53 protein-coding genes and 1 tRNA gene (1 of these 54 cut by a window edge) are annotated in these 57,070 nt (G+C 70.3%); 35 read left to right on the forward strand and 19 right to left on the reverse strand.

Annotated features, from left to right (window positions below):
* The first annotated feature begins 235 nt into the window (after positions 1–235).
* From FDA94_RS15420 to FDA94_RS15450, 7 genes are all read left to right on the forward strand, one after another.
* Positions 236–1,231 (forward strand): ketoacyl-ACP synthase III family protein, encoded by a 996-nt coding sequence (locus FDA94_RS15420; RefSeq protein WP_246059941.1) that lies wholly within the window; start codon positions 236–238, stop codon positions 1,229–1,231.
* The gene (locus tag FDA94_RS15425) at positions 1,228–1,479 is read left to right on the forward strand and encodes an acyl carrier protein (RefSeq protein WP_137247749.1); all 252 of its coding nucleotides are present in this window, start codon (positions 1,228–1,230) and stop codon (positions 1,477–1,479) included. Before FDA94_RS15420 ends, FDA94_RS15425 begins: the two co-directional genes overlap by 4 nt.
* The gene (locus FDA94_RS15430) at positions 1,479–2,522 is read left to right on the forward strand and encodes a ketoacyl-ACP synthase III family protein (protein WP_137247750.1); all 1,044 of its coding nucleotides are present in this window, start codon (positions 1,479–1,481) and stop codon (positions 2,520–2,522) included. The genes FDA94_RS15425 and FDA94_RS15430 overlap by 1 nt, the downstream gene beginning before the upstream one ends.
* Positions 2,523–2,542: 20 nt before the next feature.
* Positions 2,543–6,319 (forward strand): type I polyketide synthase, encoded by a 3,777-nt coding sequence (locus FDA94_RS15435; RefSeq protein WP_137247751.1) that lies wholly within the window; start codon positions 2,543–2,545, stop codon positions 6,317–6,319.
* Between the two features lie 84 nt (positions 6,320–6,403).
* Positions 6,404–7,174, forward strand: a complete 771-nt coding sequence (locus tag FDA94_RS15440; protein WP_170990952.1) for a hypothetical protein — start codon at positions 6,404–6,406, stop codon at positions 7,172–7,174.
* 101 nt (positions 7,175–7,275) lie between these two features.
* Positions 7,276–7,785, forward strand: a complete 510-nt coding sequence (locus FDA94_RS15445; protein WP_137247753.1) for a SigE family RNA polymerase sigma factor — start codon at positions 7,276–7,278, stop codon at positions 7,783–7,785.
* On the forward strand, positions 7,782–8,717 hold the full coding sequence (locus tag FDA94_RS15450) for a hypothetical protein (protein WP_137247754.1): 936 nt from the start codon (positions 7,782–7,784) through the stop codon (positions 8,715–8,717). The genes FDA94_RS15445 and FDA94_RS15450 overlap by 4 nt, the downstream gene beginning before the upstream one ends.
* Here FDA94_RS15450 and FDA94_RS15455 read toward each other — a convergent pair.
* Entirely contained in the window at positions 8,704–10,476 is a 1,773-nt protein-coding gene (locus FDA94_RS15455) for a hypothetical protein (protein WP_170990953.1), read from the reverse strand. The genes FDA94_RS15450 and FDA94_RS15455 overlap by 14 nt on opposite strands.
* A 112-nt stretch (positions 10,477–10,588) precedes the next feature.
* Here FDA94_RS15455 and FDA94_RS15460 point away from each other — a divergent pair, with 112 nt between their 5' ends.
* Complete coding sequence (locus FDA94_RS15460) at positions 10,589–11,800, forward strand: cytochrome P450 family protein (protein WP_170990954.1); 1,212 nt, start codon at positions 10,589–10,591, stop codon at positions 11,798–11,800.
* A complete protein-coding gene (locus tag FDA94_RS15465; RefSeq protein WP_137247757.1) occupies positions 11,800–12,003 on the forward strand; it encodes a ferredoxin in 204 nt (67 codons plus the stop codon). Before FDA94_RS15460 ends, FDA94_RS15465 begins: the two co-directional genes overlap by 1 nt.
* Here the strand turns inward: FDA94_RS15465 and FDA94_RS15470 are convergent.
* Positions 11,984–13,885 (reverse strand): HelD family protein, encoded by a 1,902-nt coding sequence (locus tag FDA94_RS15470; RefSeq protein WP_246059943.1) that lies wholly within the window; start codon positions 13,883–13,885, stop codon positions 11,984–11,986. The genes FDA94_RS15465 and FDA94_RS15470 overlap by 20 nt on opposite strands.
* Before the next feature lie 86 nt (positions 13,886–13,971).
* On the opposite strand from FDA94_RS15470, the gene FDA94_RS15475 reads away from it, so the two are divergent.
* From FDA94_RS15475 to FDA94_RS15485, 3 genes are all read left to right on the forward strand, one after another.
* A complete protein-coding gene (locus FDA94_RS15475; RefSeq protein WP_137247758.1) occupies positions 13,972–15,399 on the forward strand; it encodes a sensor histidine kinase in 1,428 nt (475 codons plus the stop codon).
* Positions 15,390–16,037, forward strand: coding sequence for a response regulator transcription factor (locus tag FDA94_RS15480; RefSeq protein WP_137247759.1), 648 nt, complete (start codon positions 15,390–15,392; stop codon positions 16,035–16,037). Before FDA94_RS15475 ends, FDA94_RS15480 begins: the two co-directional genes overlap by 10 nt.
* 69 nt (positions 16,038–16,106) lie before the next feature.
* Entirely contained in the window at positions 16,107–17,174 is a 1,068-nt protein-coding gene (locus FDA94_RS15485) for an SMP-30/gluconolactonase/LRE family protein (protein ID WP_170990955.1), read from the forward strand.
* Here FDA94_RS15485 and FDA94_RS15490 read toward each other — a convergent pair.
* From FDA94_RS15490 to FDA94_RS15510, 5 genes are all read right to left on the reverse strand, one after another.
* Positions 17,167–17,901 (reverse strand): kinetochore Spc7 family protein, encoded by a 735-nt coding sequence (locus FDA94_RS15490; RefSeq protein ID WP_137247761.1) that lies wholly within the window; start codon positions 17,899–17,901, stop codon positions 17,167–17,169. The two genes, FDA94_RS15485 and FDA94_RS15490, sit on opposite strands and share 8 nt — an antisense overlap.
* 71 nt (positions 17,902–17,972) lie before the next feature.
* Positions 17,973–18,587 carry a hypothetical protein gene (locus FDA94_RS15495; protein ID WP_170990956.1) on the reverse strand — a complete coding sequence of 205 codons (615 nt, stop codon included), beginning with the start codon at positions 18,585–18,587 and terminating at the stop codon, positions 17,973–17,975.
* An 81-nt stretch (positions 18,588–18,668) separates the two neighbouring features.
* Positions 18,669–19,376, reverse strand: coding sequence for a hypothetical protein (locus FDA94_RS15500; RefSeq protein WP_212735336.1), 708 nt, complete (start codon positions 19,374–19,376; stop codon positions 18,669–18,671).
* Positions 19,377–19,427: 51 nt separating this feature from the next.
* The gene (locus tag FDA94_RS15505; RefSeq protein ID WP_137247764.1) at positions 19,428–20,894 is read right to left on the reverse strand and encodes an ATP-binding SpoIIE family protein phosphatase; all 1,467 of its coding nucleotides are present in this window, start codon (positions 20,892–20,894) and stop codon (positions 19,428–19,430) included.
* A 21-nt stretch (positions 20,895–20,915) separates the two neighbouring features.
* A complete protein-coding gene (locus tag FDA94_RS15510) occupies positions 20,916–21,584 on the reverse strand; it encodes a class I SAM-dependent methyltransferase (protein WP_198168170.1) in 669 nt (222 codons plus the stop codon).
* A gap of 208 nt (positions 21,585–21,792) precedes the next feature.
* Between FDA94_RS15510 and FDA94_RS15515 the strand changes: the two genes are divergently transcribed.
* Positions 21,793–22,494 (forward strand): tyrosine-protein phosphatase, encoded by a 702-nt coding sequence (locus FDA94_RS15515; protein ID WP_246059944.1) that lies wholly within the window; start codon positions 21,793–21,795, stop codon positions 22,492–22,494.
* Here FDA94_RS15515 and FDA94_RS15520 read toward each other — a convergent pair.
* Both FDA94_RS15520 and FDA94_RS15525 read right to left on the reverse strand, forming a co-directional pair.
* Complete coding sequence (locus FDA94_RS15520) at positions 22,481–23,251, reverse strand: DUF817 domain-containing protein (RefSeq protein ID WP_170990957.1); 771 nt, start codon at positions 23,249–23,251, stop codon at positions 22,481–22,483. The genes FDA94_RS15515 and FDA94_RS15520 overlap by 14 nt on opposite strands.
* Positions 23,252–23,328: 77 nt before the next feature.
* Positions 23,329–23,850 carry a DUF2199 domain-containing protein gene (locus tag FDA94_RS15525; RefSeq protein WP_137247766.1) on the reverse strand — a complete coding sequence of 174 codons (522 nt, stop codon included), beginning with the start codon at positions 23,848–23,850 and terminating at the stop codon, positions 23,329–23,331.
* Between the two features lie 90 nt (positions 23,851–23,940).
* Between FDA94_RS15525 and FDA94_RS39175 the strand changes: the two genes are divergently transcribed.
* Positions 23,941–24,078 (forward strand): hypothetical protein, encoded by a 138-nt coding sequence (locus FDA94_RS39175; protein ID WP_170990958.1) that lies wholly within the window; start codon positions 23,941–23,943, stop codon positions 24,076–24,078.
* 258 nt (positions 24,079–24,336) lie between these two features.
* Complete coding sequence (locus tag FDA94_RS40525; RefSeq protein WP_246059946.1) at positions 24,337–27,027, forward strand: RICIN domain-containing protein; 2,691 nt, start codon at positions 24,337–24,339, stop codon at positions 27,025–27,027.
* Between the two features lie 125 nt (positions 27,028–27,152).
* Here FDA94_RS40525 and FDA94_RS15535 read toward each other — a convergent pair whose 3' ends face one another.
* On the reverse strand, positions 27,153–30,464 hold the full coding sequence (locus FDA94_RS15535; protein ID WP_212735337.1) for a 3-keto-alpha-glucoside-1,2-lyase-like domain-containing protein: 3,312 nt from the start codon (positions 30,462–30,464) through the stop codon (positions 27,153–27,155).
* Between the two features lie 354 nt (positions 30,465–30,818).
* The gene (locus FDA94_RS15540) at positions 30,819–31,922 is read right to left on the reverse strand and encodes an epoxide hydrolase family protein (protein WP_137247769.1); all 1,104 of its coding nucleotides are present in this window, start codon (positions 31,920–31,922) and stop codon (positions 30,819–30,821) included.
* Between the two features lie 63 nt (positions 31,923–31,985).
* On the opposite strand from FDA94_RS15540, the gene FDA94_RS15545 reads away from it, so the two are divergent.
* On the forward strand, positions 31,986–32,951 hold the full coding sequence (locus FDA94_RS15545; protein WP_137247770.1) for a helix-turn-helix transcriptional regulator: 966 nt from the start codon (positions 31,986–31,988) through the stop codon (positions 32,949–32,951).
* Positions 32,952–32,961: 10 nt separating this feature from the next.
* A complete protein-coding gene (locus tag FDA94_RS15550) occupies positions 32,962–33,606 on the forward strand; it encodes a DUF6000 family protein (protein ID WP_246059957.1) in 645 nt (214 codons plus the stop codon).
* Here the strand turns inward: FDA94_RS15550 and FDA94_RS15555 are convergent.
* Positions 33,567–33,845: a hypothetical protein gene (locus FDA94_RS15555; protein WP_137247772.1), complete on the reverse strand. Its 279-nt coding sequence runs from the start codon at positions 33,843–33,845 to the stop codon at positions 33,567–33,569. The genes FDA94_RS15550 and FDA94_RS15555 overlap by 40 nt on opposite strands.
* A 548-nt stretch (positions 33,846–34,393) precedes the next feature.
* Between FDA94_RS15555 and FDA94_RS15560 the strand changes: the two genes are divergently transcribed.
* From FDA94_RS15560 to FDA94_RS15580, 5 genes are all read left to right on the forward strand, one after another.
* Positions 34,394–34,951: a neutral zinc metallopeptidase gene (locus FDA94_RS15560; RefSeq protein ID WP_246059948.1), complete on the forward strand. Its 558-nt coding sequence runs from the start codon at positions 34,394–34,396 to the stop codon at positions 34,949–34,951.
* Positions 34,952–35,405: 454 nt separating this feature from the next.
* Positions 35,406–36,194 carry a hypothetical protein gene (locus FDA94_RS15565; protein WP_137247774.1) on the forward strand — a complete coding sequence of 263 codons (789 nt, stop codon included), beginning with the start codon at positions 35,406–35,408 and terminating at the stop codon, positions 36,192–36,194.
* Position 36,195: 1 nt separating this feature from the next.
* Positions 36,196–37,350, forward strand: coding sequence for a sensor histidine kinase (locus tag FDA94_RS15570; RefSeq protein WP_137247775.1), 1,155 nt, complete (start codon positions 36,196–36,198; stop codon positions 37,348–37,350).
* Positions 37,350–38,015 (forward strand): LuxR C-terminal-related transcriptional regulator, encoded by a 666-nt coding sequence (locus FDA94_RS15575; RefSeq protein WP_137247776.1) that lies wholly within the window; start codon positions 37,350–37,352, stop codon positions 38,013–38,015. The genes FDA94_RS15570 and FDA94_RS15575 overlap by 1 nt, the downstream gene beginning before the upstream one ends.
* Before the next feature lie 165 nt (positions 38,016–38,180).
* A complete protein-coding gene (locus FDA94_RS15580; RefSeq protein WP_137247777.1) occupies positions 38,181–39,146 on the forward strand; it encodes a DUF1996 domain-containing protein in 966 nt (321 codons plus the stop codon).
* A gap of 330 nt (positions 39,147–39,476) precedes the next feature.
* On the opposite strand, the gene FDA94_RS15585 is transcribed toward FDA94_RS15580, so the two are convergent.
* Positions 39,477–39,839, reverse strand: coding sequence for a hypothetical protein (locus FDA94_RS15585; protein ID WP_137247778.1), 363 nt, complete (start codon positions 39,837–39,839; stop codon positions 39,477–39,479).
* 571 nt (positions 39,840–40,410) lie between these two features.
* Between FDA94_RS15585 and FDA94_RS39180 the strand changes: the two genes are divergently transcribed.
* From FDA94_RS39180 to FDA94_RS15605, 5 genes are all read left to right on the forward strand, one after another.
* Positions 40,411–40,572 carry a hypothetical protein gene (locus tag FDA94_RS39180; protein ID WP_170990959.1) on the forward strand — a complete coding sequence of 54 codons (162 nt, stop codon included), beginning with the start codon at positions 40,411–40,413 and terminating at the stop codon, positions 40,570–40,572.
* Positions 40,573–40,633: 61 nt separating this feature from the next.
* A complete protein-coding gene (locus tag FDA94_RS15590; protein ID WP_137247779.1) occupies positions 40,634–41,638 on the forward strand; it encodes an MvdC/MvdD family ATP grasp protein in 1,005 nt (334 codons plus the stop codon).
* Positions 41,638–42,579 carry a TIGR04500 family putative peptide maturation system protein gene (locus FDA94_RS15595; protein WP_137247780.1) on the forward strand — a complete coding sequence of 314 codons (942 nt, stop codon included), beginning with the start codon at positions 41,638–41,640 and terminating at the stop codon, positions 42,577–42,579. Before FDA94_RS15590 ends, FDA94_RS15595 begins: the two co-directional genes overlap by 1 nt.
* Complete coding sequence (locus tag FDA94_RS15600; protein ID WP_137247781.1) at positions 42,576–42,758, forward strand: hypothetical protein; 183 nt, start codon at positions 42,576–42,578, stop codon at positions 42,756–42,758. The genes FDA94_RS15595 and FDA94_RS15600 overlap by 4 nt, the downstream gene beginning before the upstream one ends.
* Positions 42,755–44,896: a peptidase domain-containing ABC transporter gene (locus FDA94_RS15605; protein WP_137247782.1), complete on the forward strand. Its 2,142-nt coding sequence runs from the start codon at positions 42,755–42,757 to the stop codon at positions 44,894–44,896. The genes FDA94_RS15600 and FDA94_RS15605 overlap by 4 nt, the downstream gene beginning before the upstream one ends.
* A gap of 25 nt (positions 44,897–44,921) precedes the next feature.
* Here FDA94_RS15605 and FDA94_RS15610 read toward each other — a convergent pair whose 3' ends face one another.
* The 3 genes from FDA94_RS15610 to FDA94_RS39185 form a co-directional block, all read right to left on the reverse strand.
* Positions 44,922–48,215 (reverse strand): ATP-binding protein, encoded by a 3,294-nt coding sequence (locus FDA94_RS15610; protein ID WP_137247783.1) that lies wholly within the window; start codon positions 48,213–48,215, stop codon positions 44,922–44,924.
* A gap of 435 nt (positions 48,216–48,650) precedes the next feature.
* Positions 48,651–49,844 carry a serine hydrolase domain-containing protein gene (locus tag FDA94_RS15615; protein ID WP_246059950.1) on the reverse strand — a complete coding sequence of 398 codons (1,194 nt, stop codon included), beginning with the start codon at positions 49,842–49,844 and terminating at the stop codon, positions 48,651–48,653.
* A 206-nt stretch (positions 49,845–50,050) separates the two neighbouring features.
* Positions 50,051–50,215: a hypothetical protein gene (locus FDA94_RS39185; protein ID WP_170990961.1), complete on the reverse strand. Its 165-nt coding sequence runs from the start codon at positions 50,213–50,215 to the stop codon at positions 50,051–50,053.
* Between the two features lie 888 nt (positions 50,216–51,103).
* On the opposite strand from FDA94_RS39185, the gene FDA94_RS15620 reads away from it, so the two are divergent.
* Positions 51,104–51,601 (forward strand): ankyrin repeat domain-containing protein, encoded by a 498-nt coding sequence (locus FDA94_RS15620; protein ID WP_170990962.1) that lies wholly within the window; start codon positions 51,104–51,106, stop codon positions 51,599–51,601.
* Between the two features lie 259 nt (positions 51,602–51,860).
* Here FDA94_RS15620 and FDA94_RS15625 read toward each other — a convergent pair.
* Positions 51,861–51,933: transfer RNA gene (locus FDA94_RS15625), tRNA-Ala, on the reverse strand.
* Positions 51,934–52,215: 282 nt separating this feature from the next.
* Positions 52,216–52,788: a rhodanese-like domain-containing protein gene (locus FDA94_RS15630; protein ID WP_137247786.1), complete on the reverse strand. Its 573-nt coding sequence runs from the start codon at positions 52,786–52,788 to the stop codon at positions 52,216–52,218.
* Positions 52,789–52,859: 71 nt separating this feature from the next.
* On the opposite strand from FDA94_RS15630, the gene FDA94_RS15635 reads away from it, so the two are divergent.
* On the forward strand, positions 52,860–53,810 hold the full coding sequence (locus FDA94_RS15635; protein ID WP_137247787.1) for a helix-turn-helix domain-containing protein: 951 nt from the start codon (positions 52,860–52,862) through the stop codon (positions 53,808–53,810).
* Between the two features lie 43 nt (positions 53,811–53,853).
* Positions 53,854–54,033 carry a DUF6203 family protein gene (locus FDA94_RS41540; protein WP_425460148.1) on the forward strand — a complete coding sequence of 60 codons (180 nt, stop codon included), beginning with the start codon at positions 53,854–53,856 and terminating at the stop codon, positions 54,031–54,033.
* Here the strand turns inward: FDA94_RS41540 and FDA94_RS15640 are convergent.
* Complete coding sequence (locus tag FDA94_RS15640; protein ID WP_137247788.1) at positions 53,987–54,331, reverse strand: STAS domain-containing protein; 345 nt, start codon at positions 54,329–54,331, stop codon at positions 53,987–53,989. The genes FDA94_RS41540 and FDA94_RS15640 overlap by 47 nt on opposite strands.
* A gap of 132 nt (positions 54,332–54,463) precedes the next feature.
* Here FDA94_RS15640 and FDA94_RS15645 point away from each other — a divergent pair, with 132 nt between their 5' ends.
* The 5 genes in view from FDA94_RS15645 to FDA94_RS15665 are tightly spaced (each overlapping or abutting the next) and all read left to right on the forward strand, a layout consistent with a single transcriptional unit that may run on beyond the window.
* The gene (locus FDA94_RS15645) at positions 54,464–55,303 is read left to right on the forward strand and encodes an STAS domain-containing protein (RefSeq protein WP_137247789.1); all 840 of its coding nucleotides are present in this window, start codon (positions 54,464–54,466) and stop codon (positions 55,301–55,303) included.
* Complete coding sequence (locus tag FDA94_RS15650) at positions 55,303–55,668, forward strand: STAS domain-containing protein (RefSeq protein ID WP_137247790.1); 366 nt, start codon at positions 55,303–55,305, stop codon at positions 55,666–55,668. Before FDA94_RS15645 ends, FDA94_RS15650 begins: the two co-directional genes overlap by 1 nt.
* The gene (locus tag FDA94_RS15655) at positions 55,665–56,063 is read left to right on the forward strand and encodes an anti-sigma regulatory factor (RefSeq protein WP_137247791.1); all 399 of its coding nucleotides are present in this window, start codon (positions 55,665–55,667) and stop codon (positions 56,061–56,063) included. Before FDA94_RS15650 ends, FDA94_RS15655 begins: the two co-directional genes overlap by 4 nt.
* The gene (locus FDA94_RS15660; protein WP_170990963.1) at positions 56,060–57,013 is read left to right on the forward strand and encodes an ATP-binding protein; all 954 of its coding nucleotides are present in this window, start codon (positions 56,060–56,062) and stop codon (positions 57,011–57,013) included. The genes FDA94_RS15655 and FDA94_RS15660 overlap by 4 nt, the downstream gene beginning before the upstream one ends.
* A protein-coding gene (locus FDA94_RS15665; protein WP_137247793.1) for an ATP-binding protein crosses the window boundary here: on the forward strand, positions 57,010–57,070 show its start. The gene runs 1,580 nt beyond the window's last position; only the first 61 of its 1,641 coding nucleotides appear in the window; the start codon lies at positions 57,010–57,012; the stop codon falls past the right edge of the window. The genes FDA94_RS15660 and FDA94_RS15665 overlap by 4 nt, the downstream gene beginning before the upstream one ends.

Raw genomic sequence — 57,070 nt, forward strand, 5'->3', positions numbered from 1 at the left:
TCAACACGTACTGTTGGGTTTAGTTAACGGAATGTCGCGTACCAGAAACATTGATTTATCCGACGGTGCGCCCCTAGTGTTGCCCGTGGCGGCCCGCCGGCCCATTTTCCGCCGTTTTCGTGGAACGGCCGAGGTGCTTGATATCCCGGGCCCGCGATCATTCGGACGCTTCCTTTCATGAGTTAGGGGACGTGTGCGTACACCCAACATGTTCGTCAGGAGTCTCGGCGTATACGTGCCGGAAAGCGTGAGCGTCGAGCACGCGGTACGCGAAGGCTGGTATCCGGCCGAGGATGCCGAGAAGTTCCGGCAGATCGGCGCGGCGGTGGCCGGCGACATGCCCGCGCCCGAGATGGCGCGGCTCGCGGTCCTGGACGCCTACGAGCGCTACGGCCAGTCGTCCCCGAAGGATCTCGACCTGCTGCTCTACCCGTCGGTGTGGCACCAGGGCCCGAACGGCTGGCAGCCCCAGCACTACCTGCAGAAGCACCTCCTCGGCGGCCCCGTGCCGGCGTTCGAGATCCGCAGCGGCTGCGTCGGGATGATCAGCTCGCTCGAACTCGCGGCCAGCTACCTGATGGCCCTGCCGGAACGCGAGACGGCGATGGTCGTCTCCTCCGACAACCACGGCACCCCGCTGGTGGACCGCTGGCGGATGACCCCCGGCGCGCTGATCGGCGACGCCGCCGCCGCGCTGCTCCTCGGCAAGGAGCGAGGCATGGCCCAGCTCCTGTCGGTGAACGCGACGGTGATCCCCGAAGCCGACGCCGTCAACGACGGCGCCTACCCGCTCTTCCCCCCGGACGCCACCGTGGGCGTCGGGCTGAGCTTCGGCGACCGGCACGAGGAGTTCCGCCAGCGGCTGCTCAAGAAGCAGGGGACCGGCATCCACCTGACCATCCAGAAGACGATGATGCAGCAGGTCGAGCAGACCCTCGACGAGGCCGGCATCGGACTGTCCGACATCACGAAGGTGGCGCTGCCGCACGGCCGCCGCGAGGACCTCGACGGCCAGATGTCCTGGCTCGGCATCGACGAGGACCAGACGACCTGGGACTACGGCAGGCGCGTCGGCCACTGCGGCGCGGTCGACCAGTTCATCGCCTTCGAGCACCTGCTCGCGACCGGCGGTCTCGTGCCCGGCGACCATCTGCTCATGGTCGGCTTCGGCTCCGGGACGTCGTGCGCCGCCGCGGTGTTCAAGGTCATCGAGGAAGGACCGCGCGCATGACCGAGCTCACCCGCAAACTGGTCGACTTCATCCAGGAGAACCTCGTCCAGGAGGGCGACGACATCGTCGTCGACGAGACCACCCCGCTGCTCACGTCGGGCCTGCTCGACTCCCTGCGCACGGCCCGGCTGCTGAACTTCCTGCGCAAGGACGTCGGCGTCCGGATCCCCGCCGCCAAGCTCGACTCCGAGAACTTCCAGGACGTCGTGACCATCGCGGCGATGGTCAGAGAGCTCGAAACCGTCTGATGCGCTACGCGGACACGTACATCGGCGGAGTGGGCGCCTTCGTCCCGCGGACCGTCGTCAGCGTCGAGAAGGCCGTGGCCAAGGGCTGGTACCCGGCCGAAGAGGCCGAGCTGCACAACCTGGCCGGGGCGGTGGTCGCGGGTGACGTACCGGCGCCGGAAATGGCGTTGCACGCGGCGCGGAGCGCGCTGAAGCGCAGCGGGCGCGCGCCCGCCGACCTCGACCTCCTCCTGTACGCCTCCACCTGGCATCAGGGACCCGACGGCTGGCCGCCCCACTCCTACCTGCAGCGTCAGCTCGTCGGCGGAGACGTGCTGGCCACCGAGATCCGGCAGGGCTGCAACGGGATGTTCCTCGCCCTGGAACTCGCGGCCGGTCACCTGGCCGCCGTCCCGGACCGGCGGGCCGCCCTGCTGGTCGCCGCCGACAACTACGGCACCCCGCTGATGGACCGCTGGCGGATGGGCCCCGGGTACGTCGGCGGCGACGCCGCCAGCGCGCTCGTGCTGACGAAGGAGACGGGGTTCGCCCGGCTGACGTCGGTCTGCACGACGACGGTGACCGAGGCCGAGGAGCTGCACCGGGGCAGCGAGCCGCTGTTCCCGCCGGGCGTCACGGTCGGCCGCAAGATGAGCTTCGCGGCCAGGAACGAGCAGTTCCGCCAGCAGGTCATGTCCAAGGGCGAGGCCACCGCGGCGCTGTTCAAGATCCAGCGGGCGCTGATGGAGGTCGTCGAGCGGGCCCTGGACGAGAGCGGGATCAAGCCCGCCGACCTCACCCGGGTGGCGTTCATGAACTACTCCGAAGAGATCGTCGAACAGCGCTGCATGACCATGCTCGACCTGCCCATGTCCCGCTCGACCTGGGACTACGGCCGCACCATCGGCCACTGCGGGGCCAGCGACCAGGTCCTCTCCCTCGACCACCTGCTGCTGACCGGCCAGCTGGGTCCGGGCGACCACATGCTGATGCTCGGGACCGGGCCGGGAGTGACCGTCTCCAGCGCCGTGATCAAGATCGTTGACAATCCTCCGTGGGTCTGAACCGAAGGGAACCAACGCAGATGGTCGAACCAGTCGCGGTGATCGGGATCGGCTGCCGCCTTCCCGGTGACGTCCACTCACCGGACGAGTTCTGGGACCTGCTGTGCGCGGGCCGGAACACGACCCGGCCGCTGCCCGCCGACCGCTGGCGCCGGGACGAGAACCGGAGCCCCGAGAACGCCGCCGCGCTGCGCGACGCCGTGCGTCACGGCAGTTTCCTGGACGACATCGAGGGCTTCGACGCCGAGTTCTTCGGCCTGTCGCCCCGCGAGGCCGAACTCATGGACCCGCAGCAGCGGATCCTGATGGAGACCGCGTGGGAGGCCCTGGAGCACGCCGGCCTGCCGCCCCACGGGCTGCGCGGCACCGACACCGGCGTGTTCGTCGGCGTCTGCACTGGCGACTACGGCGCCCGCCTGCTGGAGGACCTGCCCCAGATCGAGGCGTGGACCGGGATCGGCGCGGCGACCTGCGCCGTCGCCAACCGCATCTCCTACTCCCTGGACCTGCGCGGGCCCAGCATGGCGATCGACACCGCCTGCTCGGCGTCGCTGGTCGCGCTGCACCTGGCCGCCCAGAGCCTGCGGCTCGGCGAGAACGACGTCGCCCTCGCGGGCGGCGTCAACCTGGTGGTCACCCCCGGCCAGACCCTCACGCTCGGCACGGCCGGCGCCCTGGCCCCCGACGGCCGGTCGAAGTCGTTCGACGCCTCGGCCGACGGCTACGGCCGGGGCGAGGGCGTCGGCGTGGTCGTGCTCAAGCGGCTGTCGGACGCCCGGCGCGACGGCGACCGGATCCTCGCGCTGGTCATCGGCAGCGCCGTCAACCAGGACGGGCACACCCAGGGCATCATGGCCCCCTGCGGCGAGGCCCAGGAGCACGTGATGCACCGGGCCTGCAAGCAGGCGGGCGTCGCGCCGTCCACGGTCGACTACGTCGAGGCCCACGGCACCGGCACCCGGCTCGGCGACCCTCTGGAGGCGGGCGCGCTCTCCTCCGTGTACGGAACCGGGCGGCCCCCCGGCGACCCGTGCCTCATCGGCTCGGTCAAGTCGAACATCGGTCATCTCGAAGGCGCGGCCGGCATCACCGGCGTCATCAAGGCGGTGCTCGCCCTGCACCGGGGCTCGATCCCGCCGAACGTGCTGACCAGCCTGAACCCGGCGATCCCGTGGGAGACCTCGGGCCTGCGCGTGGTCACCGAGCAGTCGGCCTGGCCGACCCGCGACCACCCCCGCCGGGCGGGCGTCTCCAGCTTCGGCTACGGCGGCACGGTCGCCCACATCGTGCTCGAACAGGCCCCGCCCGCCCCGGAGACCCCCGAGGCCGAGACCACGGGGGAGCGGCTGTTCCCGCTGTCGGCCGCCTCGGAGAAGGCGCTGCGCCAGTACGCCGGCGCCCTCGCCGGCCACCTCGACAAGGGCGCCGGCCTGGCCTCGGCCGGGCACACGCTGGCGCTGCGCCGCACCCACCTGCCCCGGCGCGCCGTCGTGCTCGGCGCCGACCGCAACGACCTGACGGCCGGGCTGCGCCGGCTCGCCGACGACGTGCCGGCCGAGTCGGTCATCACCGGCGACGTGCTGCCCGACCTCGGCCCCGGGCCGGTCTGGGTGTTCTCCGGCCAGGGCTGCCAGTGGCGCGGGATGGGACGGGAACTGCTCGGCGTGCCGGAGTTCGCGTCCCTGGTCGACGAGGTCGATCCGATCTTCGTCGAGGAGATCGGCTTCTCGCCCCGCCAGGTCCTGACCGACGGCGACCTCGACACCATCGACCGCGTCCAGACCATGATCTTCGTGATGCAGCTCGGCCTGGCCCGGATGTGGACCGCCCACGGCGTCACCCCCACGGCGGTCATCGGCCACTCCGTCGGCGAACTCGCCGCCGCGGTGACCGCCGGCGCGATGAGCGTCGCCGACGGCGCCCGCCTCATCTGCCGCCGCTCCGCGCTGCTGCGCCAGGCCGAGGGCAAGGGCGCCATGGTCATGGTCGACCTGTCGTTCGAGGAGGCCGCCGACCGGCTGGCCGACCGCACCGACCTGGTGGCCGCGATCTCCTCGGCGCCCGGCTCCACCGTGCTGTCGGGCGACGTCGACGCGGTCGAGGAGGTGCTCGACGACTGGCCGGCCGAGGGCATCGTGACCCGGAGGGTCGCCTCCGACGTCGCCTTCCACAGCCCGCAGATGACGCCGCTCGCCGTCGAACTGGCCGCCGGGGTCGGCGACCTGTCGTTCGGCCCGCCGCGCATCCCGATGTACACGACCGCGCTGGCCGACCCCCGCTCGACCCCGGTCCTGGACGGCGCGTACTGGGCGGCCAACCTCCGCGACCCCGTGCGGCTCGCCGCCGCGACCACGGCCGCCGCGCAGGACGGCTACCGCGTGTTCCTGGAGATCTCCCCCCACCCGGTGGTCGCCCACTCGGTGACCGAGACGCTCTCGGAGAACGGCTTCGAAGACGTCTTCGTCGGCACGTCGCTGCGCCGCAACCAGCCGGAGCTGCCGACCTTCCTCGCCTCGGTGGGCACCGCGCACTGCCACGGCGTCGACGTCGACTGGACCCGCCTGCAGCCGTCGGGCGGCCTGGCCGACCTGCCGCCGTACGCCTGGCAGCACCGCCGCCACTGGCGCGAGTCGTACACCGAGACCGACAACCGCGGCCACGACGTGGACTCCTACACCCTGCTCGGCGCCGGGACCTCGATCGCGGGCAGCCGCACCCGGGTCTGGCGGACCAGCGTCCAGGACGCCAACCGCCCCTACCCGGGCAGCCACGCCCTCAACGGCGTCGAGATCGTGCCGGCCGCGGTGCTGGTCAACACGTTCCTGCACGCCGCCGAGGACGAGGACGTCACCCTCACCGACGTGGAGATGATGCACCCGCTGATGACGGCGGAGCGGCGCCAGATCCAGGTCGTCCACGAGCCTCCGGCGGTCCGGCTCGCGGCCCGCACCCCGGCCGCCCCCGACGAGCCCGAACCGGCCTGGCTGGTGCACGTCACCGCGAACGTGGCCGCGCCGGGCCAGGTGAAGCCCGACGTCCTCCCGGACGCCGACGGGCTGACCCCGATGGAGCCGGGCTACGTCCACCAGCGCCTGGCGACGGTCGGCGTCCCGTCGACGGGCTTCGACTGGAGCATCGAGACGCTGCTCGGCGGCGACGGCGCGCTCCGCGCCACGGTCCGCACCGACGGCGTGGACAGCTGGGCCCCGGCGCTCGACGCGGTGATGTCGGTGGCGCCCTGCGTGTTCCCGGGGGATCCGGTGCTGCGCATGGTCGTCCACATCGACGAGATGGTGCTGACCGGCACACCCCCCACGACGGTGATCATCGACGCGGCGGTGGACCCGTCGGCCGAGGACACCGCGCGGGCGGTCATCGCCGACGTCGACGGCAGGGTGGTCGGCCACCTGACGGGCCTGCGCTACCCGGTGATCGACGCGCCCCTCCAGGCCGAGGAGGACCTCGGCGGCCCGGCGGAGTCGTTCGCCGGGGTGGCGCCCGAGGACCTGCGCGGACGCGTCCTGCCGGAGATCCGGGCCGAGATCGCGACCGTGATGCGACTGGGGCCGGAGGACCTGTCGATCCGGCGCCCGCTGGTCGAGCAGGGGCTCGACTCGGTGATGACCATCATGGTCCGCCGGCGGCTGGAGAAGCGCTTCGGCTGCCGCCTCCCCACGACGCTGCTGTGGCAGCAGCCGACCATCTCCGCCATCGCGGACCGGTTGGTGGAGCTCCTGCTGGCGGCCGTACCGGAGCCGGAGAAGGCCCCCGAGATCGCGCCCGCCTTCGGAGGCTGAGAGAAGCGGCCCGGGGGAGCGACCCCCGGGCCGTCCTCCTCTGCGGTTGCCCCGAACCCGGCCGGGCGCGACCATATGGGGCTCATGAGGCTTTCCTTGATCACCGGCTTACTCGTGGCGCTGATGGCCACGGTTGTGCCCGGCCCCGCGTACGCCGACCCGGTCGACCATCCCATGCTGTCCGGCAACGATCTCTACGACAGCGGCGTGATCCCCCGCTCCACCTGCCCCGAGAGGCCCATCGGCCGGCGGAACGACGCCGCGCTCGCCAAGAGGTACGTCACCACCGTGGTGAGCTGCCTGAACCGGGTCTGGTCGGCCCAGTTCGCCAAGGCGGGGCTGAAGTTCCGGAAGCCCGAAGTGGCCTTGCTGACCAAGAACCCGAAGCGGTCGTGCGGGCTGCCCTGGCACAAGTACCAGTTCCTGCAGTACTGCGCCGACGATGTGAAGATCGTCGTCGTGCTCGACTGGAAGCTGCTCAGAAAGGACCCCGACGACCTCTACATCTTCACGATGATGTCCAACTTGTACGCCTGGCACATCAACTGGATCGTCGGCATCGAGCCGGCCCTCCTCGACGAGCAGGAGCCGATCCCCGACGTCGAGATCACGCGGCGCAACTCCCTCCAGGAGTACTGCCTGTCCGGGGCGTTCATCGGCAGCGTCTACCGGTCGATGCGCCATCGGGACGCGGCCGACTGGAAGGACGTCCTGCGGCAGCTGGGACGGCTGGAGGCCGGCGCCTACACCGGAACCGGGAAGAACATCGCGTACTGGATGAACCGCGGTTTCACCACCCGCGACGTCGGGACCTGCGCGGAGGCCTGGACCGCGCCCGCGTCGAAGGTGGCCTGACCGACCGCAGTCCGCGACGTCCGGCGAAAGCACGGAAAGCCATGCAACCTCGGCCCGCTTCGGCGCATTAGATCGATGACACGATGCGCGGAAGGAGGCGAATGGCGAGATCGTCCGCGTACGACGACGAGTTCACCGAGTACGTGTCCGCACGGTCGGCGTGGCTGCGTCAGGTCGCGTTCCTCCTGTGCGGTGACTGGCACGCCGCCGACGAACTGCTCCAGGTCGCCGTCACCCGGCTCTACCTGAACTGGTCGCGGGTGCGTGCGGTCGAGAACTCCGACGGCTACGCGCGTACGGTGCTGGTCAACGCCTACCTGGCCGAACGCCGATCGTCGTGGGTCCGCCGGGTGATCCCCTTCGGCGGATACGAGGAGCGGCCCGCCGCCGACGGCGATCTCGACGGTGTGCTCGATCTGCGCCGGGCGCTGGTGAGCCTGCCGCCGCGCCAGCGGGCCGTCCTGGTGCTGCGGTACTACTGCGACCTGTCGGTCGAGGAGACCGCCTTCACCTTGAGGTGCTCGCAGGGCAATGTGAAGAGCCAGACCGCCCGGGGGATCGACCGGTTGCGCCGCATGCTCCATCCCCACGCGGAGGAGGTCTCGTCATGACGCTGGACGCCGATGAACTCGCCGCGGGCCTGCGGCAACTGGCCCGGTCGGAGGCGCCGCCGACGCGGCTGGACGTGGCGGCCGTGCGGGCGACGGCGCGACGCCGGCTGCGGCGTCGCAGGGCCGTACAGGTGGTCGGCGGGCTGCTGGTCTGCGGGGTGCTGCTCGGTGGCGTGGCGGTCGTCAACGGCGGCGATGACGTCACGGTCGCGGTCGCCTCGGTCTCCCAGGGCGGCGATCCCCTCGTGGCCCATGCCGCCTTCGGCTGGTTGCCCGACTCGGTGATCGGCGTCAGCCACGTCGTCGGCGCGCACGGCGACCAGGTGATGGCGCGGGCGGGCGGTGACTTCGGCATGCGCCTGTGGCTTCGCATGTACGAGGCCGCTGACGACCCGCCGATCGAGGACGGACGGACCGCGCTGCCCGCTCCCGAGGTGAACGGACTGCGTGCGTACTGGATCACCGAAGATCCGCGTGACCCGCTCAACGGGGGCGACGCCTTCGTGCGCTGGCAGGTGCCCGGTGGCCGGTGGGCCGAACTGCACGGCTACTACATGAAGGAGGCCGATCCGGGGGCGGTCCTCCTGCGCATCGCGGCGGACGTCACGATCGGCACCCGGCCCGTGCCGCTGCCCCTGCGCATCGACGGGCTGCCGGCCGATCTCGACGTCACCGAAGTGCACTTCTGGCGTCCGGGGTTCACCGACGACACGAACTGGGAGCTGGCGATGTTCTACGCCGGCCCGGACGGCACGTCCGTCACCATCCAGGTCAGCCCGCTGAAGATGCCCGGAGGCCACTGCCGCTCCGCCGCCGGGCTGCACGTCTGCGTGGACGCCAAGGGCCACGCCCCGGACGAGCTCCTCCGGCGGATCACCCTGCTCGGCACCGACGAGCGCCGCTGGACCACGCGGGTCGTCACCTCAGCTTGAGCCTCTTCTTCGAGGTGCCCGGGAACACGACGACCAGGTGTTGCTCTTCTCCGGCCCGGACCCGCACGTACACGCGAAGCCGGTAGCGGCCCTCGCCCTCGATCGCCAGGTTCGGGATCGGGGCGCCCGCGCCGACTCCGTCGTAGCTCATCTCCGGCACGGTCAGCTGGCCGGTGCGGCTGACGATCGGGACCTCGGCGACGTGATCCCACCCCGCCGTGCGCTTCGGCGGCGGGGTGCGGAAGGCCTTCACCGTGAGGCAGAGGTCGATGACGTCCGCGACGTGGCCGATGAGGGCCGCGCTGCCGTCGGCCGCGACGATGGCGTCGTCGGACGCGAACAGTTCGTCCATCGCCTCCTCCATCGTGGGACCGGGGGTCTCGTCGTCGGGGTCGTAGACCATGTAGCCGGGGTCGCCGTCGGCGAACAGGAAGTACTTGACCGAGGCCTGGACGACGCCCTTCGTCCGGGGCCACGGGTCGCGGCACCGGGCGTTCTCCTCGGCTAGCCAGGCGGCGTCCGCGGCCTCCGTCTCCTCGGCGGTCAGCAGGAGGTCGGGTTGGGACTTGCCGACGATCTCCGGGCAGACGTAGACGAGGTGCGACGGGTCGGCGCCCCCGGCGGGCTGTTCGCTTCCGGCCCTCGTCAGGATCGCCTCCTGCTCGTCGCGGTCGCGGGCGTGGCAGAGGGCCCGCCCGTACGCGAGGACGCCCTGGTCCGACAGGGTGTCGGGGAACAGTGGCGGGCCGCCCTCGACGCTGCGCGCCCGGCACAGGAACGCGGCCTCGCGTTCGGCGGGGTTCAGGTCGCCGAAGCCGCGTCCGTCGTAGCAGTCCGTCGACCAGCCGCTGAAGGTGAGGTGCGGGGTCTGCTCCGGGTGGACCAGCGCCATGAGCGGTACGACGGCCACGATCGCCGTCGCGGCGCGGGTCAGGCGCCGCCGCGCGGGTGAGGGTCGCATCGGACGGCGGTCGGCGGGCATCTCGCGGGCGGTCGCCGCGATCCACACGAGGCTGACGAACTCCGCCGCGTCCATCAGGACCGTCACCGGCAGCGGAGGGCCGGGGATCCGGCCGCCGGTGAGGAGGTAGAGGGCGAACGACAGCGCCTGGACGCCCAGCGACGACCAACCGGCGACCAGGGTGCCGCCGCTCCATCGGCCGTCGCGCCGCTGCCCCGCGAGCGTGACGACGGTCACCCCCGCACCGGCCGCGAACCAGACCAGGTCGACGTAACCGCGCGGTCCGAGCTCCGGCAGGTCGAGTTCGTCGAGCACCTCGTTGGCGAGCCCGATCAGTTCGACCGTGAACAGCACTCCGGCCGTCGCGCGCAACAGGCGCGACCGCCAGCGGATGACGAGCAGGAACAGGACGTCGACCGCCGTCCACAGCACGAGCAGGAACACCGCCACGACCGCGTCGGGGAGCAGGCCCATGGGGAGCCACCCCACGAGGCCGTACGCCACCACCGCGTACAGCAGCAGGCGCAGCGCCTTCTCCCGGCGGGTCACCGGTCCCCGCATCGGGGGCCGCAGGATCGACCACACGAAGGCGGCCTTCAGCACGGCGGCCCCGAGCAGCGCGACGATCGTCGCGACGTCGAACTCGTCGACCCCGTAGAACTCGAGGAAGGGCGGCGGCGACCACTGGACGGCCGTCCAGAGCCATGCATCGCCGAACACCAGGCCCGCGACCGCCGCCGCGAGGAGCAGACCGACGACGCCGATCCTGACCATCCGCCATAACCCATCCGAGGACATGGGACGTGATCTTAGACAGGGGCTCCGACAACGCCGCGCGGTCGGCGGCGTTCTCGCGGCGAATTTTGAAATGTACGATGCGGGCGACCTGATCAACGTAAAAGGAAACCGCATGTCGAATACGGTCGTCCCATTCGAGTTGTTCAGTCCCGACTATTTCCGTGACCCTTATTCGGCGCTCGACTGGCTCCGGGAGAACTCACCCGTCCACCGATACGTCTTCCCGGTCGGAAACGTCCCCATGTGGGTCGTGACCAGGTATGACGACGCCGTGACCATCCTCGGCGACCCCCGGTTCAGCACCGCCGAGTGGCGCGGCAGCCCCGAATTCCAGGCCTCGGGCCTTTCCGTCAGCGCGGGCACCGTCCTTTCGCAGACGATTCCCGGGCTCGACCCGCCCCAGCACACCAAAGTACGCCGCTGCGCCATGAGCGCGTTCACGCCGCGAAGCGTCGACCGGTGGCGGGAGGACATCCGGACGATCGTCGACGACACCATCAAGGACTGGGCGCCGGGCCAGGAGAGGGAGCTGGTCGCGGAGTTCGCGGCGCTGATCCCCTCCCGGGTCGTCTCGACGCGGCTCGGGTTCACGCTGGAGCGCCGGGAGCAGCTCGCGGGCGACGTCGACCTGCTCATCTCCACCGACCCGGCCGACTTCCCGCGCATCCCCGGCGCGCGGGAGCGCATCATCGCCTACGGGCGCGAGCTCGTCGCGCTGAAGCGCGCTGAGCCGGGCGACGATCTCACCTCCGCGTTCATCCGGGCCGCCGACGAGGAGGGGCGGATCACCCAGGACGAGCTCGACGCGCTGGTCATCATCATGATCATCGCGGGGGTCGGGACGACCAAGATGTTCCTCACCAACGCCGTGCTCGCGCTGTTCGACCATCCCGGGCAGCTCAAGCTGGTCGCCGACGACCCCGGGATCCTGGCGGGGACCGGCGTCGAGGAGCTGCTCCGGTACGAGTCCCCGGTGGCCTCCACGCCCTGGCGGTTCCCGACCGAGGACATCCGGATCCGCGACCAGGTGATCGCCGCGGGCGAGCCGGTCATGGTCATGGTCGCGGCGGCCAACCGCGACCCCGCCGTCTTCGACGACCCCCACCGGCTCGACCTCACCCGGACGGGGGCGCGGCATCTCGGGCTCGGCCACGGCATCCACAACTGCCTCGGCGCGGCGGCGGCCCGGCTCATCAGCGAGATGACCCTCGCCACCCTCGTCGGGCGGTTCCCCGGGCTGCGGCTGGCGATCCCGCGCGAGGAGGTCCGCCGCCACGAGGTCTGGGCGCTGAACGACTACCGCGCCCTGCCGGTGATCCTCTGATGGGGCGGCGTCTGGAGGTCGACCGGGCGCTGTGCTTCGGCACGGGGCTCTGCGCCGCCACCGCCCCCGGGCTGTTCACCCTCGGGGCCGACCACGTCGCCGCCGCGCGGACGGGGGAGCTCACCGATCCGGCCGAGATCGCCCTGGCGGAGGAGGTGGCGGAGTGCTGTCCGCGCGAGGCGATCAGCCTGCGGCCGGAGTGACGACGAACAGGCGGCGGGTGGCGCGGGTGAGGGCGACGTACAGGTCTCTGGGGCCCGACTCGCGGTAGGCCTCGATCGCGGCCGGGTCGACGACGACCACGGTGTCGAACTCCAGCCCCCGGGCGTCGGGAGCGGCGACGACGATCGCGCCGCTCCCTTCCAGGGCCTCCGTCATACCGGGAGGGGCGATGACGCCGACGAGGCCGTTGTCCTCGTCGGCGGCCAGGGCCCGGACGGTGTCGGGGCCTCCCGTCAGGGTGCGCGGGGGTTCGCCGTGGCGGACCGACCGCGACGGCCCCTGGCCCGGGGCGATGCGGGCCAGCAGCGGGGTCGCGTGGCCGAGGATCTCGGCCGTGGTGCGGTAGTTGACCGTGAGCGTGTGGTGGACGAACCGGTCGCCGACGGCCTCGGGCCACGAGCGGACCGTGGTGGCCGAGCCCGACTGGGCGAAGTCGCCCACGACCGTCATCGAGCGGGACGGGCAACGGCGCAGCAGCATCCGCCACTCCATCTCGGTGAGCTCCTGGGCCTCGTCCACGACGATGTGGCCGTACACCTCCTCGGGCGGGCCGTCGATCAGCGCGCGGGCCTCGTCGAGCAGCGCGAGGTCGGCGCGGGTGCGGACGGTGCGGCCGAGCGCGTCCTCGGGGCGCAGCCGGGGCCACACCGCCTCGGTCGCCTGGTCGACGGCGGGGTCGTCGAGGAGCTGCTCGCGGACCGCGTCCCAGTCGAACTCGGGCTCCGCCGCCGGGCTGTCGTCCAGGCCCAGGGACCTGAGATCGCCGGCCACCGCGTCGTCGAGGTCGACGCCGAGCATGGACGCGACCTCGGCGTCGAGCCGGGCCAGCGCGTCGGCGGTGCGCCGCTCCAGCAGGTCGACCAGGGCGTCGACCACGTGCTCGCGGAACCTCTCGCGGGCGGGGTTGTGGGCCAGCCCCTCGCGGGTGGCGAGGCGGTGGGCCGCGTCGACCTCGGCCGGGGTCAGGACCAGCGTCTCCTGGCCGACCTTGACCTCCAGCGGGACGCCGCGCGGCTGCCGGGCGCGCACCCAGGCGGCCAGCGAGGCGGCCGTGCCCGCGACCCCCTTGGCCCGCGCCGCCTCCTCGGGTTCGGCGGCGGTCGGGGCGACGCCCACGAGGTCGGCCAGCGTGGCCATCCGGACGTCGTTCTCGCCCAGCGACGGCAGCACGTCGGAGATGTAGTCGAGGAACCGGCTGTTGGGGCCGTACACGAGGACCCCGCGCCCGGCGAGGGCGGGGAAGGCGTAGAGCACATAGGCCGCGCGATGCAGCGCGACCAGGGTCTTGCCGGTGCCGGGGCCGCCGTCCACGACGGTGACGCCCCGGTGCGGGGAGCGGACGATCGCGTCCTGCTCGGCCTGCAGCGTCGAGACGGCCTCGCGCATCCGCCCGGTCCTGGCCCGGCTGAGCGCGGCCGCGAGCGGGCCGTCGCCGACCACGTCGTCGGGGGTGGGGGCCGAGCCGTCGAGGATCTCGTCGCTGACGTCCACGACCCTGCGGTTCTGCAGCCGCAGGTGGCGGCGCCGGCGCAGGCCCAGCGGGGTCGCGGGAGTGGCGGCGTAGAAGGGGCGGGCGGCGTCGGCGCGCCAGTCGACCAGGACGACCTCGCCGTCCGGGGAGCGCAGGCCGACGCGGCCGATGTGCAGAAAGTCCCCGGCGGGGGTGTCGATGCGGCCGAAGCACAGCGAGCGTTCGGCGGCCCGGAGTTCGCCGAGCCTGCGGGTGAGCCTGGACAGCTCGACGTCGCGGGTGTGCAGGTCGTCGGACGTGGTCAGCGCGCGGTCGCGGGCGGCCAGCGTGTCGGAGACGGCGGCGTCGAGGCGGTCGTACAGGCCGTCAACGATCTGCTGTTCGGTTTCCACCCGCCCAAGTATGGAGACGAGGGATACGGAAAGTAAGGCTTGACTTACTTTGTGATGTCCATCGAGATGGCTTCTAGACTCCCCGTGTGGGCGAATTACTCGTCGGGGCCGGCTACCTCGTCGCCGGGATCGTGGGATGGGTCGTCCAGCCGCGCCATCGCGTGGGGCCCCTGCTCCTGTGCGTCGGGTCGCTCTGGCTGCTCGCCAAGCTGGGGCCCGTGGTGCCGGTGGTCGGCGGTGCGTGGGCGGCCGTGCTGGGGCACTGGCTGATCACGTTCCCGACCGGGCGGGCCGGGACCACCGCGCAGCGGGCCGGGGTCGGCGTCGTCTATGGGGCCCTGGTCGTCGCGGCGTTCGCGCCGCTCGCGGGGCTGGCGGTCGGCGGGGCGGCGGTCGTCGCGGTGCAGGTCCTCCGATGGCGGGGGAGCGCGGCGGCGCGGCGGCGGGTGTTCAACCCGGTCACGCTGGCGGGTCTGGTGGCGGTCGTGGTGGTGCTGGCGCTGAAGCCCGTGGCGGACGTCCCCCTGGCCACCGGTCTGTCGCAGGCGGCGCTCGCGCTCGTGCCCGCCGGGTATCTGGCCGGGCTGCTCCATCGCCGGATGCGGCGGGGCGCGGTGGCCGACCTCGTGGTGCGGCTGGGCGACGTCCCGGCCGGCGGGATCGAGGCCGAGCTCGCGGCGACGCTGCGCGATCCGACGCTCCGGGTCGGCTACTGGGCCGCCGGCCGCTACGTCGACCTCGGCGGGCGGGTCGTCGACGTCCCCGAAGGCGGGGCCACGCGGGTCGACCGAGCGGGGGAGCGGCTGGCGGTACTCGTCCACGACCCCGTGCTCTTCGAGGAGCCCGAGCTGATCGAGGCCGCCTGCGCGGCGGCCGGGCTGGCGCTGTGGAACGAGAGGCTCGCCGCCGACCTGCGCCTGCGCATCAGGCAGGCCGGTGAGGCGACCGAGGCCGAGCGGCGGCGCATCGAGCGCGACCTGCACGACGGCGTGCAGCAGCGGCTGCTGTCGATCCCGATGACGCTCTCGCTGGCCGAGGCGTCCCGCGATCCCGTGCCGCTGATCAGGGAGGCCCGGCACGCCCTGCTCGCGGTGCTCGGCGACCTGCGGGCGCTGACCCAGGGCATTCACCCGCCGGTGCTCACCGAACGGGGGCTCGCCGGGGCGGTCGGGGAGCTGGCCGCGCTGTCGCCCGTGCCCGTGCGGGTCACCGCCCGCGTCGGCGACCTGCCGCCGGAGGTGGAGACCGTCGCCTACTACGTCGTCGCCGAAGGGCTGGCCAACGTGACCAAACACGCCGGGGCGACCGAGGCGGTCGTGCGCGTCGTGGCCGCCGACGGGCTGCTGTCGGTCGAGATCCGCGACGACGGCGTCGGCGGGGCCGACGCCGCGCGCGGCACCGGGCTCCGCGGCCTGGCCGACCGGGTCGCCGTCTGCGGCGGCACCTTCCACGTGGACGACCACGTGGACGACCGCGCGGGCACCGTCGTCAGGGCGGTGCTGCCGTGCGGGTAGCCATCGCCGAAGACAGCGCGCTGCTGCGTGAGGGCCTGGTCAGGCTGCTCGCCGAGACCGGCTTCACCGTCGTCGCGGCCGTCGAGGACGCCGCCGCGCTCCTCAGGGCCGTCGACGACCACTGCCCCGACGTCGCGATCGTCGACATCCGCCTGCCGCCGACCCGCACCGACGAAGGGCTGCGGGCGGCGGGGCGGATCCGGCGGCTCCACCCCGGTACGGGGGTGCTCGTCCTGTCCCAGTACGTCCGCCTCACCTACACGGTCGAACTGCTCGACGGCGGCGCCCAGGGCGTGGGCTACCTGCTGAAAGACCGGGTGACCGACCTGGCCGAACTGGCCGCCGCGGTGCGGAGCGTCGGAAACGGCGGGGCGGCGTTCGACCCCGTCGTCATCGACCAGCTCGTCGGCCGTCGAGAGAGACCCGACGACCCGCTCAACGGGCTCAGCGAACGCGAACGGGCCGTGCTGTCGCTGATGGCGGAGGGCCGCACCAACCAGGCCATCGCGACCCGGCTCGGCATCGCCGAACGGACCGTGGAGAAGCACTGCTCGGGCATCTTCACCAAGCTCGCCCTCCCCGCCCATCCCGACGACCACCGGCGGGTCCTGGCGGTGCTGCGCTACCTGAACGGGTGAGGCCGGCCGCACCACGGGTGCGTGCGGGCACGCTTCCGCGCCGGTGACCCCCGCCCGAGACTCGGCGGCGTGAACCTCAAGAGAGCAGCCGTCATCGGGCTGGGCGCGGCGGCGCTGCTGGCCGGCGCGTTCGTCGTGTTCCTCCGCCCGCCCGTCGACCCCTTCGACCCGATCGCCTGGGACCCCGGGCCGCCGTCGGAGATCGCGCATGTCACGCCCGCCGCCGGGGTCTCCTCGCTCGCCGCGCTGCCCGGCCCGGAGGACGTGGCCGTCGACTCCGCCGGGCGGATCCACACCGGTCTGCTCGACGGGCGGATCGTGCGTCTCCGGCCGGGAGGCTGGCCGGAACCCTTCGCCGAGGTCGGCGGGCGTCCCCTGGGGCTGGTGTTCGACGCGCGCGGCCACCTGCTGGTCGCCAACCACGGCGTCGGCCTCCAGTCCGTCGCCCCCGACGGCACCGTCACCCTGCTCACCGACACCGCCGGCGGCGAGCCGATCAGGTTCGCCAACGACCTCGCCGTCGCCGCCGACGGGACGGTCTACTTCTCCGACTCCAACAGCAGGCTGAACAACTCGACCCTGGATGGCTCCGCCTTCTCCGTGTACGACTTCCTGGAGGGCCGCCCCCGAGGCCGGCTCCTCCGCTACGACCCCGCGGCGAAGACGACGACCGTGCTGGCCGAAGGCCTGTACTTCCCCAACGGCGTCGTCGTCACCGACGACCAGCGGGCGCTGCTCGTGGTCGAGTCGACCCGCTACCGCGTCACCAGGTACTCACTGGCCGACGGGACGACCACGACCTTCCTCGACCGCGTCCCCGGCATCGGCGACGGCTTCACCCGGCTCCCCGACGGCCGCCTGCTCCTCGGCGTCTACGACCGGGTGCCCCTCCTCGACGAGCGGATCCTGCCGAACGTCTGGACCCGGTGGCTGGCCGCCCGCCTCCCCGCCGCCCTCCTGGCCGACGAGGACGACCCGATCGCCGGCTCGATCCTGGTGATCGCCCCCGACGGCCGGATCGAGCGACGCCTGTCGGGCATCGACCCCGCCCCCGCCAACGTGGTGCCCCACGGGAAGGGCTGGCTGCTGGGCTCCCTCCAGGGCGGGGAACTGCGGACCATGCCGGCCGTCAGCTAGTGCGCACCAGGCGGAGGAAGGCCTTCAGGCCGGTGATGAGCTCCTGGTTGTCGCTCAGCCCGTCGACCGTCTCGTCGAAGCGCCGCGTCATCAGGGTGATCTTCCGGTTCAGGTCGTGGTCGGCGTCCTCCAGCACCGACCGCGCCGCCGCCAGCTCGTCGCGGACCCGCCGGAGGTCCTCGGTCAGCGTCTCGATCGACGCCTCCAGGGCGGTCCGGGCCTCCACCAGGTCCTTCACGTCGGTACGCAGCGTCGCCACGTCCTGCCGCGGATAGTGCAGCTCCTCCATCAGCGTCCCGACCCGGTCCTTCAGATGGGCCAGGTAGGCGCCCGTGGGCCGGAACAGGGTCGCCAGCAGGTAGAAGCCGGCGAAGTAGTAGCCCACGTACTCCCCGGAGAAGTACGTGACCGTCGCGATCACCGCCGCCGAGACCACATGCCCGAGCACCGCCAGCCGCAGCATCCGCTTCGCGATGCCCCGGGCCTCGTCCTCACGGGCCTGGGGCACCTCGATGCCCCGCTCCCGCGACAGCGCGGTCTCGTGGACGACCCGGCGGGCCGAGAAGTACAGGTTCCACGGCACGGTCAGCAGGATGAGCAGCCAGATCAGGCTGACCGCGCCGACGCCGATCGCCAGGACGGTGCTGGGGGCCACGCCGGTCGAGAAGGTCAGCCAGGCGGCGAATATCGCGAAAGTCAGAGAAACCAGGAAAATCCACCATTTCATGCCCCAAAGGATCTTCCATGGGCGCGCTCCCCAGCACCGTTTTCGTACTCAGACTGAGTGGGGAATCAGTACTAGTTCCGTCGCAGAACCCAGACACCATCGGCGTCCACGGTCACGAGGCGGGTGCCCTGGGTCAGCAGGACCTTGCCCCGGTATTTGCCGATCTTGTTGATCAGCAGGTCGGGGTAGTCGGTGAGGCTTTGGAAGCCGTACACGATGAAGTTCGACGTGCCGTTGTGGGTGGCGTTCATGGTCCGCAGGCCCCTGGTAGGGGTGAGCTTGAGTACCTGGGATCCCTCGCCGCGGATCGTCGCGGAGCACCAGCAGCGGGCCTTGCTCACAGGCTTGAACGTGGCGGTCCAGGGGCCGTCGGCCTGGATCTGGAGGCCGGCGGTGCCGGGGGCGGCGAAGCTGTTGGAGCCGTTGTAGAGGACCGTGCCGGACCAGTCGCCGATCTCGTTGACGAGCAGGTCGCTCTTCTTCCCCTTGGGGTTGATCGTGTGGACGATGAAGTTCGACTCCCCTGTGTGGTCGAACGTGATCAGGCCGGGAGTCTTGGTCGCCTTGATGCGGATGACGTCGTCACCTTCGCCCCGGAACGTCTTGTCGGCGTGTGCCGGGAGCGCGGCGACTCCCACGAGCGAGGTCGCGGTCAAGAGGAAGACAGTCAGTAATCGGCGGAACACCACATCTCCTTCGTTTCTGGTGATACGTCGGTGAACTATCGGTGCCCGCGTTTGAAACGTTCCACAATCCGGCGATCTTGACTAACCGGACCAGGGGATCCCGTCGTCCCACATCCGCTCTGCCTCGGCGGCGAAGCGGTGGAACCAGACGCCGTCGCGTGGCTCCAGAGCGAGGATCGGCCCGCTCTCGCCGGTCGGCCGGTGCTCGAACCGCTGCGCGCAGATGTACTGGCCGTCGACGACCTGGAGACCCACCGAGGGGACGAACCGGGTGAGCCGGATCTCCAGGTTCCCCCCGGTGAGTGAGCGCAGATGGTCGAGTTCGGCCAGGACGCCCCGGATGCGCCCGGCCAGCAGCGCCGGATCGGAGCCGCTGTAGCCGATCAGGGCCGCCGCCGCGATGACCGACTCATCGTCAGGGTCGACCATCATCACCCGGATGCGCGCCCCGCTCTCCAGCAGCGCCTTCAGGTCGGCGCGCATCGTGTTGGCCGTCCGGGCCATCGACCGCCCGATGAACAGGTAGTCACGGGCCCGCGCGCGGCGGGCGGCCAGGTCGGGCGGGAAGTCCTCCCGGAGGGCCGACCGGTCGGCGACGAGCTGGGCCACCTGGCGGCGCGACTTGATCTGCGAGAAGGCCAGCAGCGCCAGCAGCGCGAGGGTGGCCGAGATCAGCACCGAGGTCTCCGCCAGCCCGACCACGCCGAGCACGGTGAACACCAGTGCGACCAGGCCCAGCACGTAGAGGTCGAAGTTGTCGTCGCGGACGAGGTCGGCCAGGCGCTTCATGGACCCCATCCTTCCGGGGCAAGCGGCGGCCGGGCGGGCTTTCCGGGTCTTTCAGGCGCCCTTCACCGGCAGGCTGAACCAGACCGTCTTCCCGCCCGCCACCCGGCTCGTGCCCCATCGGTCGGCGAGCTCGTTCACCACGAACAGCCCGCGCCCCTCGTCGTCGAAGCGGCCGGGTTCGCGGAGCCTCGGCATGCGGTGGTCGTCGTCGCTGACCTCGCACAGGAGGCTGTCGGTGCGCAGCAGCCGTACCGTGATCGGCCGGGCCGTCGCCCGCACCGCGTTGGTGACCAGTTCGGAGGCCAGCAGTTCGGCCGTCGGGATGAGGGCGTGCAGCCCCCATCCGGCCAGCGTGCGCCGCACCAGCCCGCGCACCCGCGAGGGGGTCTGCGCCTGCGGCTCCAGCAGCCACTGGGCGACGTCCTCGCTGGGGATGCCGGTGAACCGGATCGCCAGCATGGTGACGTCGTCGCGCATCGGCGTGGCCGGGACCACGCTCGCGCAGACCTCTTCGAGGGGCCGCACTCCGGTCAGGCCGCGCCGCAGGCGCTCGACTCCGACGCCGATGTCCTCGCCGCGCTCCTCGACCAGGCCGTCGGTGTAGAGGACGAGCATGCTGTCGTCGTCGGCGGCGATCTCCACCGTCTCGAACGCGTTGCGCCCGAGCCCGATCGGGGTGCCCGCGGGCGGCTGGAGCACCTCGGCCTTGCCGTCGGCGCTCACCAGGACCGGGGGCAGGTGACCGGCGCTGGCGATGGTGCAGCGGCGCTGGACGGGGTCGTACACACAGTAGACACAGGTCGTGATCGTCTGTGCGGCCAGCCGCTGCGCCATCTCGTCGAGCGACTGCAGCACCTGCTCGGCCGGCAGGTCGAGAGAGGCGAGTGTCTGTACGGCGATGCGCAACTGCCCCATGATCGCGGCGGCGTCGAGGCCGTGACCCATGACGTCGCCCACGACCAGGGCCACCCGGGAGCCGGGCAGCGGGATGACGTCGAACCAGTCGCCGCCGACGCGCGCGGCGGCGGGCTGGTAGCGGAACGCGATCTCCAGACCGGGCAGAGAGGGAGGCTGACCGGGCCGGATCCCGCGTTGCAGGATCTCCAGCGTCTCGAGTTGCCGGCGGTGTAATCGCCCGTGGAAGATCGTGAGCGCCACCGGGACCGCCAGCTGCCCGATGACCAGCACGTCGTCCTGGTCGAATTCGCCGCGTTCACGGTCCCGGGCCAGCACCGCGCACCCGACGGCCTCGCCGTAGGCCCGCAGCGGCACGGTCAGCAGCCGTCCGCCCACCAGTTCGGGAACCGTGGCCGCCGGATCGCCCGACCAGCGCGAGGGCAACCGCCCGCGCGGATCGAGCCGGTGCACGGCACCCCCGTCGAGGTAGACGGCGGCGGCGTCGGCCAGCCGGGGCACGGCCGCCTCGCAGAGCAGCCTCGCGGCCTGCTCCGGGTCGAGGCAGTCGCCGATCGCCCGTGCCGTGTCACCGAGAAATGCCAGACCCTCGGTGTCGATCACTGTGTGTGAGTCACTGTGTCTTCAGAACTGGTTCCGCCGGCAGTTGAGGAACAGCTGGATCTCCGGCGGCGCCTGCGTGGTGGCCGGCGCGTAGGAGATGTCGGTCTCGACGACCACGGTGAACCCGGTCTCCTCGACGAGGGCACGCAGGTCTTCGCGCAGGTAGCCGGTGACGCGGACGGGCGCGCCGAGGAACTGGAACGGCACGTCGTCGAGGTCGATCTCGACCATGCTCAGCGCCAGCAGCCCACCGGGCACGATCACGTCGTGGATCTTCTGCAGCGCCGTCGCGATGTCGGCCCGCGGCAGCATCAGCAGCGAGAAGAACGCCACCACCGCGTCGAACCGCCCGAGCGAGGCGTCGATCTCGGTGACGTCGCGCTCCAGGAACGTCCCCTCGGGCACGTTCTTGCGCGCCAGGTCGAGCATGACGGGCGAGATGTCGATCCCGGTGACCTCGCAGCCCGCGTCGGCGAACTGCTTGGCGGTCGGCTCTCCGGTGCCACATCCGACGTCGAGCACTCGCGCGCCCGGCTGGAGTTGCTTGATCAGCCACTCCCCGGCCGCGATCTGCCCCTCCTTGTGGGGAAAGGCGTCGTCGTACCGTGACCCGATGCGGTTGAACGCCTCGGCCTGCATAGCCCGGTATTCGTCGCGACTTTGAGCCGAACCGGATTCAGTTGTCATCATGCCGCCATATGGGAGATCGCCGACTTCTGCCCACCAAGTGATAGGCCCTCTGGGCTCACAAGTCAAGATATATCTGCGTTAAATTGACATTTCACGCAGGCGACCTGCGGCAACGATGTTGACTGGACGTGTCGTGAAGGTCAATGCTGCCAGTCAGATAAATGTCGGTTTATGGTCGGCAATGTCTCTTGGCCTGAAAGGACCCTTCGTGCCCCATCTGTCCTGGGAAGGGTGTCACAACACCCGAGACCTGGGAGGTCTCCCACTTCACGACGGCGGCCAAACGTCGTTCGGCGCGCTGGTCCGCTCGGACAATCCCGAGCGCCTGACGGCGGCCGGATGGGCGGCCGCGACGGCCCACGGGGTGCGGACCGTGGTCGACCTCCGCGAGTCGTACTCTCCCGATCTCCGGCCCCCCGGCCTCACGACGGTGCGGATCGACCTCGACGACATGGCCGACGAGCGGGTCTGGGGCCACATCCGCGACCACGAACTCGACGGATCGCCGCTCTACTACCGGTACTTCCTGGAGTCCAAGCCGGCGCAGTGCGTGGCCGCCGCGACGGCGGTGGCCCGCGCGCCGGAGGGCGGCGTGCTGGTCCACTGCGGCCTGGGACGCGACCGGACCGGCCTCGTCGTCATGCTCCTGCTGTCGCTGGTCGGCGTGACCCCGGAGGCGATCGCGACCGACTACGAGGAGAGCACGGCCCGCCTGGTCCCGCTCTACGCGGAACTGGGCATCGACGACCAGACGGCCGAGATCGAGCAGATCCTGCGCACCAAGGGCACGACGCTGAGGGCCGCCGTGTACGACGCCCTCGACGGCTTCGACGCCGAGAAGTACCTCCTGGCCGCAGGCATGGACCCGGCCGACGTGTCGGCGTTGAAGACCCGCCTCACCCGCCCGTGACCCGCCGCTCCCGCGCGGCCCGCCACGAGGCGACGATCACGAAGCTGACCGTGACGAGCAGCGCCCAGGCCCCGATCTTGCCCGTGTGGACGAGCCGCCAGCCGTCGCGTTGATGGGGGTACTCCCACGCGCCGAGGTAGGTGGCGACGTTCTCGGCCACCCAGAGGAAGAACCCGGTCAGCAGCAGCGCCGGGGCCAGCGGCAGCCGATGGCGGTGCCCGCCCACGGTGAACAGCACCGAGGTCCCCCAGGTGACGACCACCAGCAGGACCGCCAGCGGAACCCGCAGGTCGACCCACCAGTGGTGGCTGACGAAGTTGACGTAGATCGCCACCGCGAGCAGCGTGACCGGAACCGCCCGGTAGGCGACCAGGCTGAGCGACAGGATTCGCCAGGCCGCGCACACGTAACTCCCGACGGCGGCGTAGAGGAACCCGCTGTAGAGCGGTACGCCGAAGAACTTGGTGTAGGCGTCCTCGGGATAACTCCACGACCCGAGCCGCACCTTGACCAGCTCGAACGCCAGCCCGACCACGTGAAAGCAGGCGATGACGGCGACCTCCTCGGTGGTCTCCCACCGCATCACCCGGAAGAGGACGGTGAGCGCGACGGCGTACAGGAGCAGCGCGTCATAACGCGGCACGGGCAGCGGCACCACCGAGGAGAGGGCCAGCCCGGCGAACAACCCGACCGCGAACCCGCACGCCCTCGCCTCGGCCCACGCGAACCGGGCCAACTGCGCGACGAAGAACCTCACGCCGCCATTCGATCCGCCGACCGGCGAGAGGTGGCGGGGATGATGGGGAGATCATGTGCGAAATCGGCGAAGGCCCGTCAGTGGCGGGCTGCACCGCCGTGCAGCAGGATCTCGGCGATCTGCCGCGCCCGGTCGAGGGTGATCCCCGTCCGCTGCTCCACCGCGAGGGGATGATCGGTCGGTTCCAGTTCGATGACCGGACGCTCCCCGACGGGGCGGGTGTGCAGGTTGGTCTTGAGGTTGATCGTGGACGGCGAGTAGATCGACAGTTCGGTGGACAGCCACCCGAAGTACGGCGGCTCGCTCTCCCTGCCGGGGATCCCCCAGAACTCGCAGGCCCGGATGAAGTTCTCCTGGCTGAGCGAGACCCACACGTTCCAGGTGAAGACGTCGTCGGCGTCGACGAGAGGGATCTCGATCAGCCCGCGTAAGAAGAAGGCCCGCCCCTGGATGACGCACTGGTCGGACGACAGCAGATTCAGGGAGTCATCCTCCATCCCCGGCTTCCAGTAGTCGGGGGCCTCCGTCGCATAGGACAACGGCAGGCCGTCATGCCTGTCTCCACAGCACGAACAGGTGAAATCCAACGCCTTCGACATGGCACGAAGGCTAGCGATCGGGGCGGACGATCTGGAGCGTGAGAAGGTCGGCCGCCTGGGGAGCGCCGGCCCGGCGACGACGAACGCGTCGTGCGCTCCTTCAGAGAGACGGCTACTGAACGGTCACGTCCCCACGCCGACGTCAAGGCGTTGATGGCCGGGTGCCTGTCGGATCCCGCCGCGCTCGACCGGCTCGTCGCCGTGGTGACGGAGGGGCTGCGCCGGTAGGCGGGGCTTCCCGGTGCGTGAAAGTTACATCCGCGACCACGGGTTTCCTGCGGAAGCGGATGGAGGGGTGTCTGCCCCCGAGACGACCACTATTGCCAGACACCCCTATTGGTGCAACATTACCTCAGACGTCAGTCGGCATACGTCATACGTTTGGGATGTCAGATGACCACATTCCATCTGCTGCGGATTCTTCGTCGGCGTGGCACGGGGCGGACGACCTCGCGACAGGTGATGAACCAGCGAAAGGAAAAGGGCGTGAAGGCAGTCTTATCCACCACCGGGAAGGTGTTGGCCGCGCTCGCGGTGTTCGTCGCCGCCGTGATGGTCCCGAGCCTGGGAGGCGGGGTCGCTTCGGCGGCGACCCAGGCCACCTACTACGTCGCCCCTGACGGCAACGACTCCAACGCGGGCACGATCTCGGCGCCGTTCAAGACCGTGCAGAAGGCCAGGGACGTCGTCCGCACGGTGAACGCCAACATGACCGGCGACATCTACGTCTACCTCCGCGGCGGGACGTACTCGGTCGGCAGCACCATCGAGTTCACCCAGGCCGACTCCGGCACGAACGGTTTCCGGGTCATCTACGCCGCCTACCAGAACGAGACGCCGATCCTGACCGGCGGCGTACCGGTGACGGGGTGGACGCAGCACAGTGGCAACATCTGGAAGGCCCCGCTGAACCGCAGCAACAAGCTCCGCGCGCTCTACGTCAACGACAAGCGCGCGTTCATGGCCACCAAGACCGTCAGCTCCCAGGGCTGCACCGGCACCTACAACGTCACGGCCGGCCAGGCGTCGTGGGCGTGGGAGTCGGGCTCGCAGTGCGCCGGGTCGCGCTACAGCCTGAGCGACTTCCCCGCCATCGCGAGCAACCAGGACGACATCGAGATCGAGACCGGCACGACCTGGACCACCGCCATCGTCGGCGTCCGCCAGGTCACCTCCGACGGCTCCGGCCGCATCGCCACCTTCCAGCAGCCCGGCGCGGCCATCGCCCAGGGCGCCTTCAATGGCAACGCGCAGGTCGGCGGCACGCACAAGCTCATGAACGCCTACGAGTTCCTCGACACGGCCGGTGAGTTCTTCTTCGACAAGACCACCAAGACGCTGTACTACTACAAGGCCGCCTCGGAGAACATGTCGACCGCGAGCGTCGTCGCGCCGAACAACGTGACGACCCTCATCAAGGTTGCCGGCACCTCCACGAGCTCCCGCGCCCGGAACATCACCTTCTCGGGCCTCACGGTGCAGCACTCCGACTGGAACCTGTTCAACGTGGCCGGCTCGGTGCTCAAGCAGGCCCAGCAGGGCAACCTCGGCGCGCTCGCGTACGCGAAGCAGAACTTCCACGCGTACTACTACCGCAACGTCGACACGGCGCCCGGCATCATCCAGATCGACAACGCCGACGGGCTCGTGCTGCAGAACAACCGGATCCAGCACACCGGCGTCGACGGGATCAACATGGTCAACGACGTGGTGAACTCCCAGGTGATCGGCAACTACACCAACGACATCGCCGGATCCGCCATCACCGTCGGCCATCCGCAGCACGTCTACATCGGCGACCACACCTCGTCCAACCGCGAGAAGTACACCGCGTCGGTCGAGGGCGCGCCCAAGAACATCGAGATCAAGAACAACTACCTGTACGACAGCGCGGTGCTGTTCTGGGGGCACAGCCCCATCTCGGCCTACTTCGCCGACACCGTGTCGATCCAGCGCAACCGCATCGAGAAGTCCCCGTGGGCCGGCGTGACCCTCGGCTGGGGATGGTGGAACTTCGACGGCTCGTCCGGCTCGATCGCGCCGAACCGGCCGACCACCACGGCGAAGAGCAACACCATCAGCCACAACCACTTCATCGACACGGTGCAGCGCCTGAGCGACACGGCCCCGGTCTACACGCTGGGCAACCAGCCGGGGACCACGATCACCAACAACTACATGCAGGGCGTGCCGTCGGGTCACAAATACGGACTCCACCCGGACGAGGGCTCGGGCAACATGGTGTTCCGCGACAACGTCCTGAGCGTCGACAAGAACATCACGTGGCTCATCAACTCCGACGACTGGGGCCGCAAGCACGACCTGAGCATCACGCAGACCTATGGGCCGATCAACAAGGTCTCCAACAAGGTCCTGCCGAACAGCACGGTCCACGACATCATCGTGTCGTCCGACTACGTCTGGCCGGCCCCGGCCTACGGCATCGCGGTGAACTCCGGCCTGGAGGACGCCTACCGGGGCATCATCCCCCAGAGCAACCTGTCCCTGCCCGACTACGTCCTGCCCGCCAGCACGTACACCAGCAGCGGCCAGACCTCGATCCCCATCCGCAGCACCGGCGACTCAAGCAAGAGCGTCTGGCTGGCCCCCGCCGGCTCGACGACCTTCACCGCCGGCGCCACGATGACCAGGGCGGGCGGCACGGCCACCTCCATCGCCGTGCCGACGACGAACGGCGAATACCGGCTCTTCGTCGTGGACGCCCAGGGCAACCGCTCGGCGGCGTCGACGTCCCTCGTCCGGCAGGGCAGCGGCGGCAGCAGCGGCGGCGGCCAGCAGATCGTCGGCACGCAGTCAAACCGCTGCGTGGACATCACCGGCGGCTCGTCGGCCAACGGCACCCAGGCGCAGCTGTACGACTGCGGCAGCGGCACCAACCAGCGGCTGACGTACACCTCGGGCAAGCAGCTGCAGGTGTTCGGCAACAAGTGCCTCGACGCCAACGGCCAGGGCACCACGAACGGCACCCAGGTCATCATCTGGGACTGCAACGGCCAGACGAACCAGCAGTGGAACGTCAACTCCAACGGCACCATCACCGGCGTCCAGTCAGGCCTGTGCCTGGACGCCTTCGGCGGCGGCACCGCCAACGGCACCAGGATCATCCTGTGGTCGTGCAACGGCGGCCCCAACCAGCAGTGGACCCTGCGCAACTGACGCGGGACCTCCACTGGGCCGCGGACGGTCACTCCCGGACCGTCCGCGGCCCATCCTCCTCCCCTCAACGAGAAAGGGGCCCCGGATCGGATCCGGGGCCCCTTCTCATCTGCATGGAGCCGTGCCTAGGAGACGGGCTCGATCCACACGTTGCGGAAACGGGGGTTCTCGCCGGCGTCGCCGTGATCTTGGAGGCGGATGCCGCCCGTCGCCACGCTCTCGGCGATGTGGTCGCCCGTGCCGCCGTCGACGGACACGTTGTCGTGGACGACCTGGCCGTTCCAGACGACCGTCACCCGGGCGTTGTCGACCTTCACACCAGTGCTGGTGTAGCGGGCCGCGCGGAAGGTGATGTCGTAGGTCTGCCACGTGCCGGGGGCGGTGGCCCTGTTGGTGTCGGCCGCGCGCTTGTTGTAGATGGAGCCCGCCCCGTTGATGAGGGGGGCCGCGTCACCGAACGACTCCAGGACCTGAACCTCGTAGCGTTCCTGGAGGAAGATGCCGCTGTTGCCGCGCTGCTGCCCGGTCACGTTCGACGGGTAGTCCGGCACCAGCCACTCGGCGTGGAGCTTGAAGTCGCCGAAGGTCTGACGGGTGCGGATGTCGCCGCCGAGGGACTCGACGGAGCCGTTCGCGATCGGCCAGGTGGCCGTGCCGCCGGCGCGCTTCTCGAACGCCGCCAGGCTCGTGCCGTCGAACAGCGTGATCCGCTGCGCGAGCGAGACGGAGATGTGGTCGAGGTTGACGTTGCCGCCGTCGCCCGCGTCGTACCGGTAGGTGATCTCGTTGGTGCCCCGGACCAGGTTGAGCTGTTCCGTCTGGAGGCCCCAGGTGTCCCAGCCGCCCGTGGAGGCCAGTCGCGACTGCCTGACCTTGGTGCCGTTGACGTACACGCTCAGCGACCTGGTGGTGTCGGCCGCGTAGCGGAGGGCGACGTTGTGCGGGCCGGTGGTGTCCGACCACACGCTGAACGAGGTGCTCGCGCCCTGGTTCCAGTAGCCGTCCACGAAGCCCTTGTAGGTGTAGCCCGGGTGGTCCTTGTTGGCCTTCGCGCCGCCGGCCAGCGTGGCGTTCTCCGCCTCGAAGACCCGCTGCGCCGCGACGGTGAGGGAGTCGAGGTTGACGTGGCCGGTGTCGCCGCTGTCGACCTTGTACGTGATGAGGTTGACGCCCTCGTTCAGGGTCAGCGGCTCGACCCGGGTGGCCCACTGCTCCCACGACACCGTGCTGGGCAGCGGCACCTGCCTGATCTTGGTCCCGTTGACGTACACGCTCACGGACTTGTTGCCGGGGGCGGGGTTGGGGCCGTTGGAGTAGCGCAGGCCCACGTGGTAGGTGCCCTCGCGGGGGACGGTCACGGCGAACTGCGTGGCCGCGCCCTGGTTGCCGTAGCCGGCGACGAAGCCGCTGCCCGTGTAGCTCAGGTGGTCGGTGGCCAGGTTGGCGCCGCCGCTGTGCGAGGCGCTCTCCGCCTCGTACACGGTGTCGGTCTGCGGGCCGTCGATCAGCGTGTTGAGGGTGTACCAGGCCTCGGTGCTCCACAGCGGCTGGCCCGACGCCGAGGCGAACGGGCGCGGCGAGCGCAGGTGCACCACGCGGTCGGCCTTCAGGCCCGCGATCTTCAGCGTGACCTTCTTCTTGTCGGTCGACAGCTCCGCGGAGGTGACGGCCAGCGGCTCCTCGTCGACCTTGGGGCCGCCGTAGGTGGAGGACGCGGCGTAGCGCCACTGGGTGATCTGGAACTTGGACGCCAGCGACTCGGCGGTCGCGTCCGAGAGGGGCTGGGTGTACTCCAGCTCGAAGCCGCCCGCGATCGCGCGCATCTTCAGGATGTCGAAGGCCTTGTCGCCACTGGGGGTCAGCTTCTGCAGACCGTAGGTGAGCTTGCCCTCCTGGCCCCAGTTGCCGCCCGCGCCGAGACCGCCGGCGTAGATCGCGCCGTCGGGCCCGAGGCTGATCCGGTTGATCCCGGCTTCCAGGCCCTGGGTGAGGCGGAAGACCGCGCCCTGGTACTCGCCGTTGACCTTCTCCAGGAAGCCGCGCTGGATGCCGCCGTAGGTGACGTCACCGAACAGCAGCTGCCCCGCGAACCGGCCCTGCTTCACGAGCAGCGGCGTGCTGGGGGAGTTGGCGATCTCGTTGTGCGGCAGCCAGAGCACGGGCTTGGTCACCGCGTTGTCGTCGAACCGGCCGTCGGGGTTGGTGTAGTGGTTGAAGAACCGGCCCGGCTTGACGTGCACCAGCTTCGAGGCCGGCAGCCAGCCGCCCTGGTTGTCCATGACGAACAGGTCGTCGTTCGGACCCCAGGAAAGCCCGTTGGGTGTACGCAGACCTCCGGCGATGAACTCGACCGCGCCGGTCTCCTTGTTGACCTTGATGGTGGTGCCCCGGTCGGGCGCCGGCTGCGGGTCGGTGGTCGCGCCGCCGTAGTTGATGGCGACGGACAGGTTCAGGTAGAAGTGCCCGTCCCGGTAGAGCATCCCGAACGCGAACTCGTGGAAGTTGCCGCCGAACGGCCAGGTCGCCACGGTCCGCAGGTTGTCGGCCACGTCGTCGCCGTTGGTGTCGTTCAGCTCCACCAGCCGGGACTTCTCCGACACGTAGAGCTTGCCGTCGACGTACTTGATGCCCATGGGCTCCTGCAGCCCACTGGCGATCTTCTTGGTGGTCACCTGCGCGGGCGAGGTCGCGCCCGTGACGTTGTCGAGCAGGTAGACCTCGCCGAGCTTGTTGTCCGTGCCACCCCACGTGGTGATGGCCAGCCGGTCGTCGGGGAGCCAGTCCATGCCGGTCACCTGCGGCTGGAACCCGTTCGGCCGAAGGTCGGTGAGCGCGAAGTCGGGGTGTACGGAGGTCAGCGGCAGCCCGTCGCCGGGGGAGTCGGCGCCGCTCTCGCACTCCTTGCGCCCGGGGCCGGTGACCCGCACGACGTCGGCGTCGGTGCTCAGCACCGAGGTCGGCACGAGGGTGAACTGCGAGGCGCCCGGGGGCTTCCACTCCAGCCTGAGCTGCTGGCCGTAGAGGTGCTCGAAGTGGTCGACGCGCAGCGCGTGGTAGCCGGTGGTCAGGTTGATCGCGCCGTCCACGGAGATCGCGCCGTGCCGCCCGTCGTTGGTGATCACGACGGTGTCGTCGATGCGCAGCCGGGAGCCGTCGTCGCTGGTGAGCCGGAACTCGTACGCGCCGGCGGTGGCGATGTTGATGTTGGCGATGACCTCGGTGACGAACATGTCGACGAGACCGAAGTCGGCGTCGGACGTCCAGTCGATCGTGGGCATCAGCTTGTCGACGTTGGGCGTCTGACCGGGCTTGAGCGTGCAGAGCTTGTTCAGCTCGACCTGGACGTCATAGGTGCGCAGAGTGACACCGGGCTCCTGCGGCGGCACCGCCGCCCGCGCCTGCGCGGGCAGGGCGAGGCAGGAGAGCGCGGTGAGCACTGAGACGGATAAGAGGGGTATTTTCCGCATGGCCAGTCCCATCTCGGTGAGGGAGCCGCGGTCAGGGCGGCGCAGGGGGTTACGGCACCGCCGATATGGCCGGCTGGACGGCGGTGCCGGGTCGTTCCATGTAACACGGGGGATATAAGTGCTGCTCTGCGCCGTAATATAGAGCTAGATCGTCGACTTGCCCAGAGGCTTTTGCGCAGATCGACAAAAGTTGTGATCTCTCCGGCAGAAGCGCGTGACCTAGGTCTTTGCCGATCCGACCCCGTGCGCGACCGGCCCCCACCCCCTCGCGTGCCAAGTCACGGTTGTCTCACCTGCACCCCTGAGCAGCGGTGAGACGCCCGTTCACAGCCCCGCGAAGAAGTCCCGAAGATCCTGTACGAGCACCTCCGGCGCCAGGTGCGCCGCGTAGTGCCCGGCGGGCTCGTCGTAGGAGTGCCACGACCGGATGTCCGTGTGGTCGCGCCCGGCGAAGGTGCGCATCGACACGAAGTCACCCTTGAACATCGCCAGCCCGATCGGCACCGTCGTCGGCCCGACCGGCGCCTCGGCCCTGGCGTCCTCGTAGTAGAAGCGGGTGGCCGACGTGGCGGTGCCGGTCAGCCAGTAGAGCATGACGTTGGTCAGGACGAAGTCCGGGTCGAGATCCTCCCCCATCAGCTGGGCGTGCCAGCCGAGCAGCCCGGCGGGGGAGTCGGTGATGGCGTACGAGAGGGTCTGCGGCTGCTGCGAGTGCAGGATGTTGAACGACATCTTGTTGTCGCGGAACCACGCGAGGACCTTGAGCGCCTCCTGGTCCTCCGGCGTGATCTTCTCGAACTCGGCGGGGTCGCCCGACGGGAACGAGTAGATCTGCGTGACGTGCACCCCGACGACGTGCTCGGGGTCGATCCGGCCCTGCTCCGGCGCGACCATCGACCCGGCGTCGTTGCCGGCGGTGCCGTAACGGTCGTAGCCCAGCCGCCGCATCAGCTCGGCCCACGCCTTCGCCGTACGGAACCGGTTCCATCCCCGCTCCCGGGTCGGACCGGAGAACCCGAACCCCGGCAGCGACGGGATCACCAGGTGGAAGGCCTGCTGCCCGGCCGGCGGGTCGGTGAGCGGCCCGATCACGTCCAGGAACTCGACGACGGACCCCGGCCAGCCGTGGGTGAGCAGCAGCGGCAGCGCGTCCTCGCGCGGCGAGCGGACGGGCAGGAAGTGGACGTTCTGCCCGTCGATCTCGGTCGTGAACTGCGGGTGGGCGTTCAGCCTCGCCTCCCAGCCGCGCCAGTCGTAGCCGTGCCGCCAGTGCTCGGCCAACCGCTGCACGTACGCGACCGGCACCCCGTAGTCCCAGTCGGTGTCCGGGATCTGGTCCGGCCACCGGGTGGCGTCCAGCCGGTGGTGGAGATCGTCGAGGACGGCCTGAGGGATGTCGATCCGGAAGGGGGTGATCTCTTCGCTCATGACCGCAACGCTACGGGGACTTCCGGTCAGCCTTTGTCCGGAAGGGCTGGCAATGTGGCGTACATGCTGGAAACCTCGGCGCGCCTGCTGCGCCTGCTGTCCCTCCTGCAGGCCCGCCGCGACTGGCCGGGCCGCGACCTCGCCGACCGCCTGGGCGTCAGCGACCGCACTGTGCGCCGCGACGTCGAACGCCTGCGTGACCTGGGCTACCCCGTCCACGCGAGCCGGGGCACCGACGGCGGCTACCGCCTCGGCGCCGGCACGGCCATGCCACCCCTGCTCCTCGACGACGAGGAGGCCGTCGCGGTCGCGATCGGCCTGCGCACCGCCGTCGAGTCCGTCGCCGGCATGGCGGAGACCTCCGCCCGCGCGCTGACCAAACTGGAACAGGTGCTGCCGTCCCGCCTGCGGCACCGGGTCGACGCGCTGCGGGCGTCCACGGAACCGGTCCCGGCCGACCGTCCCGGGCCCACCGTCGACGCGGCGGTACTGTCCATACTCGCGACCGCCTGCCGGAACAGGGAGCGCCTGAGGTTCGACTACCGCGCCCACGACGGATCGAGCACTCCGCGCGCGGCCGAGCCGCATCGGATCGTGTCGTGGGGCCGCCGCTGGTATCTGGTGGCCTGGGACGTGGACCGGCACGACTGGCGGACCTTCCGCGTCGACCGGCTCACCCCGCGGACCCCGACCGGCCCCCGTTTCCCCCCGCGCGATCCCCCGGAGGGCGGCGCGGCGGCGTACGTGGCGCGGGGCGTCTCCTCCGCGGCCTGGCGTCACCGGGCCCGGATCGTCGTGCACGCGCCCGCTGACGTGGTGACGGAACGGATCAACCCGGCGGTGGGGGTGGTGGAGGCGATCGACGACGACACCTGTGTGCTGGACACGGGCGCGGAGACCATCCACACCCTGGCGGTCCACCTCGGCCTGCTCGATCTGGACTTCGACGTGTCCGAACCCCCGGAACTGATCGAGCACCTGCGGCTCGTGGCGGCCAGGTTCACTCGTGCGACGGCCGTGGCAGGATGACCGCGTGCGCATGCCGCTGCCACCGGACGACGAGATGATCAGATTGGTGCGTCGCTTCGTCGTCCCGGAATGGGGCCGGAGGAAGCGTTATCTGAAGCTCCTGGGAGGTTTCCTGGGGCTCCCCGACCCTGAGGCGATCGGCTTCGGGCGCTCGCTCGCCAGGGACGCCCGCCGGATCACCGATTATGATCTCGGCGCTCTGCTCGAAGGCGAGTGGCGGGCCCGGCTCACGGCCGCCTGGCTGATCGCACTGGATCGGCGGGTAGGGTTCCGCGACCGGTTGACGGACCTGCTGCTGGAGAGCGAAGTGGTGTACGCGGGGGCGGGCTACTGCGTGGCGCTGGCCCGGTTCGCTGAAGCGGAGGACGCGGGCGTCCTGTCCGCCTATCTTGATCGCTATCTTCCGCAGGTGGAGAAGCGATACGACCAGGAGGACGCCCTCGGCGCGCTCCTGGTGGTGGACGAGCAGCTCGGGACGGATCACGCCGGCAGGTTCCTGACCCCTGGTGGTCTGTGGGAGACCTTCACGACGGACGACGTCAGTGCCGATATCTGCAGGCGCGACATGGAGGAGAGGATCTCCTTCGCCGAGAGCGCCATGAACGGCACGCTGCCTCAATGGGCGGCCCGGCGCGACCGGCAATGGATCAGATGACGAGTCCTGTCCCGCATCGCCTGGTCGGGGTGGACCAACTGAATAACATTCGCAACATACGCGACGTCCTGCAGCTTGCCCCGCATCTCGTCGTAGAGTCCAAGTAGCTCAGAGCTGTCCGTCTCGGGCGAAATGATCGCACCCAACTCGTCCGCCGCGTGATCGATCATCTGCTCAACCTTCGCCATCAGATCTTCGGGGCACCCGGCGATCAATTCGCCGTGAAATGTGGCATGCATTCGACGCCCCTCTCAGACAGAAGGTCCGGCAAGCCTGGACGAATCCAGAGGCTAACCCCCGCCCGACGACATGAGACGGGCCGGCAGGCGGGAGAGCGCCTAAATGGCCCTTGCAGTCCAACCGGAAATCAGGATCCGATTGAGTATCCCACCGCGATCGGTCCAGGAAAGGTACTGCGATCTCGTCAACGGCCAGGCGGAGGCGGACGGCGAAGCGTGGCATGTTTGCCCTTGCTCTCCGACTGCCGGCACACCCCGTTCCCAGGCCAGGAGTGACGTGCGGTAGCCCGGCTCCGGCAGGAGTTCCCTCAGGTGAAGTCCGGGCGTTGAAACCATTGATGCGCATCTGACATCGTTCCCGCATCTATGAAAAACGCCACATTCGCCTCTGTGTGAGGTCGTTTCCAATGGAGTCCCATCCCCCCACGGACACCGGGACCTCCATGCGCATCCGATCGGCGGCCCTTGCCGCACTCCTGACATCGTCCCTGCTCACAGCCACTCCGGCGAGCGCGGCGCCGCGCGTTCCCGACGACATCAACGCCGACATGACCACCGCGACGAACGTGACGAACGCCTACTGGGCCCGCAACTGGACCAGATTCTTCACCGGCACCTATCAGCCCCCCAAGGTCTTCGGCTCCTTCCGCCGGGGCGTGCGGCAGCCGCCGGCCTGCGGCGGTAGCCGCACGGGCTTCGGCAACGCCTTCTACTGCGTGCCCGGCGACTTCATCGCCTGGGACTTCGACCTCATGGCCGGCGGCTACCGATCCGGTGACGCCTGGGTCTACCTCGTCATCGCCCACGAGTGGGGGCACGCCGTCCAGGCCAGGATCCAGCGCTCCCTGGTACCCCGCGCCCAGGAGTTACAGGCCGACTGCTTCGCCGGCGCCGTACTGTTCGGCGCCGCCGCCCAGAAGACGCTCCTCTTCGAGGACGGAGACGTGGCCGAACTCCGCGCCGCCCTGCGCCGCATGGGCGACCGCACCCCGTGGACCGACGTCGGCGACCACGGCTCCGCCGAGCAACGGATCTCCTTCTTCACCCGCGGCGCCGAGGGAGGCGTCCGCGCCTGCCTGCCGACGGCGTCCCGACTGCCCAGGTAGACCTCGGGCCTCACCCGATTCGTGGTGCTGCTGCGCACGGTGAACCTCGACGGCCATACGGAGCTCTCCAGGTCGGACCCGCGCGCAGTGTGCACCGATCTCGGATGAGGCGACCTCCAGATCTACCGGCAGAACGCAATGCAAACGCCCGACACCGGCACAAGGGGATGCGACACTCGCTCCTCCGAAGCGTGCAAGACGGTTTCGGCATCGGCGGTCAGCCGACCGCCGCTCCTGGGATACCGCCCTGATGGCAGAGGGATGCGGGCTGGGTCGAAAGTCCCAGAAGGTGGGGGCGGGTGGGCCCAGTTTCCGGGACGGGCGCGCTCACCTGCCGAATTGGGACAGATGTCTGGACACGATGAGCAGATTGTGGCGGAAGATGTCAGTACTCTGATGTGCGCAGCAAGGACGTGGATGTGACTCCTGGTGATGTCGGGGCAGGAGATCGGCGATGAGCGCCGGTCGGCGGCCGATCAGCGGCTCCCCGCGCCGTCTCGGCCAGCGGACCCGGTACGCCTTGCTCGTCACCGTGGTGATCTGTGTCGCCGTCGCCGTGCCGCCCCTGCTGATTCCCCGGCAGGACGACCGCGCGGAGGCGTCGGGCACGCCGGGAAGCTCGGCGTCCAGCCAGGTCCCGACCACCGCGCCTCCTCCATCGACACCCGAGGTCCGCAAGAGCGCGGGCACTTCGCGTCCGACCCCGACGCGTCCGACCGCCACGCCCGGGCGCCCGCGCGTGCCCTCCTGCACCGCCCCGCCAGGCTCGGGGATCGTGGAGGTCACGCCCGTCCCGGCCTGCTCGATCTACGCGTCGGCCCTCGGGACGGGATGGCAGGCATCCGGAAGCGGGACGAACGTCGACCCCGGCCGTCCGGTGCCCGACGGTGAAGAGACGGCCATCAGGATCCAGCGACGGGTGAAGACCCGCGATCAGCCCGCGACCGTGACACTCCTGGCGGGCTCACCCGTGCTGATCGGCGCGAAAAGCCGGCTGCGCCTGCGCGTCTACGGCGGCCGGCAGTACGGCACCATCCTCCGGTTGTCCGCCTCACCCTCGGGGGGACGGGCGGGCGCCACCACCGTGACGCTCCAGGCGCCCCCAGAGCGCTGGACTTCCTTCGTGGTACACGTGGGCACCCTGTCGCCCGGCCGCCTGCGCCGGATCGACCTCGCCATCGCCAGCGAGCAGCTCCCGCAGGCGTACGAGTTCTACCTCGACGACATCGCACTGGGGAGGTGAGATGGTCGCGCCGGCCGCCATCTGCCGTGCGGTGATGCTGGGAAGGGCCGCGGTCGTGCTCACCTCCGCCGGGGCCGGGCTGCTGCTGGTGGCCGACCTCTGGCGGGTGCTGTCGGTAATCGCCGTGACCGTGCTCGCCACGGTCGCCGAGGTGACGGTGCTCACCCGGCACCCGGCCGTGGTCCGTCGCGCGCTGCCCGTCATCGGAGTGGACTGGCTGGCGGCAACGGGCATTCTGCTGCTGAGCAAAGGCGGCATGGCGTACTTCTGCTTCGCGGCCGGGTCCGCGGCGCTGGCCGGGGCGCTGCTCGGCATGCGAGCTCTGGGAATCTGGGCCGTTCAGGCCGCCTTCGGGTTCGCCGCCGCGGCCTGGGCTCTGCGGGCGGCGCCGTACTCTCCGGACGTCGCCGCGTTCGTCATGGCGTTTCCGATGCTCAGCGTGCTCGCGGGCATGGGTGGGGCGGTGGCCACCTCCGCGCTGGTGCGCTACGTCGATCTGACGGTGGAGGTGACGGCCTCCGCGCAGCGGTCCGCGGCGGCCGACGAACGGGCCCGTCTCGCCCGCGAGCTGCACGACTCCGTCAGCAAGACCCTGCGTGGAGTGTCGTTCGCCGCCCTGGCGCTCCCGTCGTCCCTGCGCCGTCACCCCGCTCTGGCCGAGCAGCTCGCCGAGACCGTCTCCCGGGGCGCCGAGGTGGCCGCGAGGGAGGCCAGGCAACTGCTGGAGGGGTTGCGCGGGGACGTACCGGACCGATCCTTCGAGGACACCGTCCACGAGGTCGCACGATCCTGGCAGTACGACGCGGGCGTCGCCACGCGGGTGACGGTGGCGTGCGCCGAGCCCGGGGTCGCCGTCCGGTACGAGATCGTCCGCGTTCTCCAGGAGGCACTGACCAACGTGCAGCGGCACGCGTTCGCCTCCCACGTCACCATCCGGCTGATCCAGTCAGGTGGCCTCCTGGAGCTGATCGTCGGCGACGACGGCATCGGCTTCGTCGTTCCCGAGGAGCTCGGACGGTTACAGTCGCAGGGACATTTCGGCCTTGTCGGCATGGCGGAACGGGCGCGGGCCGTCGGCGGCCACCTGCGGGTGAGGTCCTACCCCGGGGCGGGCACCGTGGTCACGGTCTGCGTGCCGCTCGATCCACTGGAGTGATGGACGTGATCGACGTACTGATCGTCGACGACAACCCGATCGTCCGCGCCGCCATGTCCGCGTTCCTGGATGCCGACGACCGGGTCCGGGTGGTCGGCGAGGCGAGCAACGGGCACGAGGGGCTCGCGGCCGCACGCCGTCTGCGTCCTGCGGTGACCTTGCTGGACCATCGCATGCCCATCGCCGACGGGCTCTCGGTCGTGAGCGAGATGGGCCTGTACACGAAGGTGCTGGCGCTGACCAGCGACTACACCGAAGACGTGATCGCCTCGATGCTGCGCGGCGGCGTGCGTGGATATCTCGTACACGGCCAGTTCGACCCACCGGAACTGCTGCGTGCCGTGCTGGCCGTCGCCGAGGGCCGGGGCTGGCTCTCGCCGGTGGCCGCGTCGGTCGCGACCTCGCTCGTACGGGGGCAGGCCGAGCGTGACCAGGAGCAACGCGAACGGGCCGAGCGACGGCACACCGTGCAGACGAGATTCGGGATCACCAGGCGCGAGCGCGACGTGCTGAATCTCCTGGCCCAAGGACTGAGCAACGCGTCCATCGCCATCCGTCTGGGCCTGACGGAGAAGACCGTGAAGAACCACCTCAACAGCGTCTTCGGCAAGCTCAACGTGAGCAGCAGGACCGAGGCCGTCCTGGTCTGGACCGGGGGCGCCTGACCCGGGAATTGGGCCATGACGCTCAGCCCGTACGGGACTTTCTGCCTAAATCCGCAAGCGGCCGGGTGGCTAACGTTCGACCCGCCGCCGCGCGATTCGCCCTTCGGTGATCTCTTTGGCGACTCTGCCCGGCAGCCCCAAGCGTCCCACTGTGAAAGGAAATCGATGTCAGACCACACGCGGCGGCGCCAATGGAGCCGGGCAGCGGGGACGACTCTGCTCGCCGCGGGCCTGCTGCTGGCCGCGCGCCCGTTCCTGATTCCGGCCTCGGCCGCCGCGGGCCCGCACGCCTCGCACCAGGCGGCCCCCGCGGCGGTGGCCACGCCGTTCCCCACGGCGAAGCCGCTCCCGGTCCCGACGTTCTCCGGACCGCCGCCGTTCGCGCAGTACCGCGAGATCCACGCGAACTGCAAGGTCACCCACCACCTGTCCGACGACCCGATCGTCTATCCGGGCCTGCCGGGCGCGGCCCACAACCACACCTTCGCCGGGAATCCGACCACGAACGCCAAGTCGACCAGGGGCTCCCTGCTGGCAGGCGGGTCGAGCTGCCAGGACACCATGGACAAGTCCGCCTACTGGATCCCCACGCTGTACCAGAACGGCAAGGTGGTGGATCCGACGATCGTGACGACGTACTACAAGTCGGGTGTCAAGGACTACCGGACGGTCCAGCCCTTCCCGGCCGGTTTCCGGCTCATCGTGGGCGACATGCGTACGGCTTCCGCCGCGGACTTCCAGGGCACGTGGACCTGCGGCGGCGGCACCTTCACCACCTTCCCGAAGTCCTGCCCGTCAGGCAGTTCGCTGATCGTCCGGCTGAAGGCCCCGAGCTGCTGGAACGGCCGCGACCTGGACTCGTCCGACCACAAGAGCCACATGGCCTACCCGGTGAAAGGCGTCTGCCCGGCGGCGTTCCCGGTTCCGTTGCCGATGCTGGAGATCAAGGTCCCCTACAAGCTTCCGGGCGGGAAGACAGACGGCCTCGCCTACTCCTCCGGTGCGAGCTACTCCTTCCACTACGACTTCATGGAGGCGTGGGCGGGTAACCGGCAGGCCGAGCTGGTGAAACACTGCATCAACGGTGGGCGGCAGTGCAACGGTTACGGGATCGACCAGCACAAGCCCTGACGGAACCGCTGATTCTCCGGAACGGCGTACCCCCTCGGGAGTACGCCGTTCGCGAGTAGGGGACCGCGGCAGGTGGCGCTGCCCGCGAAGATGCCGTCGTCGAAGTTCCTGACGACGAGGAAACCGCCTTCGACTTAGCGATCAAGAGTGACAACGACGTGCTGATCGAGACCATCGCCGATTCCGTCACCAGCGGGGTTCGAGGGGTCGTCCCCCCTAAAATTCGGTGGGCCGTACTTGGCTAAGAAGAACGGCAGATCCCGACCCAAAAATCTTGGATGGCTCGGCCATACAAGGCGAGGTGTCGAGGTGCCTCTCTTCGGCCGATTGTCAGCGCGCAGGCGGAGCGCTCGGCCAGAACTGGAAGAGGTAGGATTCCAGCTCTTCATCTGCATCCTCGGGGAAATGGTCCAGCGGCACGAGTACCGTCCGGTGCCCTCTCACGCTCCAGTTTGCCTTCGGCGGGCCCAACTCGATGGCGGGATTCACCGCGTCAGTCAGCATGTCGTCGATGGCGATGGACCCAGAGCTTACATAGAAGCTGGTGGTGATCACTTCTGCGTCGTGGCCGGGCCCTGGGTCGGAAGGCCACACCTCAAAGCGAATACGCTGCCACCAGCCATTCAGGCTCGGCGCTCCGGTCATTCCAAGAATTGTCATATGACTTCGCATCCGGGTCGTCAGGCCCGCCATGATCCGTGATGGTGAATTCATAGTACTGCACGAATATGGAATCTTCTGCGGCTCGGATGATTTCCGGCATTGAGATCCTTGAGTTTCGTCAGATTCCCGGTTCGGCCGGGCGTGTTGGACAAAAATGGTTCGGGGAATCAGAGCACGGGTGTTGCCGATCCAACGATCCGCCCGCGCTCGGGCCAGCCGCTCGGCCGCCGGCAGCCGTGCCGGCGACCGGGCACTGTCATGCGGATGGGACAGATCTTCGGCTAGCCCACCTCCAACTCGGCCTCGGGCTCCCCGGTTACCGCTGCTCGAGCACCTCGAACGGCCGTACTGCCTCGCCCGTCACGGCTAAGTCCCTCCTAAGCACGTTCCAAGTCAGCCGCCGGAACGGCGAACGGCGTACCTGATCGTGGTCGAGGACGCCGCCGAAGCGGGTCGCGGTCTAAGCGCTCTCCAAGAAGCGACCAAGTCTCGATTCTTACCGTCTTCACCAGGTGCTCAACCGATCACCGGGCGCCGCCCAGCGGTGCCGATTTCGCAGCGAACAAGAATGCCGTCCCCGTACGGCCAAGGAGAGACAAGCATGTCCAAGATCAAGATTGACGACCTGGCGGCCGTCGGCCGTGAGCTGAACGAGGGCGACCTGCGTCTGGTCAACGGTGGCCACAACCCGGACCTGACCAGCATCGTCATGACCCCGTCGGGCGGCCGCTGGCGCGACCGGGACGACTTCACGGGCGCCTGATCCGGTGTGACGCGCGGGGTGCCGGCCGGTGCCCCGCGCGTCCCGTCCCAGGAGGACTGAAATGCCAAGCGAGATTCTCATCCTGACGGCGGAGGGGGACGCGCACGCCGAGAAGGTGGCCGCGATCCTGGCCGCCCGCGGCGTCGAGGCCGTGATGTTCGACCCGGCGGACTACCCATCCCGGGCCCGGATCAACGCGGCCTACGGCCCAGGAACCCAAGTGCGGCGCACACTCCACACGGACGGCCACCCGCTCGACCTCGACGCGCTGACCGCCGTCTGGTTCCGCCGTCCGCAGCCACCCGCCGCCCATCCGGAGATCACCGACCCCGCGGTTCGCGTCTACGTCGAGGGCGAGTGCTCGGCCTTCACCGCCGACCTGTGGGACCAGCTCGACTGCAGGCACGTCCCGGCCCGCAGACAGACGATCATGCTCGCGCAGCGCAAGTCATCGCAGCTCGCGCTGGCCGGCCGACTCGGCTTCGACCTGCCCGCGACGCTGGTCACCACCGACCCGGACGAGTTCCTCGACTTCTACGACCGGCACAGCGGCCAGATCATCACCAAGCCCTTGCACGACCCCCGGCCCCCGGCGAACGCCGGTGCGGAGCTGGGCCGGTTCTCGGAGCCCGTGTCCACCCACGACGTGATCCACGCCGACGCGATCCGCCTCGCGCCCGTCATCGTCCAGGAGTACGTCGTCAAACAGGTGGAGCTCCGGGTCACCGTCGTCGGGCGCGCGGTCTTCGCCGCGGAGATCCACTCCCAGGAGAGCAACCACACCCGGTTCGACTGGCGCCGCTACGACCTGGGCAGCACCCGCCACGAGCCGCACCGGCTCCCCACGGACGTGGCCCGGCGCTGCGTCGAGATCGTCGAGCGGCTCGGGCTCCGCTACGGCGCGATCGACCTGATCCTGACCCCGGACGGGCGCTACGTCTTCCTGGAGGTCAACCCGAGCGGCCAGTGGCTCTGGATCGAGAGCGCGACCGGCCTGCCGATCAGCGAGGCCCTCTGCGACCTCCTGCTGTACGGCGAGGTCCACGGCGGAAAAGGAGACCGGTGATGTTGTCCGACGCGCTCGACACCCTGCGCGACCTGGCGGGGAGCGACCCCGGCGAGGCGCTGCGAACCCTGCGGGAACGCCATCCGGACGTGCGCTTCCGGCTGCTGCGCCAGCGCGAGGAGTACGACGACTCGCTCCACTACGACCTGTTGATCAAGCGGGCGGGAGAGGGCACGATCTCGCTGTCATGGTGCCCGGAATCCGCCCTGCCGTGGCCGTTGCGAGGCGTGCACCGGGCCAGCGAACTGCTCCTGCTGCGAATCGACGGGGTGGGCGTGACCGTGGCGGAAGCGGTCGCCCGGCTCGACTTCCTGTGGGACGAGGCCCGTCTGATGGATCGGATCGTCACCGCCGCCCTGCTCCAGGCGGAGCTGGAGGAATCCCCCGTCGAGCTCACCGACGACGAACTCCAGGAGGCGGTGGACGCCTTCCGCCGGGCCCGCGGCCTGCTCACCGTCGAGCGGACCCGCGAGTGGATGGATCAGCGCTGCCTCACCGAGGTGGACCTGCGGGAGCTGGTGGCCGGGGAGGCGGCCGTCGCGCGGGTACGCGAGCGGGTGACGGCCGGCCGGGTCGAACCGTACTTCGCGGAGAATCGGGCGGAGTTCGGCACGGCCCGGATCGCCAGCTGGGGCTTTCCCGACGCGGAGTCGGCCCGGCAGGCCGAGCTCGACGACTGCGACGCGGAACTCATGCCGGGCACCCGGCTGGTGATCGAGGACGTGCCGGTGGCCGAGATCGGCCGGGCGAAGGCCGGGGAGGTGTTCGCGCCCACGCCGAGGTCCCTGGTCAAGGTGATCTCCATCAGCGACGCCGTGCTCGACGCGGGCACCCGCCGCCGCGTCGAACAGCGGATCTTCGAGGAGTGGCTGGCGGAGCGCCGCCTGGCCGCGAAGATCGAGTGGTTCTGGGGCACCACGGCGCGGACGGGTTCGCTGTGAGCGGCGAGCGCGTCTTCCGTGCCGAAGCGCGCGTCCGGGCGGTGCGGTCACGGCCCGTGGCGCTGGGCGCGACCATGCTCGCGCTGCTGTGGCTGGTGGTCATCGGGCTGGTGGCGGCGTTGTCCCTGCTGGTGCTGTTCCTGCTGGCGCGGTCCCACGTCGACGGTGGCCTGAGATGAGACGAGCCCCCGTGATCCTGCAGCACGCGGCGACCGAGTGCGGCGCCGCGTGCCTGGCCATGGTGTTGTCCTGCCACGGCCGCCGCACCGCGATCCAAGAGGTCACCGACCAGCTGCAGGTGGGTCGAGACGGCCTGAGCGCGCTCGCCATCGTGGCCGCCGCCGAACAGTACGGCCTGCGGGCGAAGGCGTTCTCGCTGGAGCCCGCCGATCTGGCCCGGGTGCCGATGCCGGCCGTGATCCACTGGGAGTTCCGGCACTTCCTCGTGGTCGAGCGGTGGGCCCCCGGCAGGGTGGACGTCATCGACCCGGCCCAGGGCCGCCGCCGGCTCACCGCCGAGGAGTTCGACGCCGGCTTCACCGGTGTGCTGCTGGCGTTCGAGCCGGCGCCGGGCTTCCGCCGGGCGCGTTCCGGCGCCGCCCACGCCTGGCGCCGGGAGTTCCTGCGGACCCTGCTGCTCCGGCGGAAAGGCCTGCTGGCGCAGGTGCTGGCGGCCTCGGCGCTGCTCCAGATCCTCGGCCTGGGCCTGGCGACGATGTTCCAGCTCGTCGTCGACCGGATCCTGCCGCACGGCGGCGAGCGGCTGCTCACGCTGGCCGGGGTGGCCGTGCTGGCCGCCGCGGTGACCCAGTTCGCGGTGGCGTACCTGCGCTCGGTGCTGCTGGTCGCGCTGCGGGCCCGCACCGACGGCGAGGTGACCGAGAATCTGGTCTCCCATCTGGTCGCGCTGCCCTACCGGTATTTCACCACCCGAGGCAAAGGCGACCTGGTGAACCGGTCCGCCAGCGTCGTCTCCCTGCGCGAGACGCTGACCGGACAGGTCCTCGCGACCCTGCTGGACGGGCCGCTCGCGCTGGTCTTCCTCGTGCTCGTCGTCCTGGCCGACCCGTTCTTCGGCGGCTTCCTGCTGCTGCTCGTCCTGGTCCAGGCCGCGATCCTGCTCGGCACGGCCCGCCGCGTCGGCGACCTCACCCGGCGCGAGCTGGTCGCCCTGGCCGCCACCCAGAGCCGCCTGCTGGAAGCCATCGGCGGCATCGAGACCCTCAAGGCGTCCGGCGCCGAGCCGCTGGCGATGAAACGCTGGTCGGAGCAGTTCGCCCTCCAGCTCCACGCTGACGTGCGCGGCGGCCTGGTCAAAGGACTGGTCGACTCGGCGCTGACCGCGATCCGCTACCTGGCGCCCCTAGGGCTGCTGTGGGCCGGTGCGTGGCGGGTGCTCGACGGCTCGATGAGCCTGGGGACGCTGCTCGCGCTCAACTCCGTCGCGGCCGCCGCGCTCACCCCGATCGGCTCGCTGCTGACGGCGTTCCAGAACCTCCAGGAGGCGGGCGCGCACTTCGACCGGCTGTCCGACATCCTGGCCACCGAGCCGGAGCGGTCCGCCGGTATCGAGGTGCTGCGCCTGCGCGGTGCGATCGAGCTGCGCAGGGTGAGTTTCCGGCACGACCCGCGCGGCCCGTGGGTGCTCCGCGAGGTCTCCCTGACCGTACGGCCCGGCCAGAAGGTCGCGCTGGTGGGCGCCTCCGGTTCGGGGAAGACCACGCTCGCCCGGCTGCTGCTGGCCCTGCACACCCCCACCGAGGGCGAGATCCGGTACGACGGCGTCCCCGCGGCCGAGCTCAACCGGCGTTCGCTGCGCCGCCAGTTCGGGGTCGTCACCCAGGAGCCGTCCCTGTTCACGGGGACGATCAAGGAGAACATCGCGTTCAACGACCCGGAGGCCTCGCAGCGGCGGATCGCCGAGGCCGCCGAACTCGCCTGCCTGCACGATGAGATCGTCGCGATGCCGATGGGCTACGAGACGCTTCTGGTCGAAGGCGGCGGGCTGTCCGGGGGACAGCGTCAGCGGCTCGCTCTCGCCCGTGCGCTGCTGCCACACCCCCGGGTTCTCCTGCTGGACGAGGCCACCAGTCAGCTCGACGCCGCGACCGAGGCGGAGATCGAGGCCCGCCTGGCCGGTCTGACCCAGACGCGCATCGTCATCGCGCACCGGCTCAGCACCGTCAAGGACGCCGACCTGATTCTCGTCATGGACGGGGGGCGGGTGATCGAGCACGGCACGCACGCGGAGCTACTGGCCCGCGAAGGCCGCTACGCCCGCCTTGTCGCAGCCCAGATGGCCGGCGTCACGACGTGATCGCGAAGGAACGAGGGCTGGAAGGTCAGCTTCGCCGGAGCTGGGCCAGCGCCGTACGAGCCCCCTGCTCCCAGTGCGGAGAACCCACCTGCCGGGCGACCTCCACCGCCCGGCGGTAATGCCCGGCCGCCGCCTCCGGCCTGCCGAGGAACACCGCGAGATCGCCGAGCGTGTGGGCCACCGGTCCGAACGTGATCGACGCGGAGTTCAGCCCCGCCATCTCCCCCTCTTCCGGCAGCAGCAGGCGGTAGCACTCCTCAGCCGTCTCCCGGGCCGCCAACGCGATCGCGTTCTCCGACCGGGCCGCCAAGTCCAGCAGCCAGGCGTAGTCCCGGCGTGGAAGGTCCGCCGGCCACACGGCCCGGGCCTCCTCCAGGCGGCCGAGTCCCACGAGCGCGCGGGTGTACAACTCTCCGGTGCCGTCCGGGATCAGCTCGTAGATCGGGGTGATCGCGTCCAGGGCGTCGTCGAAACGCCCGGCCACGAGGCAGACCACAGACCTGCCCACCGGGCCCATGGGGGCCCACATCGGTGCCCCCATCTCCGTCATCTGGTGGCCCAGCATCGTGTACGCCCGCTCAGACTGCTCGAATTCTCCCCGGACCAGCAGGTGCAGCGCGTCCAGGAACGCGATGATGCCGAGGGAGTGCGCGAGCTGGCCGCTCGTGGAGTGCTCCGCGGCCTGGTCGGCGTGGTGCCGGGCGGCCGCCCAGTCGTTGCGGCCGAGCATGACCATGCACAGCGCCATGTGGCCGAGCGTCTGGTAGCCGAGCAGCCCGGCCGACGCGGAAGCCCGCAGCAACTCGTGCCCGACCTCCTCCATCTCCTCGCGCCGGCCGGGGCCGTGGCAGGCCCAGTACCGGGCGTTGAGCGCCATGCACATCAGCTGCGGGTCGCCGAGGCTCCGGGCGATGTCCAACGCCTCGCTGCTCGCCTTCTCCAGGCGGTCGGCGTCGTGCCCCTCGATGAGCTGGCACAGCATGGCCAGCAGGCGGCAGCGCGGCCCGCCGGCCTCCCCCGGCAGCGCGTCCTCGAGGATGTTCACCAGATCGGGGTCGAGCCTGCGCGCCGGCTGGATGGTCCAGATGGTCGGCGCGTCGAACGCCACGACGGCCCGCGCGAGCGCCCGTGGGTCACCGATCCGCCGCGCGGTGGCGATCGCTCTCGCGCGGGCGTCGAGCGACCGCTCCACGTCACCGGCGTGCGCCAGCGCGGACACCAGGTGGCACAGCAGGTCGAGCCGGACCGCGTCGGACGGGTCGGGGGCGAGATCGAGCGCGCCCAGCCCACCCTCCAGGAAGCCCGCCGCGTCCCGGTAGGCGTACAGGGCGGACGCCTGGGCCGCCGCCCGGGACGCGTGCTCAGCCGCGGTCAGCGCGGTGGCGCCGGTCGCGGCGGCGAGCGCGTGGTGCCCGAGCGCTCCGACGTCCCGGGGGCGTACGGCCTCCAGCGCCGTCAGCACCTTCCCGTGAATGCGCGTGCGGCGCAGCTGGGGAATCTCCTCGTAGAGGGTCTCGCGGACCAGCACGTGCGCGAACCGGACATGCCCTGGCCGGGGCTCGTCCAGCAGCCCCGCCAGCACGCCCGCCTCCAGCCCGTCCAGCACGGTCTCCTCGTCGGCCCCCGGCATCGCGATCAGCACATCGGCGTCGACCTCCCGGCCGAGCACCGCCGCGTTGCGCAGCGTCGTCTGGACGGCCCCGGGCAGGCGGGCCACCCGCCGCCGGATCAGATCCCGCACCCCCGGCGGCAGCGCGTTGACGGCCATCGGCCCGTCCACCGCCAGCAGCCGCGCCGTCTCGCTCACGAACAGCGGGTTGCCTGCCGTACGCTCGCTCACCCGGCGCACCATGGCCTGACTCACTTCCAGGCCGGAGCGTTCCACGAGCAGCCGGGCGATCTCATCCGGTCCCAGCCCGCCCAGGGTGAGGTGCTCCACGGTCTGTACGGTGAGCGCGGCCCCCGTCGCCAGCAGGTCGGCGCCGCCCTCCCCGGGCCGGTGGGTGAGCAGGACGAGAACGGGCGTGCCTGCCAGCCGTACAGCCAGATGGCGCAGGAGCTGGAGGGTCTCCTCATCGGCCCGGTGGGCGTCCTCCAGCACGATCAGCAGCGGTCCCCGAACGCCTTCCAGATAGTCGCCCACGGCTCTGGCCAGCCAGAACTGGCCGACCGGGGCGGCGTCGTCGGTCAGCAACGGGGCCAGCCGGGCGGCGGTCTCCGGCAGCGGCGGCGTGGTCGCCGCCAGATGGCGCAGCACCTCGCTCCACGCCCACGCGGGCGGCACGCCACCCGTCGTCTCGGGACATCGGCCGACGACGGTCTGCCAGTCCCGCGCCGCGAGGTGCCGTACCAGCGCGTCGGCCAGGGTGGTCTTGCCCGAGCCCGCCTCGCCGCCGAGCCACGCGAGCCGGAACCCGCCCTCGGCGGCCTGGCCGGCCGCGGCCGTGAGGCGGGCCAGCTCTCTGGTCCGGCCGACCATCCCCCGCGGAGCGGGCGGTTCCAGGCGGACCGGCGGCACCACCAGCGGCGCCAGCTCGGGTTCCGCCACGATCAGGTCGAGGGAGGGGACCTGGGCGAGAATGTCCGCTTCCAGGCTGCGCAGCGCGGCCCCCGGGTCCACCCCGAGCTGCTCCACCAGCAGCTCCCTGGTGCGGCGCAGGACCGCGAGCGCGTCCCCTTGCCGGCCGGCGCGGTAGTACGAGAGCGCGAGCAGCCGTACCGCGTTCTCCCGCAACGGGTTGACGGTGACGTGCCGCTCCAGCTCGGGGACCGCCTCGGCGTGGCGGCCCAGCGCCAGGCACGCCTCGGCGCGGTACTCGACGGCGACCGTCCGTAACTCCTGGAGGTGCACCACCTCCGGCACGGCCCACTCCTGGTCGGCGAACTCCGCGTACGCCTCGCCCGTCCACAGGGACAGCGCCTCCTCGACCGTGTCGAGGGCGTCGGCGGCCATGCCCCTGGCGAGGAGACCGGCCGCGGTGTCGACCAGCCGGGGGAACCGCCAGGCGTCCACGTCGTCGGGGTCGAGCCGGAGCCGATACCCGGGCGGTGCGCTCACCAGCACGTTCGCGGCTGCCCGCGGCGCCCGGCCCGGCTCCAGGATCCGCCGCAGGTTCGAGACGTAGACCTGCAACGCACCGAGCGCCTTCGGCGGCGGCTGCCCCTTCCACAGGTCGTCGATGAATCGGTCGGTGGACACGATGTGCCCCTGCGCGCACACCAGCCGCGCCATCACCGCCCGGTGGAGCGTCGTGCCGATCTCGACCGTACGGCCTGCGACTTCCGCGCCTATGGATCCCAGCACATGTACCCGCACCATGACGGGAAGCATAAGTTGTTACGTTTGTCCCCCGCAGCGGCAAGAACCCCCAAAGGTCGGATGGTCAGCCGCACTGCCAGATCACACCGCAGGGTCGATCCGCATGAAGCGCTCCTGGAGCGGCGGAGACGACGGACCGGGTCCAAGTTCGTCGGCAGGAGCGAGAACTGCACGCCCTGGCCGACAGCCTGCCGGATACCCCGCAAGCCCTCCGTGATCAGGAGCGCACAGGGGTGACCGCGGGTTCGCCGACGGCCAAGAACCTTCGGGCGCTGAGTCCGGAAGACGTCGAAGAACAAGCGGACTCCTGAGCAGCCGACGAGTCCTCTGACCTTCCGGGCGCCCCTGACACGACCGCGTTCTGCAGCCTCCAGGAGCCCGCCGGACCCGCCCCCGCCGTGACCATGACTGGCCAGGCGGGTGCGGGAGAGCCGCTCAGAAGTAACGGGAGCTGAGGTCGGTGGTGGGCCAGGTGGTGACCTTGCCGATCTCGGCGTTGATCCGCGGGCTCAGCACATCGAAGTCGAGGCTGCCGCTCTCCTCCCGGCGGTTGAACAGCGCGGCGTAGGTGAAGCCGTTCTGCAGCCGGGCCAGATAGGTGTAGGTGCCGGGCAGCGAGCCGTCGTGCCAGGTGTTGAGGTGCCCGGTCACCTGGCGCACCCACCAGCCCGCGCCGTACCAGGAACCGCTCGAGGTGACGCCGATCTCCGGCTTGGCGAACATCTTGCCGATGGAGGTCACGTTGAGCACCGGACCAGGAGCGTCGAAGACTTTCGCGAACCTGACCAGATCCACTGCGGAGGCCAGCCAGCCGCCCCCGGCGCCACGGTTGGGCATGCTGAAGCCGCCGTAGGGGGCGGGTACGACGGCGCCCTGAGAATCCGCGACGGTCTTGGCGGTGAAACGCGACTCGTAGAACACCTCGCCGGGCGCGGCCTCGGCGCGGAGCGTACGGCCGAGCCGTAGCCGGGTGATGCCGACGGGCGCCAGCAGCTTCTGCTTGACGTAGGACTCGTAGCTCTGGCCGGAGACCTTCTCAATGATCAGGCCGAGCAGCATGTAGCCGTAGTTGCTGTAGGCGTAGCGACTGCCGGGAGCGAAGTCGAGCGGGCGGCTGCTCGCATACTTGACGATGTCGCCCCGGGTGATCGGCAGCGGTACGCCGAGCGCGCCGGCGATCACGTGGTCCAGATACAGATAGTCCTTCGAGATGGCGCTGTCCCAGCCGCCGGTGTGCTGCAGCAGCCGCCACACCGTCACATCGGCCAGCCGGGGATCCGCCGCGGTGGACAGGCCGAGCAGGCGGGCCACCGAGGCGCCCAGGGTGAGCTTGCCGTCCTGGACCAGGCGCATGATGGCGGCGGCGGTGATGTGCTTGCTCAGGCTCGCGATCCGGAAAAGCGAGGTGGGCGACACCGCGGGGACGGCCCGGCCGTCGCTGGAATACCGGTAACCACGCGCCAGGACGAGCTTGCCGTTCTTGACGATCGCGAGCTGAGCGCAGGAGATGTCACGCTCAGTGATGTAGGTCTTCAGGACCCGATCGAACCCCGCGAGCGCGGCGGGCGCGACCCCGGACACCTCCACCGCCGGAGCGCTGCCGGCCCACGCGGGCAGTGCACCGGACACGGCCGCGGGTAACACCGCGGTACTCGCCTGAAGGAAGCTTCGCCTGCTGAGCAGCGTCACATGGGCTCCTGGAATCGGCGGTTCAACAAGGCTCTGGATACCGGTAGCGGATCTTAGGGTGCTTTTTCGGCCTTCGCCAACCAGGATTTTTCGGGGCGCCGTATTCGGTGCCCCGAACCGACCACGCAGAGCATCAGGTGCGGGCATCACGCGAGGTTCCGGTCCTCGCCGAGCGCGATCCCGTTCGCGTATGGGCGATAGTCGGGGAGCTCCGTCTCGTGCCCTCCTCGAAGGGCGGGGTGATCTGGCCGGACGGGGTCGAGGTCACGGAGGCCGTCGTTGTAGCGGATCTCGAAGACTTCGTCGCACAACCGCCCCGCCCAACGTCGCCCTGCGCGAGGTCGCGGTGGCGGTCGAAATGGGCTGTCGATCACACCTTCGAGTCATCACGGCGATCAACGCGTAGCCGCCGTCAAGCGAAGGCCGCGCTTCGCTTGACCTGGCCGCACACCCAGCCCGTGGCAGGTGCCTCGAAGGGGCAACAACCACGGGCCATTCATTCACCAGTGGAGTTAACGCTCGCCTACTCGAACTCGTCCATCCAGACCGACACACGCCGCGAATGATGGAATCTCGGACGGCCCACCGAGACGGCCAGAATCCTCTGAGGTGTCACCTCGCAGCGCCACCGATCCGACGAAAAGCCGGAACGAAGCCCAGCGAGGCTTCACGTGGCCTCATTCAACGGCCCGACTCTGGCAAGCCGAGTCCAATGCGATGAGCTCTGGCGAGGGCGCCCTCTTCGATGTCGACTTTCCCTTCATCCGCAAAACGGAGGAGGGTAGTTCTCATGGACGCATAGTCCGCGTTCGGCGGTACATCGATTGCCCACAGGAATCCCGTCGCATCAATCTCCCAGGAGCACTCGAAGCTGCGGAGCATGGCGTCAACACGTCTCTCGCGTCGTCATCGGTGATGATGACGCGGACCGTCGAATGTCCCGCCTCCGAACGAATTCTTCGCATACGAACTCCCTGCGCTCATGATCAGCTCTGGCTCGCACAATGTCACGGAAGGCGATTCCCTTCACAAAGAAGGGAGTGTTCCGGCCTCTAGCCCGCACCGACCCCTGCACCATCTACCACAGCGAAAGTCTCGTCGATGACAACCGTGCACATCGCGACACCCCGCGCTCTTCATCATGCCCCTCGTGCCGCTCGATGCGGAGGCCTCAAAGGCCCGGCGGCGATACTTATCCGGTGGATGACGAATCTCTGGGGTGGGCCGTCTTCGACGGCGACACGGCGGGGCTCCGCGGCATGCTTCTCAGCGGCGCTGATCCCAATGTCGTGGACGATGGGACACCTCTCGTGGAACTCGCCGTCCGCTTCGGTCGGATTGGCGTTCTTCGAGTCCTGGTCGAATTCGGGGGAACCCTCGATGTCCCATCGCTGTTGCACAACGTCGTAGCAGGACGAGAGCTACCAGACATGCTTCTCGTGCTCCTTGAGCTGGGCGCAGATGTCAACGCCCGTGACTCCGCCGGCTGGATGCCACTTCATTTCGCCTCGGCTTATGGATACGAGGGCTCGGCCCGTGCGCTCCTCGATGCCGGTGCCGACATCACCGCGATCACACGTGAAGGACTCACCGCAGCTGAGATAGCCCAGCGGAACGGCCATGGCACACTCGCGTCCCTGCTCGTTCACAGAGCCTCGTATCCCGTCGTCCCACCCCAGACAGAACCCCCCACATGAAGAGTCGAGCGAAGCGAGAGCAGCCCGAGCGATAGCGAGGCCTTACCAGGGAGCGCGAGGGGCGGAGCCCCTGGCAAGGAGCGAAGCGACCCGGAGCGACAGCGACGCAGGGGCCGCATAGCGGCCGGGGGAGCGCGAGGGGGCGAAAGCCCTCTCGTATCGGGGGTTCGGGGGGTCGTCCCCCCGTGTACGCAAAAGGGGAATGGCCCGTGGCAGTTGGTCCCGAAGGGCCAACAACCACGAGCCATCCCATTACCCGTGGAGCTAAGGGGATTCGAACCCCTGACCCCCTCCATGCCATGGAGGTGCGCTACCAGCTGCGCTATAGCCCCGAAGGTGTGAGACGAGTCTATCGGACTGGGGAGGGTGCCTGGGACGGGGAAGTGCCCCGACCGGCCCTCCTAGTCGTCATCAAGTAGAGGCCATCTCCCTCCCAAGTGCCGTCCCGCATTCTCTACCTGTCCCCGCCGCCCAGGCGGGAACCCGCGCGGCGGCAGGAGACACAGCGCGTGTCCCCAAAGGGGGGCGGCGCCGCGCGACCTGCGTCCCCGCAGGGCCGGTGTGGCACTCATACTCCACCGGCCCCGCGGGGCTGGCCACACGAAGCACGACCACTACACGACCTCGGGAACCACGCCATGATCACCCTCAGAGCCCGCCTGGCCAGAGCCGCGGCCCTCCTCCGCACCGCCGACCACGCCCGCCCGCACACCGAGCGCCCCTACGTCCCCCACTGGACCTTGAACAACCTTCGCTGAGGGGTTCCCCACCAGCGGGTCGGCCTTCCGCCGCTCGACCGTCCCGTCCCCCAGCTCGACGGGAAACCCCTCCTTCGCCCAGTACTCGAACCCGCCGATCATCTCCTTCACCCGATAGCCCAGCCGAGCGAAGGCCGCCCCACCCTGCTGGGCCCCGTTGCACCCCGGACTCCAGCAATAGACCACCACGGTCTGCTCGAACGGCAGCGTCGTGGCGGGGATCTCGCCGACGGGAATGTGGACGGCCCCGGGAACATGCCCCCGGTCCCAGCTCTCCCGGCTCCGGACGTCGACCACGACCACCCCGGTCACGCCGTCGGCCAGGTCACGGGCCACGTCGGCCACATCGGTCTCGACGGCCAGTCGGCCCGCGAAGTGGGCGAACGCGACGGCGGGGGAGGCGGCTGGGGTACGCAGAATCGCTGACATGCCGCCAAGCCTGACCCACCGACGAAAGCGGCAGAAGTGGCGGAAACGCCCACTTCCGCTAAGATCCCGCCATGTCCCATCGCGTCGCCGTCCTGGCCTTCGACGGCATGGCCCCGTTCGAGCTCGGCTGCGTCGTCGAAATCTTCAGCGTCGCCAGACCCGACGGCGTCGAGTGGTACGACCTGACCGTCTGCGCCGAGACCATCACCCCGCTCAAGGTCGTCGGCGGCTTCACGATGACCCCTTCACACGGGCTCGACGCGTTCAAGGGAGCGGGCACGGTCGTCATCCCGGGAGTCCGCGACGTCCGCCAAGAGGTCTCGCCGGCCCTCGTCGAGGCCACCCGCGCCGCCCACCGGAGCGGGGCGAGGGTCGTCTCGATCTGCTCGGGCGCGTTCGCGCTGGCCGCCGCCGGGCTGCTCGACGGCCGGGAGGCCACCACCCATTGGCGGTACGCCCCCCTGCTCAAGACCCGCTTCCCCGCCGTCACCGTCACCCCCGACGTCCTCTACGTCGACCACGGCGACGTCCTGACCAGCGCGGGCAGCGCGGCGGGGCTCGATCTGCTCCTCCACCTGGTCAGGACCGACCACGGTCCCACGGTCGCCAACGCGGTCGCCCGCCGGCTGGTCGTCGCGCCGCATCGGGAGGGCGGGCAGGCCCAGTTCATCGAGACCCCGGTCACCCCGACCGAGGAGGACGCCGTCGGGCGGGCGATGGAGTGGACGCTCGCGCGGCTGGCCGCGCCGGTGACGGTCGGTGAGATGGCCCGGCAGGCCGACATGTCGGAGCGGTCGTTCCTGCGGCACTTCGCCCGGAAGTCGGGCACCAGCCCGCTCAAATGGTTGATCGCGCAGCGGGTCGCGGCCAGTCTGCCGCTCCTGGAGGGGACCACGACGCCGGTCGAGGAGGTCGCCGCCGCCTGCGGGTTCGACAGCCCGGTCACCTTCCGGCACCACTTCACCCGGGCGATGCGGACCTCGCCGTCGGCCTATCGGCGGGCGTTCCAGGCCGGGGCATAGCCAGGGGGCCTACCTGCGGAGATCCGGGGCAGTGGCCATACACATGAAGAGAATTCTGCAGGTGTTCGTGACCCGGTGGCTGTCGAAGACCCCGCTGGGCATCGCCGTGCTGGGGGCCGGATGGTTCGTCAGCAGGCGTCGGCGGAAGGCCCGTGAGGCCGAGGAGAACGCGCGGTTCAGGCCGGGCCGGCGGCGACAGCCTCAGCGGGCGAGTCGTAGATAGGAATGTGGCCGGCCAGGCCGACCAGTTCCATCACCTTGCGCGGCGAGGGCCGGGGGCCGGTCAGGGCGATGCTGCCGCCCTGGGTCTGGGTGTGGTGCAGGGCGTCGAGGAGCACGCGGATGCCCGCGCTGTCCATGAAGGACATCTCGGCGAGGTCGAGCACCAGGTGGGCCGAGATCTCCCGGGCCCGGGTGACGGCCTCGTGCAGCTGCCCTGTGGTGGTGGCGTCGACGTCCCCGGCCACGGTGATCACGGCGTAGGCCCCCGACGGAGCCACGTGAACCCGGAGGTTGTCCATGATCTCCCTCTGTTCGTAAGCGCATAAGACCTACCACAGGGAGGCCTCTATTCAGAAACATGTCGCAGTACCGGCGACTTCTCTAGGGTGGTGGTTGCGAATAATGCGTATCCGGTACGACTTGGAGGCCACATGACCTCGGAACCCTTCGGTGACCTTATCGAGCGGTGCCGGGCGGTGGAGGACGATCTGGTCCGCCGCTGGCGGGCCGACGTGGCGGCCTCGTTGCGTGGAAGGGTCTCGGAGATCGAGCTCGACAAGGAGCTCCGGGAGATCCTCGACGCCGTGCTGTCGGCGGTGAGCGCGGCCGAGGGGGCCGACACCCGTTCCGCCGCCTACGGCGAGGCGCGGGCGTTGCTGGTCGACCTGTCCCGGGCCAGGGCCCTGCAGGGGTTCAGCCCGCGTGAGACGGCGGTCAGCGTCTTCGCGCTCAAGAAGGCGGTGCGTGAGTCGGTGGGCGCGGGGGAGGAGTTCCTCGCCTTCTCCGACGTGATCGACGAGCTCGCGCTGTTCACTTTCGAGACCTATGCGAAGGCCCGCGAAGAGGTGATCTCCAACCAGGCCGAGCAGCTGCTCGAACTGGCCACCCCGGTGGTCAAGCTCTGGCAGGGGGTCGTCGCGCTGCCGCTGGTCGGCACGCTCGACTCGGCGCGCGCCCAGGTCGTCATGGAGAAGCTGCTGCAGACGCTGGTCGACACCGGCAGCGAGTACGCCATCATCGACATCACCGGCGTCCCCGCGGTCGACACGCAGGTCGCGCAGCACCTGCTGAAGACGATCGTGGCGGCGCGGCTGATGGGGGCCGAGTGCATCATCTCCGGCATCCGGCCGCAGATCGCCCAGACGATCGTGGCGCTCGGCATCGAGTTCGGCGACATCGCCACCAAGGCCACGCTGGCCGACGCGCTGATGCTGGCCCTGGGCCGCATCGGGGTCGACGTCGCGGCCGAGATGTCCAAGCGCGGCCTGTGATGGAACGGCTCCCGATTCTGAAGATCGGCCCGATGCTGCTGGTCTCGATCCAGGTCGACCTGCGCGACGACATGGTGATCGCGCTCCAGGAGGACCTGGCCGACCGGATCGTCGACACCGGCGCGCGGGGCGTCGTGATCGACATCACCGCCCTCGACATCGTCGACTCCTTCACCGGCCGGATGCTGGCCACGATCGCGGCCCTCTCGCGGGTGCTCGACGCCGAGACGGTGGTCGTGGGCATGCGCCCGGCGGTCGCGATCACCCTCGTGGAGCTGGGGCTGTCCCTCGACGGGATCAAGACGGCCCTCGACGTGGAACGCGGCATGCGGTTGCTGAGCTCGGCCGGCGGCGTGGGGAGATGACCGCCCAGGAACTCCCCATCACGGGCGACGCCGACGTCGTCCGGGTCCGCCAGGCGGTGCGGGCGGCGGCCGTCGAGGCCAAGCTGTCGCTCGTCGACCAGACCAAGCTCGTGACTGCGGCCAGCGAGCTGGCCCGCAACACCCTCACCTACGGCGGGGGCGGCGGCGCCCTCGTCGAACAGCTCGACAACGGCCTGCGCAAGGGCGTGCGGGCCGTCTTCCACGACAAGGGCCCCGGGATCGCCGACGTCGCGCAGGCGCTGACCGACGGCTTCACCAGCGGCTCGGGCATGGGGCTCGGGCTCGGCGGGGCCCGCCGGCTCGTCGACGAGTTCGTCATCGAGACGGCGCCCGGCGACGGAACCACCGTGACGGTGGTCAAGTGGGCCCGGTGACCGCCGTCTGGATCGACGTCACCGAAGAGAGCGCGGTCGGCGCGGTCCGCCGCGCGGCCGTCGACCGGGCGAGGGCGGCGGGGCTGCCCGAGGGCAGGGTCGCCGAGGTCGCCATCGTGGCGGCCGAGCTGGCCGCCAACGTCCAGCGGCACGCGGGCAGCGGGACGGTCCTGGTCCGCCGGGGCACGGCACACGTCGAGATCGTGGCCGTCGACTCGGGGCCGGGCTTCGACCCGCCGCCCGTCGAGGGACTGTCGACCCGCGGCGGCCTGGGCATCGGCCTGGGGGCCATCACCCGCCTGTCCGACTCCTTCGACGTCTACTCACGGCCGGGGCTCGGCACGGTCTTCGCGGTACGGATGGGGGAGCCCGCCCCCCTCGACATCACCGGCCTGACCCGGCCGATGCCGGGCGAGGACCTGGGCGGAGACGCCTACGCCTGGCGTACCGACGACGACACGATCAGCCTGCTGCTCTGCGACGGGCTGGGGCACGGCCCGCTGGCCGCCTCGGCGGCGGGCGCGGCGGTCCGGGCCTTCGAGGAGGCCGCCGCCGGGCCGCCCGCGCAGCTCGTGAAGCACGTCCACGGTGAGATCTCCCACACCCGGGGCGTGGCCGTGGCCATCGCCCAGGCCGGGGGCGGCACCCTCACCTTCGCCGGGCTGGGCAACATCGCGGCGACGGTCGTCCACCGGGGCGACCACCGGGGGCTGATCTCCCTGCCGGGCATCGCCGGGCACCGCGCGGCCGCCATCAGACAGTACGACTACCCCCTCCCTCCCGGGGCACTGATCGTCATGCACACCGACGGCCTGCGGCAGCGCTGGACCTTCGGCGACTATCCGGGCCTGGTCACGCGCCGGTCCCCGGTGATCGCCGGGACCCTCCTGCGGGATCTCGGGGTCCGCCGCGACGACGCCGGTGTGCTGGTCGCCAGGATGCCGTCATGACATCGGGCGAGCTGTTGTCGATCGAGGTCACAGGCGAGGGCGACGTGTTCACACTGC

The organism is Herbidospora galbida, assembly GCF_005233835.1.
GTDB classification, from domain to species: domain Bacteria; phylum Actinomycetota; class Actinomycetes; order Streptosporangiales; family Streptosporangiaceae; genus Herbidospora; species Herbidospora galbida.

Bases quoted from the DNA above. Each gene is read 5' to 3' on its own strand.
- FDA94_RS15465 (WP_137247757.1), top strand. From the start codon at position 11,800: ATGGGGCGGCGTCTGGAGGTCGACCGGGCGCTGTGCTTCGGCACGGGG.
- FDA94_RS15440 (WP_170990952.1), top strand. From the start codon at position 6,404: ATGAGGCTTTCCTTGATCACCGGCTTACTCGTGGCGCTGATGGCCACG.
- FDA94_RS15575 (WP_137247776.1), top strand. From the start codon at position 37,350: ATGGACGTGATCGACGTACTGATCGTCGACGACAACCCGATCGTCCGC.
- FDA94_RS15425 (WP_137247749.1), top strand. From the start codon at position 1,228: ATGACCGAGCTCACCCGCAAACTGGTCGACTTCATCCAGGAGAACCTC.
- FDA94_RS15510 (WP_198168170.1), bottom strand. From the start codon at position 21,584: ATGATGACAACTGAATCCGGTTCGGCTCAAAGTCGCGACGAATACCGG.
- FDA94_RS15525 (WP_137247766.1), bottom strand. From the start codon at position 23,850: ATGTCGAAGGCGTTGGATTTCACCTGTTCGTGCTGTGGAGACAGGCAT.
- FDA94_RS15540 (WP_137247769.1), bottom strand. From the start codon at position 31,922: ATGAGCGAAGAGATCACCCCCTTCCGGATCGACATCCCTCAGGCCGTC.
- FDA94_RS15595 (WP_137247780.1), top strand. From the start codon at position 41,638: ATGTTGTCCGACGCGCTCGACACCCTGCGCGACCTGGCGGGGAGCGAC.
- FDA94_RS15640 (WP_137247788.1), bottom strand. From the start codon at position 54,331: ATGGACAACCTCCGGGTTCACGTGGCTCCGTCGGGGGCCTACGCCGTG.
- FDA94_RS15455 (WP_170990953.1), bottom strand. From the start codon at position 10,476: ATGTCCTCGGATGGGTTATGGCGGATGGTCAGGATCGGCGTCGTCGGT.
- FDA94_RS15610 (WP_137247783.1), bottom strand. From the start codon at position 48,215: ATGGTGCGGGTACATGTGCTGGGATCCATAGGCGCGGAAGTCGCAGGC.
- FDA94_RS15545 (WP_137247770.1), top strand. From the start codon at position 31,986: ATGCTGGAAACCTCGGCGCGCCTGCTGCGCCTGCTGTCCCTCCTGCAG.
- FDA94_RS41540 (WP_425460148.1), top strand. From the start codon at position 53,854: ATGAAGAGAATTCTGCAGGTGTTCGTGACCCGGTGGCTGTCGAAGACC.
- FDA94_RS15490 (WP_137247761.1), bottom strand. From the start codon at position 17,901: ATGAAATGGTGGATTTTCCTGGTTTCTCTGACTTTCGCGATATTCGCC.
- FDA94_RS39180 (WP_170990959.1), top strand. From the start codon at position 40,411: ATGTCCAAGATCAAGATTGACGACCTGGCGGCCGTCGGCCGTGAGCTG.
- FDA94_RS15460 (WP_170990954.1), top strand. From the start codon at position 10,589: ATGTCGAATACGGTCGTCCCATTCGAGTTGTTCAGTCCCGACTATTTC.
- FDA94_RS15560 (WP_246059948.1), top strand. From the start codon at position 34,394: ATGACCACCGCGACGAACGTGACGAACGCCTACTGGGCCCGCAACTGG.
- FDA94_RS15435 (WP_137247751.1), top strand. From the start codon at position 2,543: ATGGTCGAACCAGTCGCGGTGATCGGGATCGGCTGCCGCCTTCCCGGT.
- FDA94_RS15590 (WP_137247779.1), top strand. From the start codon at position 40,634: ATGCCAAGCGAGATTCTCATCCTGACGGCGGAGGGGGACGCGCACGCC.
- FDA94_RS15445 (WP_137247753.1), top strand. From the start codon at position 7,276: ATGGCGAGATCGTCCGCGTACGACGACGAGTTCACCGAGTACGTGTCC.
- FDA94_RS15585 (WP_137247778.1), bottom strand. From the start codon at position 39,839: ATGGCGGGCCTGACGACCCGGATGCGAAGTCATATGACAATTCTTGGA.
- FDA94_RS15565 (WP_137247774.1), top strand. From the start codon at position 35,406: ATGAGCGCCGGTCGGCGGCCGATCAGCGGCTCCCCGCGCCGTCTCGGC.
- FDA94_RS15645 (WP_137247789.1), top strand. From the start codon at position 54,464: ATGACCTCGGAACCCTTCGGTGACCTTATCGAGCGGTGCCGGGCGGTG.
- FDA94_RS15605 (WP_137247782.1), top strand. From the start codon at position 42,755: ATGAGACGAGCCCCCGTGATCCTGCAGCACGCGGCGACCGAGTGCGGC.
- FDA94_RS15635 (WP_137247787.1), top strand. From the start codon at position 52,860: ATGTCCCATCGCGTCGCCGTCCTGGCCTTCGACGGCATGGCCCCGTTC.
- FDA94_RS15430 (WP_137247750.1), top strand. From the start codon at position 1,479: ATGCGCTACGCGGACACGTACATCGGCGGAGTGGGCGCCTTCGTCCCG.
- FDA94_RS15450 (WP_137247754.1), top strand. From the start codon at position 7,782: ATGACGCTGGACGCCGATGAACTCGCCGCGGGCCTGCGGCAACTGGCC.
- FDA94_RS15650 (WP_137247790.1), top strand. From the start codon at position 55,303: ATGGAACGGCTCCCGATTCTGAAGATCGGCCCGATGCTGCTGGTCTCG.
- FDA94_RS15550 (WP_246059957.1), top strand. From the start codon at position 32,962: ATGCCGCTGCCACCGGACGACGAGATGATCAGATTGGTGCGTCGCTTC.
- FDA94_RS15555 (WP_137247772.1), bottom strand. From the start codon at position 33,845: ATGCATGCCACATTTCACGGCGAATTGATCGCCGGGTGCCCCGAAGAT.
- FDA94_RS15655 (WP_137247791.1), top strand. From the start codon at position 55,665: ATGACCGCCCAGGAACTCCCCATCACGGGCGACGCCGACGTCGTCCGG.
- FDA94_RS15580 (WP_137247777.1), top strand. From the start codon at position 38,181: ATGTCAGACCACACGCGGCGGCGCCAATGGAGCCGGGCAGCGGGGACG.
- FDA94_RS15500 (WP_212735336.1), bottom strand. From the start codon at position 19,376: ATGAAGCGCCTGGCCGACCTCGTCCGCGACGACAACTTCGACCTCTAC.
- FDA94_RS15570 (WP_137247775.1), top strand. From the start codon at position 36,196: ATGGTCGCGCCGGCCGCCATCTGCCGTGCGGTGATGCTGGGAAGGGCC.
- FDA94_RS15630 (WP_137247786.1), bottom strand. From the start codon at position 52,788: ATGTCAGCGATTCTGCGTACCCCAGCCGCCTCCCCCGCCGTCGCGTTC.